General features: G+C 65.0%; 46 protein-coding genes and 1 pseudogene (1 of these 47 running past the window's edge). 25 read left to right on the plus strand and 22 right to left on the minus strand.

Annotated elements, in window-relative coordinates:
- Window positions 1-93 precede the first annotated feature (93 nt).
- Window positions 94-7,389 carry an amino acid adenylation domain-containing protein gene (locus CQ050_RS19930; protein WP_233214178.1) on the plus strand — a complete coding sequence of 2,432 codons (7,296 nt, stop codon included), beginning with the start codon at window positions 94-96 and terminating at the stop codon, window positions 7,387-7,389.
- 79 nt (window positions 7,390-7,468) lie between these two features.
- Here the strand turns inward: CQ050_RS19930 and CQ050_RS19935 are convergent, their stop codons facing one another.
- From CQ050_RS19935 to fhuF, 6 genes are all read right to left on the minus strand, one after another.
- On the minus strand, window positions 7,469-8,431 hold the full coding sequence (locus tag CQ050_RS19935; RefSeq protein WP_105558563.1) for an alpha/beta hydrolase: 963 nt from the start codon (window positions 8,429-8,431) through the stop codon (window positions 7,469-7,471).
- Window positions 8,431-10,578, minus strand: coding sequence for a TonB-dependent siderophore receptor (locus CQ050_RS19940; RefSeq protein WP_105558564.1), 2,148 nt, complete (start codon window positions 10,576-10,578; stop codon window positions 8,431-8,433). The genes CQ050_RS19935 and CQ050_RS19940 overlap by 1 nt, the downstream gene beginning before the upstream one ends.
- A 42-nt stretch (window positions 10,579-10,620) precedes the next feature.
- Window positions 10,621-12,063, minus strand: coding sequence for a diaminobutyrate--2-oxoglutarate transaminase (locus CQ050_RS19945; RefSeq protein ID WP_105558565.1), 1,443 nt, complete (start codon window positions 12,061-12,063; stop codon window positions 10,621-10,623).
- 69 nt (window positions 12,064-12,132) lie between these two features.
- Window positions 12,133-13,455 (minus strand): lysine N(6)-hydroxylase/L-ornithine N(5)-oxygenase family protein, encoded by a 1,323-nt coding sequence (locus CQ050_RS19950; protein ID WP_105558566.1) that lies wholly within the window; start codon window positions 13,453-13,455, stop codon window positions 12,133-12,135.
- An 8-nt stretch (window positions 13,456-13,463) separates the two neighbouring features.
- Window positions 13,464-14,489: a GNAT family N-acetyltransferase gene (locus tag CQ050_RS19955; protein ID WP_105558567.1), complete on the minus strand. Its 1,026-nt coding sequence runs from the start codon at window positions 14,487-14,489 to the stop codon at window positions 13,464-13,466.
- A gap of 146 nt (window positions 14,490-14,635) precedes the next feature.
- On the minus strand, window positions 14,636-15,394 hold the full coding sequence (gene fhuF / locus CQ050_RS19960) for a siderophore-iron reductase FhuF (RefSeq protein WP_105558568.1): 759 nt from the start codon (window positions 15,392-15,394) through the stop codon (window positions 14,636-14,638).
- A 220-nt stretch (window positions 15,395-15,614) separates the two neighbouring features.
- Between fhuF and CQ050_RS19965 the strand changes: the two genes are divergently transcribed.
- Complete coding sequence (locus tag CQ050_RS19965) at window positions 15,615-17,231, plus strand: cyclic peptide export ABC transporter (protein ID WP_105558569.1); 1,617 nt, start codon at window positions 15,615-15,617, stop codon at window positions 17,229-17,231.
- 170 nt (window positions 17,232-17,401) lie between these two features.
- Here CQ050_RS19965 and CQ050_RS19970 read toward each other — a convergent pair whose 3' ends face one another.
- Window positions 17,402-19,087 (minus strand): sensor domain-containing diguanylate cyclase, encoded by a 1,686-nt coding sequence (locus CQ050_RS19970; RefSeq protein ID WP_105558570.1) that lies wholly within the window; start codon window positions 19,085-19,087, stop codon window positions 17,402-17,404.
- 212 nt (window positions 19,088-19,299) lie between these two features.
- Here CQ050_RS19970 and CQ050_RS19975 point away from each other — a divergent pair, with 212 nt between their 5' ends.
- The 7 genes from CQ050_RS19975 (at window position 19,300) to arsH (ending at window position 24,407) form a co-directional block, all read left to right on the plus strand.
- The gene (locus CQ050_RS19975; RefSeq protein WP_105558571.1) at window positions 19,300-19,578 is read left to right on the plus strand and encodes a metal-sensing transcriptional repressor; all 279 of its coding nucleotides are present in this window, start codon (window positions 19,300-19,302) and stop codon (window positions 19,576-19,578) included.
- 11 nt (window positions 19,579-19,589) lie between these two features.
- The gene (locus CQ050_RS19980; RefSeq protein WP_105558572.1) at window positions 19,590-20,429 is read left to right on the plus strand and encodes a nickel/cobalt efflux transporter; all 840 of its coding nucleotides are present in this window, start codon (window positions 19,590-19,592) and stop codon (window positions 20,427-20,429) included.
- Between the two features lie 121 nt (window positions 20,430-20,550).
- Window positions 20,551-20,877, plus strand: a complete 327-nt coding sequence (locus CQ050_RS19985; RefSeq protein ID WP_105558573.1) for a helix-turn-helix transcriptional regulator — start codon at window positions 20,551-20,553, stop codon at window positions 20,875-20,877.
- A 17-nt stretch (window positions 20,878-20,894) separates the two neighbouring features.
- Entirely contained in the window at window positions 20,895-21,395 is a 501-nt protein-coding gene (locus CQ050_RS19990; protein ID WP_105558574.1) for an arsenate reductase ArsC, read from the plus strand.
- Window positions 21,396-21,401: 6 nt separating this feature from the next.
- Window positions 21,402-22,487 carry an ACR3 family arsenite efflux transporter gene (gene arsB, locus CQ050_RS19995; RefSeq protein WP_105558575.1) on the plus strand — a complete coding sequence of 362 codons (1,086 nt, stop codon included), beginning with the start codon at window positions 21,402-21,404 and terminating at the stop codon, window positions 22,485-22,487.
- Entirely contained in the window at window positions 22,484-23,680 is a 1,197-nt protein-coding gene (locus tag CQ050_RS20000) for an MFS transporter (RefSeq protein WP_105558576.1), read from the plus strand. The genes arsB and CQ050_RS20000 overlap by 4 nt, the downstream gene beginning before the upstream one ends.
- Window positions 23,681-23,699: 19 nt before the next feature.
- A complete protein-coding gene (gene arsH / locus CQ050_RS20005) occupies window positions 23,700-24,407 on the plus strand; it encodes an arsenical resistance protein ArsH (protein ID WP_105558577.1) in 708 nt (235 codons plus the stop codon).
- 77 nt (window positions 24,408-24,484) lie between these two features.
- Here arsH and CQ050_RS20010 read toward each other — a convergent pair whose 3' ends face one another.
- From CQ050_RS20010 to CQ050_RS20025, 4 genes are read right to left on the minus strand one after another with little or no spacing between them, the layout of a single operon-like run.
- A complete protein-coding gene (locus tag CQ050_RS20010; RefSeq protein WP_105558578.1) occupies window positions 24,485-26,122 on the minus strand; it encodes an ABC transporter ATP-binding protein in 1,638 nt (545 codons plus the stop codon).
- The gene (locus CQ050_RS20015; protein ID WP_105558579.1) at window positions 26,119-26,949 is read right to left on the minus strand and encodes an ABC transporter permease; all 831 of its coding nucleotides are present in this window, start codon (window positions 26,947-26,949) and stop codon (window positions 26,119-26,121) included. Before CQ050_RS20015 ends, CQ050_RS20010 begins: the two co-directional genes overlap by 4 nt.
- Before the next feature lie 3 nt (window positions 26,950-26,952).
- Window positions 26,953-27,927, minus strand: coding sequence for an ABC transporter permease (locus CQ050_RS20020; RefSeq protein ID WP_105558580.1), 975 nt, complete (start codon window positions 27,925-27,927; stop codon window positions 26,953-26,955).
- A 9-nt stretch (window positions 27,928-27,936) separates the two neighbouring features.
- Window positions 27,937-29,541: an ABC transporter substrate-binding protein gene (locus tag CQ050_RS20025; RefSeq protein WP_105558581.1), complete on the minus strand. Its 1,605-nt coding sequence runs from the start codon at window positions 29,539-29,541 to the stop codon at window positions 27,937-27,939.
- Between the two features lie 261 nt (window positions 29,542-29,802).
- Here CQ050_RS20025 and CQ050_RS20030 point away from each other — a divergent pair, with 261 nt between their 5' ends.
- The 9 genes from CQ050_RS20030 to CQ050_RS20070 are packed head-to-tail and all read left to right on the plus strand — an operon-like array spanning window position 29,803 to window position 39,140.
- Complete coding sequence (locus CQ050_RS20030; protein WP_105558582.1) at window positions 29,803-30,675, plus strand: VOC family protein; 873 nt, start codon at window positions 29,803-29,805, stop codon at window positions 30,673-30,675.
- A gap of 1 nt (window position 30,676) precedes the next feature.
- A complete protein-coding gene (locus CQ050_RS20035; protein WP_105558583.1) occupies window positions 30,677-31,786 on the plus strand; it encodes a M14 family metallopeptidase in 1,110 nt (369 codons plus the stop codon).
- Window positions 31,787-31,822: 36 nt separating this feature from the next.
- Complete coding sequence (locus CQ050_RS20040) at window positions 31,823-32,836, plus strand: zinc-binding dehydrogenase (protein WP_105558584.1); 1,014 nt, start codon at window positions 31,823-31,825, stop codon at window positions 32,834-32,836.
- Window positions 32,833-33,255, plus strand: a complete 423-nt coding sequence (locus CQ050_RS20045; protein ID WP_105558585.1) for a PaaI family thioesterase — start codon at window positions 32,833-32,835, stop codon at window positions 33,253-33,255. The genes CQ050_RS20040 and CQ050_RS20045 overlap by 4 nt, the downstream gene beginning before the upstream one ends.
- Before the next feature lie 29 nt (window positions 33,256-33,284).
- Entirely contained in the window at window positions 33,285-34,931 is a 1,647-nt protein-coding gene (locus CQ050_RS20050; RefSeq protein ID WP_105558586.1) for an ABC transporter substrate-binding protein, read from the plus strand.
- A gap of 10 nt (window positions 34,932-34,941) precedes the next feature.
- Window positions 34,942-35,913 carry an ABC transporter permease gene (locus CQ050_RS20055; RefSeq protein WP_105558587.1) on the plus strand — a complete coding sequence of 324 codons (972 nt, stop codon included), beginning with the start codon at window positions 34,942-34,944 and terminating at the stop codon, window positions 35,911-35,913.
- A gap of 1 nt (window position 35,914) precedes the next feature.
- A complete protein-coding gene (locus CQ050_RS20060; RefSeq protein ID WP_105558588.1) occupies window positions 35,915-36,802 on the plus strand; it encodes an ABC transporter permease in 888 nt (295 codons plus the stop codon).
- A 26-nt stretch (window positions 36,803-36,828) separates the two neighbouring features.
- A complete protein-coding gene (locus CQ050_RS20065; protein WP_105558589.1) occupies window positions 36,829-38,370 on the plus strand; it encodes a class I adenylate-forming enzyme family protein in 1,542 nt (513 codons plus the stop codon).
- The gene (locus tag CQ050_RS20070) at window positions 38,367-39,140 is read left to right on the plus strand and encodes an SDR family oxidoreductase (RefSeq protein WP_105558590.1); all 774 of its coding nucleotides are present in this window, start codon (window positions 38,367-38,369) and stop codon (window positions 39,138-39,140) included. The genes CQ050_RS20065 and CQ050_RS20070 overlap by 4 nt, the downstream gene beginning before the upstream one ends.
- A gap of 21 nt (window positions 39,141-39,161) precedes the next feature.
- Here CQ050_RS20070 and CQ050_RS20075 read toward each other — a convergent pair whose 3' ends face one another.
- Window positions 39,162-40,142: a LysR family transcriptional regulator gene (locus tag CQ050_RS20075; protein WP_105558591.1), complete on the minus strand. Its 981-nt coding sequence runs from the start codon at window positions 40,140-40,142 to the stop codon at window positions 39,162-39,164.
- A gap of 182 nt (window positions 40,143-40,324) precedes the next feature.
- Here CQ050_RS20075 and CQ050_RS20080 point away from each other — a divergent pair, with 182 nt between their 5' ends.
- Together CQ050_RS20080 and CQ050_RS20085 are read left to right on the plus strand one after the other, a co-directional pair.
- The gene (locus CQ050_RS20080; protein ID WP_105558680.1) at window positions 40,325-41,647 is read left to right on the plus strand and encodes an MFS transporter; all 1,323 of its coding nucleotides are present in this window, start codon (window positions 40,325-40,327) and stop codon (window positions 41,645-41,647) included.
- 31 nt (window positions 41,648-41,678) lie between these two features.
- Window positions 41,679-42,992: an ArgE/DapE family deacylase gene (locus tag CQ050_RS20085; RefSeq protein WP_105558592.1), complete on the plus strand. Its 1,314-nt coding sequence runs from the start codon at window positions 41,679-41,681 to the stop codon at window positions 42,990-42,992.
- Here the strand turns inward: CQ050_RS20085 and CQ050_RS20090 are convergent.
- From CQ050_RS20090 to CQ050_RS20100, 3 genes are all read right to left on the minus strand, one after another.
- Window positions 42,989-44,395: a TolC family protein gene (locus tag CQ050_RS20090; protein WP_158266072.1), complete on the minus strand. Its 1,407-nt coding sequence runs from the start codon at window positions 44,393-44,395 to the stop codon at window positions 42,989-42,991. The two genes, CQ050_RS20085 and CQ050_RS20090, sit on opposite strands and share 4 nt — an antisense overlap.
- A 64-nt stretch (window positions 44,396-44,459) precedes the next feature.
- The gene (locus tag CQ050_RS20095) at window positions 44,460-45,602 is read right to left on the minus strand and encodes an HlyD family secretion protein (RefSeq protein WP_105558594.1); all 1,143 of its coding nucleotides are present in this window, start codon (window positions 45,600-45,602) and stop codon (window positions 44,460-44,462) included.
- A 1-nt stretch (window position 45,603) separates the two neighbouring features.
- Window positions 45,604-46,113, minus strand: a complete 510-nt coding sequence (locus tag CQ050_RS20100; protein WP_233214179.1) for a DUF3302 domain-containing protein — start codon at window positions 46,111-46,113, stop codon at window positions 45,604-45,606.
- Between the two features lie 82 nt (window positions 46,114-46,195).
- Between CQ050_RS20100 and CQ050_RS20105 the strand changes: the two genes are divergently transcribed.
- Window positions 46,196-47,125 carry a helix-turn-helix domain-containing protein gene (locus CQ050_RS20105; protein WP_158266073.1) on the plus strand — a complete coding sequence of 310 codons (930 nt, stop codon included), beginning with the start codon at window positions 46,196-46,198 and terminating at the stop codon, window positions 47,123-47,125.
- A gap of 126 nt (window positions 47,126-47,251) precedes the next feature.
- The gene (gene ppk2, locus CQ050_RS20110) at window positions 47,252-48,082 is read left to right on the plus strand and encodes a polyphosphate kinase 2 (protein ID WP_199196883.1); all 831 of its coding nucleotides are present in this window, start codon (window positions 47,252-47,254) and stop codon (window positions 48,080-48,082) included.
- 21 nt (window positions 48,083-48,103) lie between these two features.
- On the opposite strand, the gene CQ050_RS20115 is transcribed toward ppk2, so the two are convergent.
- The 3 genes and pseudogenes from CQ050_RS20115 to CQ050_RS20125 form a co-directional block, all read right to left on the minus strand.
- Entirely contained in the window at window positions 48,104-48,592 is a 489-nt protein-coding gene (locus tag CQ050_RS20115; protein ID WP_105558683.1) for a DinB family protein, read from the minus strand.
- Between the two features lie 27 nt (window positions 48,593-48,619).
- Window positions 48,620-49,018 (minus strand): annotated as a pseudogene (locus tag CQ050_RS20120) (VOC family protein); the annotation flags it as partial.
- A 21-nt stretch (window positions 49,019-49,039) separates the two neighbouring features.
- Window positions 49,040-50,044, minus strand: a complete 1,005-nt coding sequence (locus CQ050_RS20125; RefSeq protein WP_105558596.1) for a threonine/serine dehydratase — start codon at window positions 50,042-50,044, stop codon at window positions 49,040-49,042.
- A gap of 85 nt (window positions 50,045-50,129) precedes the next feature.
- Between CQ050_RS20125 and CQ050_RS20130 the strand changes: the two genes are divergently transcribed.
- Entirely contained in the window at window positions 50,130-51,464 is a 1,335-nt protein-coding gene (locus tag CQ050_RS20130) for a PLP-dependent aminotransferase family protein (protein WP_199196878.1), read from the plus strand.
- A gap of 76 nt (window positions 51,465-51,540) precedes the next feature.
- Window positions 51,541-52,161 (plus strand): glutathione S-transferase family protein, encoded by a 621-nt coding sequence (locus CQ050_RS20135; RefSeq protein ID WP_105558597.1) that lies wholly within the window; start codon window positions 51,541-51,543, stop codon window positions 52,159-52,161.
- 28 nt (window positions 52,162-52,189) lie between these two features.
- Here CQ050_RS20135 and CQ050_RS20140 read toward each other — a convergent pair whose 3' ends face one another.
- Window positions 52,190-54,523 (minus strand): cytochrome P450/oxidoreductase, encoded by a 2,334-nt coding sequence (locus CQ050_RS20140; RefSeq protein WP_105558598.1) that lies wholly within the window; start codon window positions 54,521-54,523, stop codon window positions 52,190-52,192.
- A 104-nt stretch (window positions 54,524-54,627) separates the two neighbouring features.
- Between CQ050_RS20140 and CQ050_RS20145 the strand changes: the two genes are divergently transcribed.
- Entirely contained in the window at window positions 54,628-55,449 is an 822-nt protein-coding gene (locus tag CQ050_RS20145) for an IclR family transcriptional regulator (RefSeq protein ID WP_105558599.1), read from the plus strand.
- Here CQ050_RS20145 and CQ050_RS20150 read toward each other — a convergent pair.
- The 3 genes from CQ050_RS20150 to CQ050_RS20160 form a co-directional block, all read right to left on the minus strand.
- Window positions 55,439-56,422, minus strand: coding sequence for a hypothetical protein (locus CQ050_RS20150; protein ID WP_105558600.1), 984 nt, complete (start codon window positions 56,420-56,422; stop codon window positions 55,439-55,441). The two genes, CQ050_RS20145 and CQ050_RS20150, sit on opposite strands and share 11 nt — an antisense overlap.
- Window positions 56,423-56,439: 17 nt before the next feature.
- Window positions 56,440-57,231, minus strand: a complete 792-nt coding sequence (locus CQ050_RS20155) for a hypothetical protein (RefSeq protein ID WP_105558601.1) — start codon at window positions 57,229-57,231, stop codon at window positions 56,440-56,442.
- A gap of 81 nt (window positions 57,232-57,312) precedes the next feature.
- Window positions 57,313-57,671 carry the 3' end of a sensor domain-containing diguanylate cyclase gene (locus tag CQ050_RS20160; RefSeq protein ID WP_233214181.1) on the minus strand. The gene runs 1,216 nt beyond the window's last position, so 359 of the gene's 1,575 nt are visible here — the last part of the coding sequence; the start codon falls outside the window, past its right edge; it ends in the stop codon at window positions 57,313-57,315.

Raw genomic sequence — 57,671 nt, forward strand, 5'->3', positions numbered from 1 at the left:
CGTCATGATCCCACCCGCATCCAAGCGCTTGCTCAACAGTACGAAGCGGCCTTGCACGCACTGGTGGCGCATTGCATCAGCGGTGTCCATGGCGTGACGCCATCGGACTTCCCATTGGCGCGCCTGACTGGGGAAGACCTGCGCACGCTGGAGATTCCTGCGCCGGCAAACCAATGGCAGGACCTGTACCCGGTGACGCCGATGCAGGCGGGTATGCTGTTTCACAGCGTGTGGGATGCGGCATCGGGCGACGATCAAGCCCCGGCGTACGTGAACCAACTGCGCGTGGACATCGACGGGCTGGACGTGGAGCGCTTCCGGGCGGCGTGGGCGTCGGCGCTGGCGCGTCACGACGTGTTGCGTACCGGTTTCTTGCAACGTGCGGGCGCACCGCTACAGTGGGTGGCGCGCGACGTGGCGCTGCCGTATACGGTGATCGATGCACGCCCGGCGCAGGCAGCGGCTTTGCGCGCCAGGCTCGACGCTATCGCACAGGACGACCTCACGCGCGGTTTCGACCTGAGCCTGCCGCCGCTGCTGCACCTGACGCTGGCGCGCATCTCGGACACGGCCTATCACTTGGTATGGACGCATCACCATTTGCTGCTGGACGGTTGGAGCGTGTCGCAGTTGCTGGGTGAAGTGCTGCGTGCGTACGCGGGGCAAGCCGTGCCGCGCGGCGCAGGCCGTTATCGCGACTTTCTGGCGTGGTTGGGCACGCGTGACGCCGTCGCGACCCAACGCTATTGGGAGCAGGCGCTACGCGAGCTGGACGCGCCCACACTGCTTGCTGCCGCGTCGGGCGGTGCGGCCCACGGTACGGGCCATGCTGATGTGCTGGCCTCTTGGGATGCGGCGCGCAGTCAGGAGCTGGCGGCCTATGCGCGGCGCGAGCGCGTCACGGTCAACACCGTGGTGCAAGCGGCATGGGCGCTGGTGCTGGGGCAAGCGACGGGGCAGGGCACGGTGGCGTTTGGCGCGACAACCTCGGGGCGGCCCGACAGCCTGCCGGGCGCGCAACAAACGTTGGGCTTGTATATCAATACGCTGCCGGTCGTCGTGCCGACGACGGCAGCCGCCACGGTGGGCGATTGGCTGCGGACGCTTCAGGCGCAGAACGTTGCGTCGCGCGAGGTGGAACACACGCCGCTGGCCGACGTGCAGCGTTGGGCCGGGGCCAACGGCCAGGCGCTGTTCGATACCTTGCTGGTGTTCGAGAACTATCCGGTCGACGCCGCCTTACAAGCCGGCGCGCCTGCCGGCCTGCGATTTGACGGTTTGACGCATCGCGATCAGGCCAGCTACGCGCTGTCGCTGGTGGTGGCGATCCGCGACACGCTGGAACTGCGCTTGACTTACGACCAGGCGCAATTGACCCGGTCCACCATTGATCGCCTGGCCGAGCGCATGAGCCTGGCCTTGCACCAACTAATGCAAGCACCGGCCGAACCCGTCGCAGGCGTGCGAATTCTGCCGGCAGACGAGCTGCGCTTGCTGTCCCAATGGGAAAGCGGCGCGCCACTGGCCGACGAAGTGACGGCGGATTTTGGCGCCTTGCCGGTGCATCGCCAGTTTGAAACGCAAGCGCGTCTTTGGCCGGATCGTGTGGCGGTGACGTGCCTTGATGCGTCGCTGACGTATAGCGAACTGGACCGCCGCGCGAACCAATTTGCGCATCGCTTGCAGCGCATGGGCGTACGTGCGGAACAGTGTGTAGGGATTGCCGCTGAGCGATCGCCGGAACTGGTTGTAGGTTTGCTGGCGGTGTTGAAGGCGGGCGCGGCCTACGTGCCGTTGGACCCGGACTATCCGGATGATCGTCTGGCATACATGCTGCAAGACAGCGGCGTGTCGTTGCTGTTGACGCAAGCTGGCTTGGCGGCGCGATTCGAACAACTGTCCTCGTTGACATCGCTACTGGCCTTGGACGAGATGGACGTTTCGTCCGAGCCGGTCACGCCGCCCGACGTTTCGCATCACCCCGAGAATCTGGCCTACGTTATCTACACCTCGGGCTCCACCGGCAAACCCAAGGGCGCGGCCAACCGGCACGTTGCGCTGACCAATCGCTTGGCGTGGATGCAGCAGGCCTATGGTCTGACAGCGGACGATGTGGTGCTGCAAAAGACCCCGTTCAGCTTTGATGTATCGGTGTGGGAATTCTTCTGGCCCTTGATGACCGGCGCGCGGCTGGCGTTGGCAGGTCCGGGCGACCATCGCGATCCGGCGCGTCTTTCTGCGCTGATACGCGAACAAGGCGTCACGACGCTGCATTTTGTCCCCTCGATGCTGCATGCCTTCATCAGCCATGCCGAACAAGCGGGCGCCGAATCATGCGCGACCCTGCGCCGCATCGTGTGCAGCGGCGAAGCGCTGGGCGCGGACTTGCAGGCGCGCTGCCTGGCGTTGTTGCCGCAGGCTGGGATGTACAACCTGTACGGCCCGACGGAAGCGGCGATCGACGTCACGCACTGGACGTGCGTGGACGATGGCGGCGGCGTGGTGCCGATCGGCTATCCCATCGCGGGCATTCGTACGCGGGTACTGGACGCGCAGCTGAACCCTGTGCCCATCGGTGTACCGGGTGAGCTGTATCTGGGCGGGGTGGGATTGGCGCGCGGGTATCTGAACCGCCCTGGCCTGACCGCCGACCGCTTCATCGCCGACCCGGACGGGCAGGGCGGCAGGCTGTATCGCACGGGCGACTTGGTGCGCTGGATGCAGGATGGGCAGTTGGAGTATCTGGGCCGGCTGGATCACCAGGTGAAGATCCGTGGCCTGCGGATCGAATTGGGTGAAATCGAGGCCGCTCTCTTGTCACAGCCGGATGTGGAACAGGCGGCGGTGCTGGCGCAGGATGGCCCATCGGGCGCAAGGCTGGTCGCGTATGTCGCACCCGCCACAGTGGATACCACCGCACTGCGAAGTGCATTGTCGGCAGTGTTACCCGACTACATGGTGCCCGCCGCCTTCGTCCCGCTCAACAGCCTGCCTGTCAACGCCAACGGCAAGCTGGACCGCAAGGCCTTGCCCAAGGCGGAGTTCGCCGCCAGCCAAGGCTACGCGTCGCCTGAAGGCGAGGTGGAATCCGCCCTTGCCGCCATCTGGTCGCAAGTGCTGGGTGCGGCGCAGGTAGGCCGTCACGACAATTTCTTTGAACTGGGCGGCGACTCGATCCTAAGCCTGCAAATCGTGGCGCGCTTGCGCCAGGCAGGGTGGCAGATCACGCCGCGCCAAGTGTTCGAACGGCAGACGGTGGCCGATCTGGCTGCCGTAGCGGCGCCGTTGCAGGACGTTCTGCCGCACAACGCGGCGCGTTACCGGACCGCGCAGTCACTAGCCGACTACCCGGATGCGTCGCCGCTTGCCGAGCTGGATTGGAATGCTGCCGACGTCGAAGACGTGTACCCGCTGTCGCCCACACAGGAAGGGATGTTGTTCCATACGCTGGAGGCGCCGGGCACGGGGCTCTATGTCAACCAGTTGAGCGTGCGTATCGACGGTGTGGACGGTGACCGGTTGGCCGACGCATGGCGGGCCATGGTGGCGCGCCACCCGGTGCTGCGCACGGCCTTCCTGTGGCGCGCGGGCATGAAGCGCCCGTTGCAGGCGGTGCTGAAAGCGGCGCACCCCGACATCATCCGTGAAGATTGGCGCGACCCGGTAGCCGCCGGTGATGCCGACGCCTATGCGGCCGCCGAACTGGCGCGCCAGATGGACTTTGCGCAGGCGCGCTTGGCGCGGGTGGTATTGATCCAGCTGGGGCCAGACGGCTATCAGCTGATATGGACCTATCACCATCTGCTGCTGGATGGCTGGAGCGCGTCGCGCTTGATCGGTGAATGGCTGCGGACCTACGGCGGCGAGCCGCTGCCGGCGGCGGGCCCAGGCTATGGCGACTATGCCCGTTGGCTTGGCGAGCAAGACCGCGCCGGCAGCGAGCGCTTCTGGAAGACCGAGTTGGCCGCGCTTGATGGCCCGACGCTGCTGGCGCAGGCGGCAGAAAGTATCGTCGCGCCCGATGCGCGCGTCGACACCGGAGACGGCGCCGCGAAAGCCCCGTACGCAAAGATCTACACCCGCCTGGACGCCACCGCCACGCAGGCGCTGCGCGCCTTGGCGCAAGCGCAGCGCGTCACGTTGAACACCGTTATCCAGGCAGCGTGGGGCGTCGTGTTGCAGCGCTATACGCAACAAGACACGGTGGTGTTCGGCGCAACCGTTGCCGGCCGTCCCACCACGCTGGCGGGCGTCGAAGATATTCTGGGCCTCTTCATCAACACGCTGCCCGTGCCCGTCAGCCGGAACCCCGCGCAATCGGTGTCCGCGTATCTACAGGCCTTGCAGCAGACAAATCTGCGCTTGCGCGAACAGGAGCATGCCGCGTTGTCGGATATCCAGCGCTGGGCGGGGTCGTCGGGCCGCCCCTTGTTCGACAGCATCGTGGTGTTCGAGAACTACCCGGTTGACGAGACCCTCAAGCGCAATGAACGCTATGGCCTGCGCTTCGGCGCGGTGGCGGGGTCTGGGCTGACGGGTTACGTCATGGACTTGCAGGTCGTGGCTAATCAGGAATTAGAGATCGAGTATTGCTACGCGCGCGCCATGCTTGGCGATGCGATGGCGGAGGGTCTACGCGCACAACTGGAACACGTGCTGGCGCAAATGCAGGCGGCGCCATCGCGTCCGGTGGGAGAGCTGACCTGGTTGGACGCCGCCCAGCAAACGGCCTTGGACCAGTGGTCCGTAGACCCGGACCAACCCGTTGTTGATGCGGGCGGGCACGGCTTTGTGCACGAGCAGATTCGCGCACATGCGCTGGCCCGCGGGCAGGCATGCGCGCTGGCGCTGGGCGAGGCGCGCATGAGCTATGCGGAATTGGACTTGCGCGCCAACCGTCTCGCCCAGCGCCTGGTCCGCCTTGGCGTGCGGCCGGAATCGCGGGTGGGCGTGGCGATGCCGCGGTCACTGGATACCGTGGTGGCCTTTCTGGCTGTGCTCAAGGCAGGCGGCGCGTATGTGCCGTTGGACCTGGAGCACCCGGCGGAACGGCTGGCCTATGTGATCGATGACAGCGGCATGTCGCTGGTGATCACGGGCGCCGAGCCCCCGGGCCATCTGCCGCGCCGCGCGGGCGTGCAGACGCTGGCCTACGAGCCGGCCGCCGTGGCGGACGAACCGCCGCTAGCCCCCAGCGTGGCGCTGTCGCCCGACAACATGGCATACGTCATCTACACATCGGGGTCAACGGGCAAGCCCAAGGGCGTGGCCGTCACGCACGGCCCGCTAGCCATGCATTGCCGGGCGACGGCGCGCATCTACGGCCTGACGCCCCATTCGCACGAGCTGCTATTCATGTCGTTCTCGTTCGATGGCGCGCATGAACGCTGGCTGACCGCGCTGACCACGGGTGCCGAGCTGGCGGTGCGCGGCCCCGACTTGTGGACGGCCGAGCAGGCGCTGGACGCGCTGCGGCGGCACCAGACAACTCATGCCGCCTTTCCGCCGGCGTATCTGAACCAGATGGCGGAGTGGGCGGCCGTGCAGGGCGATGCGCCGCCGGTCGATTTGTACGTGTTCGGCGGCGAAGCCATGCCGCGCGCGGCTTATGAGCGTGTGCGCCTGAATCTGCGCCCCAACTGGCTGATCAATGGCTATGGCCCCACGGAAACCGTGGTGACGCCCTTGATCTGGAAGACGCCCGCCAACGCAAGTTTCGACTGCGCCTACGCGCCGATCGGCAAGCCCGTGGGTGCGCGCGCCGTCTACGTGCTGGATGGCGATCTGCATCACGTGCCTGTCGGCCACCTTGGCGAGCTCTACATCGGCGGCTACGGCGTGGCGCGGGGCTATCTGGGCCGGCCAGAGCTGACGGCGGATCGTTATGTGGCGAACCCGTTTGGCGAACCCGGCACGCGCATGTACCGCAGCGGCGACATCGTGCGCTGGATGGGCGACGGCAATATCGAATACGCGGGACGCGGCGATCATCAGGTGAAAATCCGCGGCTTCCGTATCGAGCTGGGCGAAATCGAAGCGCGCATCCTGGCGTTGGACAGCGTGGCGGAGGCCGCGGTGCTGGTCCACGAAGACGCGGGCGGCAAAAAGCTGGCGGCCTATGTTGTGCCGGCGGCGGGCGAGGGCGCTGGCCTGGCGGCCGAGCTGCGTAGCCAGTTGGCCGCGCAGCTTCCCGACTACATGGTGCCGGCGTCGTTCACCGTGCTGACTGCGCTGCCGCGCTTGATCAGCGGCAAGCTGGACCGCGCCGCCTTGCCCGCGCCGCAGGCGGGCATGCAACGCGACTTCGTAGCGCCCTCGACCGAGCCGGCGCGCGTGCTGGCGGGAATCTGGCAGGACGTGCTGGGCGTGGACCGTGTGGGCCAGACCGACAACTTCTTCGAGCTGGGCGGCGATTCACTGCTTAGCCTGAAGGTGCTGGCGCGGGTGCGGGCGTTGCGCCATCCCGAGCTGAGCTTCACGCTGCGCGACCTGATGCAGCGGCCCACCATCGGCCAACTGCTGCGCTTGCATGCCGCCGAACCGGCCACGCTGTCCTTGCCCACACCGCTGAATGGCGGGCAGGGCGCGGGCGCGCCATTGTTCTGCGTCCATGCCGGCATGGGGACCTTGTTCGACTATCAACCGTTGGCCCGGCGCCTGAACGGCGTGCGGCCAGTCTATGGACTGCCGTGCCGCATGCTGGACGATCCGGCGCATCGCGATGTGTCACTGGAACGCATGGCAGACGATTACTGCGCGCAGATTCAGGCATTGCAGGACCAGGGGCCGTATCACCTGGCGGGCTGGTCCCTGGGCGGCACGCTGGCCGCGTTGATCGCCGCGCGCCTGGAAGCGCAGGGCCAACAGGTGGCGTATGTGGGGCTGATCGATCCCTATGTGCCGGGTATCGACACCGGCCCGTTGCGGGATTGGCGCGACGACCTGCGCCACTTCACGGCGGTGGTCGCGCCCGGCGCGCAGGTTTCGCCCGAAAGCCTCGTAGGGCCTGCCGCCGGCCATCCCGCCGAGCCGATCTCGTTGGCGTCCGTCCAGGCGCGTCTTGAGCAATATTTGGCCAAGGCGGACACCTTGCAAGGCTATGCGGGCATGGGCGCGGCCGAACTGGCGCGCATCTTCCTGGTGGCGCGCGCATTGCAGGCCTTGTCGTTGCAGACGGCGACGGTGGACGCGGTGCGGACGCCGGCGCGCTGCTGGTGGACGCTGGCACGCGACGTCGTGCAACGGCAGACACTGGCCGCGCAGTTGGGCCAAGCGGCGCTCGATAGCCTGGACATCGACACCGATCACTACGGCATCATCCGCGATGCGCGCATGCTGGATCAGATGCTGGCTCATCTGTCGGCGTTGGACATGGCCGTCGCGGCATGAAGAAAGGGGTCACGGCCGTTGTGGCGGCCGTGACCCCTTTGGGGATGGTGTATCCAGAACGCCGGGACGTTTCGCGCGATCAGGCGCCGACGACCGCCTGCTTGAAGGCGGCAGCCAGCGCGCGGGCCAGATCCGCGCGCAGGACGGCCGTTTGTTCAACGATGTTCCCCAGCCGTGCGAAGTCATGCACCATGCCCGGATAGATATCCAGGCACGTCGGAACGCCCGCCTGTTGCAGTCGGCGCGCGTACGCCGTGCCTTCGTCGACCAGCAGGTCGCATTCGGCCAACGCAATATGGGCGGGCGCCACGCCGCGCAGGTCCGGATGCGCCAGCGGCGCAAAGCGCCAATCGTCTGCATCTTCGGGGCGGCTCAGGGTGTTCGCGACCATCCAGTCCAGCGTCGCGGCCTCAAGCAGGTGGCCGGTGGCATAGCGCTGTTTGGAAGGGAAATCATTGCTGGCGCTGGTGCACGGATACAAAAGCAGCTGCAACAGCGGCGCGACGCCGCCCGCGTCGCGTGCATGCAGGCTCAACGCGGCGGCGAGCGAGCCGCCGACACTGTCTCCGCCCACGGCAAGGCGGCCGGGCCGCCACCCTAGCGGCGCATCAGGCGCCAGCAGCCACGTCCAGGCATCCAGCGCGTCCAGGTAGGCGGTCGGAAAGCGGTGCTCTGGCGCGCGCCGGTAATCCAGCGCCAGTATCGCGCAGGGCGTCAGCGCCGCCAGATCCCGGCACAGGGAATCGTGGGATTCCAGGCCGCCCAGGCAATAACCGCCGCCATGCAAGAACAGCAGAAGCGGCAAGTCGGAGCCGCCCGCCGCGCCGGGCCGGTACAGGCGCGCGGGCAGGCGGGCGCCATCCCGGGCGGGCACCGCCAGGTCTTGCGCCAGGACGCGCAGGTCGCCCGGCGCGTCCAGCATCGGCGTGGCCGCGTCATAGTCCGCGCGCGCCTGCGCGATGCCGACCTCGTGCATGGGCGGGTTGCCGGCCGCCGCCACCAGGTCCAGAAAGGCGGCCAACTCGGGATGCGGCGCGCCCATCACCAGCGGTACGCCACCGAGGCGATCACCGTGCGTTCCAGGCCGTAGCGGCAGTTCACCGTGTTGTTGCGGCAGACCACCGTTTCCTTGTTGAACAGGTTTGTCGCGTCGACGGCGAAGCGCCAGTTGCGCAGTTGGTAGTGCAGGCCGGCATCGACCATGAACGACGAGCTGTTCTCGATGGTGTTGGCGACATCGGCGTAAGTCTTGCCCAGGTAGCGCACGCCGACGCCCATGCCCAGCCCTTGCAGCACGGTGTCGGGCAGCGTGTAGTTGACCCAGGCGGACGCCATGTGGCGCGGCGTGACGATGGGCGTGTTGCCCACTTCAGCCGGGTTGTTGCTCTTGTTCACCTTCACGTCATTCAAGGTATAGGACGCCAGCACATCCAGCCCGCGCATCAGATTGGCCTTGCCTTCCAATTCGATGCCGCGCGACTCGATCTCGCCCGTCTGCACGCTGAAGTTCGTGTTACGCGGGTCGGGCGTGAGCGCATTGCGTTGCGTCAGGTCGAACACCGACAGCGCGACCAGGCTGTTCGAGCCCGGCGGCTGGTACTTGATGCCGAATTCGTACTGCTCGCCCTTGGTAGGTTTGAACGGCGTGCTGTCCATGCTGACACCGCTTTGCGGCAGGAACGAAGTGGAATAGCTCACGTACGGCGTGATGCCCGAGTCGAACAGGTAAGCCAGCCCCATGCGCCCGGTGAAGGCGGTGTCTTCCTGACGCACGGTGTTGTCCGTCAACCGGTTATTGCTGGAGCTGCGCGCCCAATCCTGGCGCGCGCCCAGCGTGACCACAACCTTGTCCACCTTGATCTGGTCCTGCAGATACACGCCCAGCTGACGGTTCACGTCCTTCTGGTCGATGATGGTGTTGGCGGCGGACGGGTAGGGGATGTTCTGGTCGTAGACCGGATTGTTCAGGTCCAGGTTCGGCGCCAGGCCCTGGCGATACCACTGCTGGCCGTCCTGGAACTTGTAGTCCAGGCCCGCCAGAACCGTGTGCGAGACACGGCCTAGATTGAATTTGTATTCGGCCTGGGTGTCGATGACGACGCCATCCATGCTTTCCTTGGACACCAGGGCATAGCGGCTGACGGTGTGGCCGTCGGGCAGCAGGCGCAGGGTGTAGAGATCGCGCTGGTCCAGCTTGCCGTGCTGGTAGCGGGCGTTCTGCCGCAGCGTCAGCGCGTCGTTGACACGGTGTTCAAGCAGGTAGCCGATGGCGTATTGCTTGCGGTCGTACTTGTTGAAACCGTAGTCGCCCACCGGTACGTGCGTGGGGTAGACGGGGCGGGATTCTCCATCGGTCTGGTCGTGCTGGTAGCTCGTCAGCAGCGTGAAGGTGGTGTCCGAATTCGGCCGCCACGTGAATGCCGGGGCGATGTAGCCCAGATCATCGGGGTAGCGATGATCGCTGTCGTACTTCACCTGGGTGCCGCCGTCGCGAAGGATGCCCGTCAGGCGGTACAGGTACTTGCCTTCGTCATCGATGGGGCCGCCGAAGTCGACCATGGCCTGGCGCCGGTCGAAGTTGCCGCCCTGCAGCACGATTTCGCCGAAGGTCTCGGCGGTGGGGCGCTTGGTGACGCGGTTGACCAGTCCGCCCGGGGCGACCTGGCCGTACAGCACCGACGACGGGCCACGGATGACTTCCACGCGTTCCAGCGCGTACGGGTCGGTGCGGGCGCGGATCTGGTCATAGGGCAGTTGGCTGAGGCCGTCGCGGTAATCGCCCGTGATCTTGGCGTCAAAGCCGCGCAGCACGATCCAGTCATTGCGAACCTCGGCGCCGCCGAAGTTGCTGATCTGTACGCCGGGCACATACTGAATTGCTTGCGACACCGTCTGCACGCCACGGTCCAGCATCTCTTGTGCGCCCACCACCGAGACGGACTGCGGAATCTCCCGCAGCGCGGTCGGCGTCTTGCTGCCCGTCAGCGTTTCTTTTGCCACATACCCATTGACGGGGCCGGTGGCGGCATCCAGCGCGTCGGCCCGGACGTTGATGGCGGGGAGAGTGGGTGTGGTGCTGTCGGAAGCCTGTTGCGCCTGGGCCGGCGCGCCGATGGCCAGCCCTAGCAGCAGGGGATAGGGCAGTTGGCGGAGCGCGCGCGCACGCGACGTGATGCGAGGTGTTTTCATGGTCTTCTGTGCAATGTCGGGCTCGACGAGGAGTCCGTTGTTTTAGGTTTGACTGCGGTTGGTACGAAGGGCCGCTTCCCCTTGGGTATGCAGCGCGGCCCTTAGGGAAGCGGCAAAAATCTCAAAGACACGATCGATCTGGCGCGCGGTGATGACAAGCGGCGGCAGAAAGCGGACGACGCTGCCGTGGCGACCGCCCAGTTCGATAATCAGGCCGCGGCGCAGGCACTCGGCCTGCACGGCGCTGGCCAATCCCGGCGCGGCAGGTTGGGGCATGCCGGCGGGAAGCGAAGGCTCCACCAGTTCCACGCCCAGCATCAGGCCACGGCCGCGCACATCCCCCAGTTCGGGGTGGTCGCGCTGTAATTGCAGAAGCAGGCCGGTCAGCCGTTCGCCCATGGCGTGCGCGTGATCGGCCAGGCCTTCCGAGCGCAGCACGTTCATGGTGGCCGACCCGGCCGCCATGGCCAGCTGGTTGCCGCGGAAGGTGCCGGCGTGCGTGCCGCTTTCCCACTGATCCAGACTGTCGCGGTAGACCACCACCGACATCGGCAACCCGCCGCCGATGGCCTTGGATAGCACCACCACGTCCGGTTCGATGTCGGCGTGTTCGAAGGCGAACATGCGGCCGGTGCGGCCGAAGCCGGACTGGACCTCGTCCAGGATCATGGGCACGTTGGCCGCGCGCGTCAGCTCACGCAGGCCTTGCAGCCATTCCAGCGGCGCGGGGATGACGCCGCCTTCGCCCTGGACAGCTTCCAAAATCATGCCGGCCGCAAGGGGCACACCGCCTTCCGGGTCGTTCAGGACGGTGCTGATGTACCGCAGCCCGGCTTGCACGCCGGCGCCGCCCCGCAGCCCGAAGGGGCAGCGGTACTGGTAGGCGTAGGGCAGGAATTGCACGCCGGCCAGCGGCGACCGCAGCGACTGCTTGGGCCGCACGTTGCCCATCAATTGCAGCGCGCCTTGCGTCATGCCGTGATACGCACCCTGGAACGCAAGGATGTCCGCGCGGCCGGTTGCGGTCTTGACCAGCTTGAGGGCGGCTTCGATCGCGTCGGCGCCCGTCGGACCGCAGAACTGGATCTTGGCGTTGCGCGAGAAGTTCGCGGGCAGCAGGTCGAACAAGTCCCGCATGAAGCGGTCTTTCACGGGCGTGGTCAGGTCCAGCGTCAACAACGGCAGGTCCGAGTTCAGGGCCGCGCCGATCGCTTCGGTTACCGCTGGGTGGTTATGTCCCAGCGCCAGCGAACCGGCGCCGGCCAAGCAATCAATGAACACACGGCCTTCAATGTCTTCGACGTAAATGCCCTTGGCCCGCTTGAGCGCCAGCGGGATGCGCCGGGGATAGCTGCGCGCATTGGACTCACGCTGCTCCTGGTATTGCAGCAACGTGTTTCCCCCCAACGTGTAGGGGGCCGCAAGCGCATCGTGCTGACGCGCCAGATCCTGATCCGCCTGCGCGGCGTTGGGGAAGTAAGCCATGGTGTTACGCCTTCAAAAAGGTCCGCGCGCAACGGGCGTGAACCGGTGAATGGGCAAGACGAAGCCGGGTCAGCTCGCCAGCGCGGCGGGACGTTCCCGTTGCGGCCTTTCCACTGCGTCGCCCGGGTTGCCCGCGCGCAGGGCGTTGCCGATTTCCTGCGAACGGATGGCCAGGATGGACAGCAGGCTGTCGCTGATGCCGTGCGTGGTTTCGCTGCCGCCTTGCACATAGATGGCGGGCTTTAACCGGGCGTCGGCGCGCAAGCGGTAGTGGCGGTCGATGGCGTGGTCTTCCAGGTAGGGAGCCAGCGGCGCCAGCAGTTGTTTGTGGTGGTCGCGGACGTAGCCTGTCGCCAGAATCACCGCGTCATACCTGACGACTTCGCTGCGGTGCGTATCGCGGTCGAACAACGTCAGCGCAACGCCTTGATCGTCACCATCCGCGCCATCCACGACTTCCACGGCATCGACCTGGCAGCGGCGGCGCAGCTGATGGCGCGCCTGGCGGGTCACCTGTTGTTGGTAGAACACGTTGTAGATGCGTTCGATCAATTCGACGTCCGGCGCCGAATAGTTCGTATGCCAAGCCTCTGACAGCAACCCCGCGCGTTCGGCAGGCGGCCTGCTGTAGATGTAGTCGGTGTGCTCGGCGTTGAAGATCTCGTTCATGTAAGGGCTGTCGTCGGACGGGCGCAGCGCCCGCCCGCGCATCAGCAGATCGACCTGGGGCCGGTCCGGGTGCTCGTGCAGGTTCATGAAGATTTCAGCGGCGCTCTGGCCCGCGCCCAGCACTGCGATCCGGCGCGGACGCGTGATCTTGCCGATGGCCGACAGATACGAGCTGGTGTGAAAAATGCGCGGCTCGTCGCGCCAGGCCAGGAACGGTTCGGGAACGTTGGCCTTGCCGCCCACGCTCACGACCAGGTTGCGCGCCAGGCGTTCGCGGACCCGGCCTTGGGCGTCGCGTGAGCGCACGCGCAGCAGCGGCACCGTGTCGCCGACGGCTTCGGGCGCCACTTCGAACACGTCTTCGCCATAGGCGCAGCGGTCCGAGAAATGACCGGCCGCCCACGCCAGGTAGTCGTTGAATTCATGGCGGCTAGGGAAGAACGTCTTCAGGTTGATGAACTGCTGTAACCGGCCCTGGCTGTGCAGGTAGTTCAGGAACGTGAACGGACTAGCCGGGTTGCGCAGCGTGACCAGGTCCTTCAAGAACGAGATCTGCATGTGCGTGCCGTCCAGCATCATGTGCGGATGCCAGGCAAAGCACGGCTGTTTCTCAAGGAACAGCGGCAACAGGCCCGAATCGCCGCCATAGCGTTCTTCCAGGGCGATGGCCAGGGCGATGTTGGACGGGCCGAAGCCAATGCCGATCAGATCGTGTACTTGCATGGACACCTTCACTGCGTCAGGGATTGGGCGGGGACGCGGCGTGAGTCATGCGCCTCGGGCTGCGCCAGCTTGCTGCCGTCCGGCGCGCGCGGCAGCCAGAACCGTTCGCCGAAGAATCGTTCACGCGACAACGTGCCCAGCATGGCGCGCTTGTGCGGAAAGTCGAATTCCTTTTCCAGCGCGTAACCGCTGCGGGCCAGGTTGCGGATCATCTTGACGTTGTCGGCGCGCGGTTCGATGACCAGGCGTTGGGTGCGCACATCGTCCAGCAGCAGGTAGTGCGAAATCGACGGCAGCCAGGCGGGCACGAAGGCAGGGCCGCGGCACGAAGGTTCGCCGATCAGCACGTGCCAGCCACGGTCGAAGTCTGCCGCGTTGCAGAAGGGGGCAATACGGTCTTCGCGCGCCCAATAGGTTTCGAAATAGCCGAATGGCACGTTGTCCAGGCAGCCGATGAGCGCGAGCGTGTGCGGGTCGTCGGCCTGCTTGCGCAGATAGGCACGGTGCTTGTCCAGGTCGCCTTCCTCTTGCCAGAACTCGGCGACGACGGGGTCGTTCATCCAGCGGTTTAGCCGCACCGCGTCCAGTTCTTCCGTCGCCACCCGAAACGACAAGGTGGCTGACAGCCAGGGGATGGCCCGGCGGTAAACCACACCCGTCGGCTTCGGGGGACGGCGAGGGTGACGGCGTTCGCCCGTCATCACATAGTCCAGCGGATACGCGGGCGCTGCGCCTCGCGGCAGCCATGACGCGGCAAGCTGCCAGAACATGCTGGCCTGCACCGTCTGCGCGCCGTGCGCGTCCGGCACCAGCAGGCCAGCCTCTTGCAGGGCGCGGGCTTGCGGCAGCGGGGCGCGCAGCGTCAGGTGCGTGGCTGCGGGCAGTTGGGAGAACGCCGATTCGATGGCAGCCATCAGTTCGTTCGCGTCAGGATCGCCTGCGCACGGGCCCAGCCATTCAAGACGCGGCGGTTGCGCGTCCGCGCTGAGATTCCACCGGGCGATTGCCGCGGCGCGTTCATGGTTTTGAGTCATCGGCACGAACCTTCGTCGGAATGATTGGCCGCAGGCGCTTGCCTTGCGATCCATGCTCTTATTTCTAGACGAATGAGAATCGGTGCCGTTTAGTCCCAGCTGCAAAATTCCCGATGGCCGGGGTGGATATGGCGGGGAAGGGGGAGCTAGGCGCCGCGCGTCTCGCGCAGGGGCCGATTGGGCGCGGACAGCGGGCAAAGATCGCAATACCCGTGGCCAGGCAGCATGTAGTACAGGCAGCAGCGGCGAAGCAGGGCGTGCGCGCGCGGGCCTTGCGGCGTGTCGCGCACCACCTCGCGCGGGGCGCGGTACATCGGGTTGGGCTCACCACGCCACAGGGGCGCGTCGAGCAGCAAGGCGCGATCTTGCGCAAGCTGCGCGTTGCCCGGCATCGCCTGCATTAACTGCGACAACGTCAGGTCCAGATAGCGCGCCACGTTTCCCCAAGTAATCTTCGGGGTCAGCCGCGCGCATTGCGCCAGCCGCGTCGCCAGCGGTTCCAGGTGTTCATGTAGCAAAGGCGCATAGCGTGCGTGAGTGTCACTGCCTGGCTGCGCTTGGCCGTCATGCGGAATCAACAGGCGCAACACCGCGCCGTCGCCATCAAATTGCGGTTTGACCTGGCGCGCAGCCGTGGGCAAGACGCGCTGCAGCACGCTGGCCGCTGCGGCAACGGGCGGCAGCAGGCGCCAGAAATACGTCAGCGTCCACACCGAGGCGACCGGGGCCAGCGCCGCCGCACCGAAATGCCGCGCCTGCCGGGCCAGGATGAGCGGCAGCGCTTCGGCGTCTTCAAGCAGTTGGGCCACTGTGGGCTGCCCGCAAGCGTTCTCACCCGCCAGCGCCACCCCATCGCCATGCGCCGCCCAGTCGCCGGGGAACAGTGGCGCCAGCACCGGGATCATTGTTGGATTCCCGCGGAGCGTGTGCGCGCACAGCGTTCACGGCCCAGGCGCGAGGGCGGTCGAGCAGCGGGCAGGGCGAGGGCGCAGTCCATCCCATACAGACGAACCGGCTCGACAAAAATTTAGCCCTGCGTGCAACGCGGCATGGCGACGCCTAAACATCCGCCAGGCTGCTTCGTCTTCATTAGTTGAGCGCAGGCATCTACATCGAGGAATTCGGTTGATTACCCATCTGATCAAGCACTCCAAAAAACTCCTGGCGCTTGCTTCGTTTACCTGCGTGTGCGCCGGCCTCTTCAGTGTGCTGCTGGTCATGCAGATCAATATCGCCCTGACGGCGGACGCCGCCGAGCGTCCGCGCCTGGCCTGGATCTTTGCGCTGACGGCCGTACTGGCGATGCTGGCGCGAATGGGCTCGGCGCTGCTGTTCGAACGGCTCAGCCAGCAAACGCATGCTGACTTGAGACGCTACATCACGGACCGCGCGATGCAGGCGGACTTCGCGCATCTGGAACGGGTGGGCGCCGACCGCATCCAGTCGGCGCTGACTGAGCACAGCGCCAACATCGCCCAGTACTTCGTCAGCCTGCCCGCCATTCTGAACAACGCCGTCGTGGTGGCGGGTTGCCTGGTGTACATGGCGTTTCTGTCGTGGAAGGTGTTTCTTGTGGCGGTGCTGGTGGTCGGCCTGGGCTCTCTGGGCTACCACCTGGCGCATTTGCGCGCGATCAAGCATCTGGAGGTCGCGGCGCGCGAACAAGACCAGCTGTTTGGCTACTTTCGCGCGGTAAGCGCGGGCGCCAAAGAGCTGCGGCTGAACCGTGGCAAGCGTTCGGCGTTCCTGGCGGACATGCTTCATCATTCGATCGAGGCGGTGCGCCGCGCCCGCACGCGCGGCATGTCCATCTTCGTCGTATCCGCCAGCTGGAGCAATTTCCTGGTCTACGCGTTCATCGGCCTGGTGCTGTTCGCCCTGGCCGGCAACCAGCCTGGCCAGGAACGCGTGATGACGGGCTTTGCGTTGCTGTTCCTGTACATGGTGGCGCCGCTTGAGGCCTTGCTGCTGAACATTCCGCGCGCCAACCTGGCGAAGGTGTCCGCCCGCCGTATCCACGACATCGTGGGCGGCATGGTGGCCTCGGAGCCCACCGCGTGCGAGCTAACGCCCGCCGCCGCGTCGCCCCGCATTTCGCTGCACGAGGTCACGCACAGCTATTACCACGAGCAAAGCGACTACATCTTCCAGCTGGGGCCGATCAACCTGTCGTTCGAACCGGGCGAAATCGTCTTCCTGGTGGGCGGCAACGGCAGCGGCAAGACCACGCTTGCCAAGCTGCTGGTGGGGCTGTATCGCCCGGAATCAGGCGAGGTGAGGGTGGATGGCGAGCCGGTAGGCGACCACAACCGCGACCGCTACCGGCAGACGTTCTCGGCGATCTTTGCCGACTTCCACCTGTTTGACCGCCTGCTGGAAAGCGGCCGTGACGATGTCGACGACGTCGGCAACCGCTGGCTTGAGCGGCTGCATCTGCAACACAAGGTGCAGGTGCGCGATGGCGCCTTCAGCACCAGCGCGTTGTCGCAGGGGCAGCGCAAGCGCCTGGCGCTGGTGGCGGCCTACCTGGAAGACCGGCCCTTTGTGGTGTTTGACGAATGGGCGGCGGATCAAGATCCGCTGTTCAAGGAAGTCTTCTACCGGGACCTGCTGCCAGAGCTGCGCAATCGTGGCAAGACGGTGTTGGTCATCTCGCACGACGATCGTTATTTCCCGCTAGCCGATCGCATCGTGTACATGGAAAGCGGCCGGTTGGTACCGGGCGCGGCGCTGGCTGCCTAGGTTCAGGATCAGGAATGGCGGGTACCCGCTAGCTTTAGACGTAATACGCATAATGTGTATTATGTAAAGTACTAGATATGGCTACGCCCCTAGCGCGCACGTTCAACCGTCCGTATCACAACCATTCCGGCATGTTGAATCCACGCTCTCGAGCTCGGCCCGACGTTGTTCTATCGAAAAAACACCGATTCGATCCGATTGCGGCCCCGCTGCTTGGCGTAATAAAGCGCGCGGTCGCTGCGGCTGAGCGCCAGCTCTGCATCTTCATCCCGCGTGTGTAGCGCGGAAATGCCGATGCTGACCGTCAGCGGGATGTGCCGCCCGCCGAACAAATACGGCGTATCCGCGATCTGGCGCTGCACGTTTCGGGCGAACAGGTGCGCGTTTTCGATGTCGGTATCGGGCAGCACCACGGCGAACTCCTCGCCGCCAATGCGCCCGACCAGATCGGTTTCGCGCAGCTGGGCGCGCAGCATGTTCGCAAAATGCTGCAGCACGCCGTCGCCGATGGCGTGGCCCCAGGTGTCGTTGATGTGCTTGAAGTGGTCCAGGTCGCACATCAGCACCGCCGAACCCAGGCCGCCGTGGCCCTTGATCCGCGTCAGCTCCGCGGCGATGCGCGACATGAAATGGCGACGGTTGGGCAAGGTCGTCAGCGCGTCCGTGGCGGCGAGCTCGCGCAATTCGAATTCAGCGCGCTTGCGGTCGGTAATGTCGGTGACGAACCCGTGCCACACCACGCCATTGTCGGCGTCGCGGCGCGGGCTGGCGGCGCCCTGCCGCCACCGCACGCCCTGCAACGGCAGGCAGACGCGGAACTCCAGGTGCCACGGCGTCAGCGCGGCGGCTGCTTGCTGCAGCGAGGTGCGATACGCAGGCAGGTCGTCTGGATGGATGCGCTGTTCGATCGCGGTGGTGTTGGCGCGCACATCGTCAGCGGTCAGCTCGAACATGTCCCAGATGCCTGCACTGACATACGAGAACCACGAGCCGCCCTCGGGCACCGGCCGACACTGGAAGACCAGGCCGGGTACCGCGTCGGTAAGGTTGACGACAAGGTCTGCCGTACGTTTGAGCCGCTCGGACATGGCGCGCACCGCGCTGATGTCGGTAGTCGTGCCCATCATCCGAAGCGCCCTCCCCGTGCCGTCCCGGCTAATCACCTTGCCGCGGCTGCAGATCCATTTGTAGCTGCCATCTTTGCAACGGATGCGATGCTCGACTTCATAGCTTTCTGTCTTGCCGTCGAAATGGTCCTGCATGGTGGCGCGCACATAATCACGGTCGTCCGGGTGCAGGCGCGCGTAGGCGTCCTCGATACGCGTGGAGAGTTCCGATTCGCAATAGCCTAGCAAGGCCTTCCAGCCTGGCGAATAGGTGATCTCGCCGGTCACCACGTTACGGTCCCAGACGCCCGTGCCACTACCTGCGATCGCCAGCGATAGCTTTTGGGCTTCGTCGCGCCACGTGTCTTCGTCGGCATGCTCGCCACACAGCGCGTGGCGTTGTTCGATGGCCGCGGCCGCGAGGCCGGCCAGGTCCGTCAAGGCCAGGCTGTCTTCGTCGGTAAAATCCCGCGCCTGCCCGTGCAGCAGCCGCAAACTGCCGAGTAGGCGCCCATCGGCGGCGCGCATGGGACAGTCGACGGACCAGGGCTGGGGCTTCGCGGGCGGCGTGCCATCCACTGCCTGCCATGCGCCCGCTGCGCTGGCGCCCGCAAGGATCACCATGTCCACCCCAAACAAGCGTCGGGCCAGGCGCGCGACCCGGCCCAGGGAGTCGTCGGCTTCGCCATGCGCGCCACCGGCGCCATCGCCAGGGGGTCGGGTTGCGTTCGGATCACCGGTAGCGGGCATTTCGGGACCTGATCAATACGGGGTTCACCGGTACAGCCGGGTGGCGCGTTCCTGACATTCTGTCACGTTCTGCACCAACATTACATCATTTCCGAGTGTGCACCCGCTTCAAGAAGACGGGCGTCACATCGTCTGCTCCTTGTGTGCGGGAAATCCTGGTTAGCCTAAGGGTTGTCCCGGCCTTATCCTCCCCGGGGGGATATTATCGGCACATGACGACGCCCAACCCGCACCACCACCATGACGCCGTTGCCAAGCGCCTGAAGCGCGCCGAAGGCCACTTGCGGAGCATTCTTCATATGATGGAAGAGCATCGTTCCTGCCTGGATCTTGCGCAGCAGCTGCATGCGGTCGAAAAGGCGATATCCCAGGCCAAGAAAATCCTCATTCAGGATCACATTGACCATTGCCTGGAAGATGCCGTGGGCGAACTTGATGATGCCCGTCGACGCACCATCGACGAGTTCAAAGCAATCACGAAGTACCTCTAGCAGGAACACCCATGCTGTCCTTTTCCGATCTCCTGGCGCAAGGAGCCGCGCACGCGTGGCTGTTCATTCCAAGCGCCATACTTCTTGGCGCGTTGCACGGCCTTGAGCCTGGGCATTCCAAAACGATGATGGCGGCGTTCATCGTCGCGATCCGAGGAACCGTTGGCCAAGCCGTGCTGCTTGGAATCACCGCAACGATCTCGCACACCTTGATCGTGTGGGGAATCGGGCTTGGCGGGATGTACTTGTGGCAAGGCGTGGACGCCGAAGGGCTGGAGCCCTACTTCCAGTTGGCATCCGGGCTGATCATCGTGCTGATTGCCGCCTGGATGTTCTGGCGCACCTGGCGCGAACCGCACGCGAATGACGCGCACCACCATGACCATGATCATGGTCATTCGCATGGGGAGCATGCTCATGGCTTAGCGCATCGGGAAATCGACACGGGCCACGGTCGTCAAGACGCTCACCAGTTGGCGCACGCGAACGACATCCGGCGTCGCTTTGCGGACAAGAACGTCACCAACTGGCAGATCGCGCTGTTTGGTCTGACGGGCGGACTCATTCCCTGCCCTGCCGCAATCACCGTGCTGCTGCTATGCCTGCAACTCAAGGAATTCACCTTGGGCGCGGTCTTGGTGCTGTGTTTTTCCATCGGTTTGGCCATCACGCTAGTCACGGTCGGCGCCATTGCGGCGTTGAGCGTCCGCCATGCGACAACGCGGTACAGCTGGTTTTCGACCGTCGCCCATCGCGCGCCTTACTTTTCCAGCTTGTTGATCATCGCGGTGGGTGTTTACGTGGGGATGAATGGCTGGTTTGGACTCCAGGCGTTGCGTGGTTCTGCCTAAGCAGAATCCTGCCGGCGTATAGGCCCCTCGGCGATGAAGGTCAGGTAGCGGTTTCCGTTTACGCAGGACTGAACAGGCATTTTCATCGCCTATAATTCAATAATCGTTGTATGATAGAACTATGAATGAAGATCAAGTCATCTCGGCGCTTGGCGCCCTTGCCCATCCTCAGCGCCTGCGGACCTTCCGGGCACTCGTCGTGGCGGGCCTGCCTGGGCTGACGCCCAGTACGTTGGCGGACCAGCTTGGCGTTGCCCGCAACACGTTGTCCTTCCATTTGAAGGAGCTGTCGCACGCCGAGCTGGTCAGCGTCGAGCAACAAGGACGGAACTTGATCTATCGCGCCGACTTCTCACAGATGAACGGATTGCTTGGGTATCTGACGGAACATTGCTGCCAGGGCGCCTCTTGCGAGGTGTCCGACTCCAGCGCTTGCACGACTTGCTGAAACCCAGGACGACATCCATGCCACAACTGCCTTTCAACGTGCTATTCCTTTGCACGGGCAACTCCGCCCGCTCGATATTGGCTGAAGGCCTGCTCAACGGATTGGGCGGCAGCCGCTTCCAGGCCTACTCCGCGGGCAGCACGCCCAAGGGCGAGGTCCATCCGCTGGCGCTTGCCACGCTTAGCGCCTATTCGTTGCCTTCCGAGGGTTATCGCAGCAAAAGCTGGGACGAATTCGCGGTGGCGGGTGCGCCGAAAATGGACTTCATCATTACGGTCTGCGACAACGCTGCGGGTGAGGCCTGCCCCCTATGGCCAGGCCATCCCATGACGGCGCACTGGGGCATCCCCGACCCCGCAGCCCACGAAGGGACTGAGGAATCCCGCAGCAAGGCGTTCCATGACGCGGCGCGAGCCCTCAAGCGGCGCATCGAACTCTTTCTCTCTTTGCCTCTTGAACGTCTGGACGCGATGTCGCTTCAGGCCGAGCTGCGCGGCATCGGCAAGACGCAGGAGTAAATCCCCATGTCGTTCCGGACACAGGCCGAGCCCCGGCGGCAGGAACGCGGCGGGATGAGCGGTTTTGAACGCTACCTGACGCTTTGGGTGTTTCTTTGCATCGTGCTTGGCGTGGCCCTCGGCCAGTACATGCCTGCACTGTTTCAGGCCATCGGGCGTCTGGAAGTCGCGCAGGTCAACCTTCCGGTCGGCCTGCTGATCTGGGTGATGATCATTCCGATGCTGCTGAAGGTCGACTTCGGGGCCATGGGTCAGATCAAGCAGCATTGGCGCGGCATCGGCGTCACGCTATTCATCAACTGGGCGGTCAAACCCTTTTCCATGGCGCTCCTGGGCTGGCTGTTCATTCGCCACGTGTTCTCGCCCTGGTTGCCCGCCGAGCAGCTGGATAGCTATATCGCGGGCCTGATTCTTCTGGCCGCGGCCCCTTGCACGGCGATGGTGTTCGTCTGGAGCCGGCTGACCGGCGGCGATCCCGTTTTCACGCTGTCGCAAGTGGCGCTGAACGACACGATCATGGTGTTTGCGTTCGCCCCGATCGTCGGCCTGCTACTGGGTTTGTCGGCCATCACGGTGCCCTGGGATACGCTGCTTGTGTCGGTCGGGCTGTACATCGTGATTCCCGTAATACTCGCCCAACTTTGGCGCCGCGTGCTGATGCGTCGCGGACAGGCGGCCTTTGAAGCGGCATTGGCGCGGATCGGGCCGTACTCCATGGCGGCGCTGCTGCTGACGCTGGTGCTGCTGTTCGCATTTCAAGGCGAAGCCATCATTGGCCAGCCGCTGGTGATCGCCATGCTGGCCGTGCCAATTTTGATCCAGGTGATCTTCAACTCTGGCCTGGCGTACTGGCTGAATCGTTGTGTCGGAGAAAAACACGACATTGCGTGTCCGTCGGCATTGATCGGGGCGTCCAACTTCTTCGAGCTTTCCGTCGCGGCCGCGATCAGCCTGTTCGGATTTCAATCGGGCGCTGCGTTGGCGACCGTCGTCGGCGTGCTTATCGAAGTTCCGGTGATGCTGCTGGTCGTGCGCGTCGTGAACCGGTCCAAGGGCTGGTACGACAAAGGCGCCCGCCGGGGCAGCCAGTGAGCAGCGCCCCGCTGCGGGTTGTCGGTACGCTAGGCACGGCCCAAACGCTGGCTTGGGCCTCTTCCTACTATCTGCCCGCCATGCTGGCAGCCCCCATGGCGGACGAACTGGGGGTTCCGACCGCCACCGTCTATGCGGCCTTTTCCGGCGCAATGGTGGCCTCGGCGCTAGTCGGTCCGTGGGCTGGGCAAGCGATCGACCATCGCGGCGGCCGCGTGGTCCTGGTCAGCACAAGCCTGGTATTCGCGCTGGGGCTGGCCATGCTGGGCCTGGCGCAAGGCCTTTGGACGATGGTGATGGCCTGGCTGATCATTGGCGTGGCGATGGGCGCCGGCCTTTACGAGGCCGCTTTCTCCAGCCTGGTCCGCCTGTATGGATACCGTGCCCGCGGTGCCATCACGGGGATCACCCTGATCGCCGGTTTTGCCAGCACTGTGGGATGGCCGTTGTCGGCCTGGATGGAAACGCGGTTTGGCTGGCGCAATGCGTGTTTCGGCTGGGCTGGCTTGCATCTGCTGATCGGCCTGCCGTTGAATGCATGGCTGCCGACATTGCCCGGCCTGCGTACCGCGACAAAAAAAGAAAAGCCGATGGTTGAGGAACCCGTAGCGGCGTCCGTCCCTCCCACGGCGGTGCCCAAGCGGCCCGGGATCACGACCGCTCTCCTCGCTTTCGTTTTCGCGGCGACATGGTTCATCAGCACCGCCATGGCCACCCATTTGCCGCGGATGCTGGAATCCGCGGGCGCCACGCTCGCGGCGGCGGTTGCCGTGGGGGCGCTCATCGGCCCCGCCCAAGTCGCTGGTCGTTTGCTTGAATTCGGATTGCTGCGCCAGGTTCATCCCTTGTTATCGGCACGGCTCGCCGCGTTGGCGCACCCCGTCGGCGTAGCGGTGTTGCTGCTGGCGGGTCCGGTGGCGGCTCCGCTGTTTGCGGTCCTGCATGGTGCCGGCAACGGCATCCTGACGATCGCCAAAGGCACCTTGCCGCTGGCGCTTTTCGGCGCCGAAGGATATGGGGCGCGCCAGGGCTGGCTGATGATGCCCGCGCGCGTCGCGCAGGCGCTGGCACCGCTGCTGTTCGGGCTGGCGCTGGACGCTTGGGGCGCTGATGCCTTGTGGCTCTCCGGCGCGATTGGCCTGGCCGCCTGCGGCGCGCTGATGTTGCTGCGTGCGCAGCCATCGGCATATTGAATTTCAGTCTGGAGAAAAAATGAGTCTGTCTAACGTCGATCCGCTTCGGTTCGAACCGCCAAACCTGGAGGCATTGTTCCCGCCGCACCGCGCGACCCATGCCCCCCGCTTCCTTCTGCTGTACGGATCATTGCGCGAACGGTCATACAGCCGCCTGGTGGCCGAGGAATCCGCACGGTTGCTGCAAGCGCTGGGCGCCGAGACCCGCATGTTCAACCCGTCGGGGCTGCCGCTGGTCGACGACGCCAGCGACGATCATCCCAAAGTCCAGGAACTGCGCGAGCTGGCCCAATGGGCCGAGGGCATGGTCTGGAGTTCCCCCGAACGCCACGGCGCGATGACCGGCTTGATGAAGACGCAGATAGATTGGATACCGCTGTCGGTAGGCGCCGTGCGCCCGACGCAAGGGAAGACGCTGGCCGTGATGCAGGTGTCGGGCGGATCGCAATCGTTCAACGCGGTGAACCAGATGCGCGTGTTGGGCCGCTGGATGCGGATGTTGACCATTCCCAACCAGTCGTCGGTAGCCAAGGCCTATCAGGAATTCGATGATGCGGGCCGCATGAAGCCCTCTCCCTATTACGACCGGATCGTCGATGTCATTGAAGAGCTGATGAAGTTCACCTTGCTGACGCGGGATGCCGCGCCGTACCTCGTGGACCGCTACAGCGAGCGCAAGGAATCCGCCACCGCCCTTTCCAGCCGGATGAAGCAAGCCGCCATCTAGGCGGTTGTCAGGGCATCCGGCGCGACACGATGTCGACGCGTCGCGTCGCCTGCGTCATATTGAAGGGCAAAGGACGCTCAGGCAGCTTGACGGGCAGTCACGCTGGCCGGGTTCCAGCGACGCCCCGGAACCGCGGCCAGCAGGGCCTGGGTGTACGGATTCGTGGGGTTACCGAACACCTCCGAGCAAACGCCCTCTTCCACTACCCTGCCATCCTTCATGACCGCCACATGGTCGCAGATCTGCGCAGCAACGCGAAGATCGTGCGTGATGAATACGATGGACAGGCCCAGCTGCTGGCGCAGCCGCGCCAGCAGCGCCAATACCTGCGCCTGCACGGACACGTCCAATGCCGAGACGGGTTCGTCGGCGATCAGGACCTGCGGGCGCATGGCCAACGCACGCGCCAGTCCCACGCGCTGACGCTGCCCGCCCGAGAATTCATGTGGAAAGCGGCGGATGGCGTCCGCCGACAATCCGACCAGTTCGAAAAGCTCTTGCGCAAGCGCCAGTGCCTCCCGCCTGGGCATGCCGTGCACCATGGGGCCCTGGGCTACGATTTCGCCGACGCGCTGGCGGGGATTCAGAGATCCGTACGGATCCTGGAACACCATTTGCACCAGTTTCGCATGCGCGCGGCGCGCGGAGCCGCCCTTGAAAGCTAGCGGTTTTCCGGCCAGTGAGATGCTGCCGCCATCGGGAGGCAACAAGCCCAGCAGCGTGCGGGCCAAGGTGGACTTTCCCGATCCGCTTTCGCCGACGATCCCCAGCGTCTGGCCCTCGCGCAGGGTCAATTCGACGCCGTCCACGGCATGCGTCACGCGGCCGGGGCGTCCGAACCAGCCTCGCTTGCGATAGGTCTTGGACAGCGCCTTCGCCGCCAGGATGACCGGCGCGTCGGCCTCCGGCGTCGAGCGGGCCTCGGCGGGCGCAAGAGGCGGCACCGCGGCGATCAAGGCACGGGTATACGGATGCTGAGGATGTTCCAGTACCTGCTCGGCGGTGCCGCTTTCCACGAGCACACCGCGTTGCATCACTGCCACGCGGTCGGCAATCTCGGCGACCACGCCGAAGTCATGAGTGATGAACAGCACAGCCGTACCCTTACGGCGCTGTAGGTCGTGTATCAAATGCAGGATCTGCGCCTGCGTCGTGACGTCCAGCGCCGTGGTGGGCTCGTCGGCAATCAGCAGTGCTGGTTCCAGGGCCAGGGCCATGGCGATCATGGCGCGCTGACGCTGTCCGCCAGACAATTCGTGCGGGTAGGCGTTCAGCGCCTGCGCGGGATTCGGCAAGTGCACGGAATCCAATAGTGCCAGCGTCCGCTGGCCGATTTCGGCTCTTCCCAGGCGCGTGTGCGTGCGAAAGACCTCCTCGATCTGGTCGCCGATGGTGCGCAGCGGGTTCAGCGCGGTCATCGGTTCCTGAAAGATCATGCCAATGCGCCGGCCGCGCAGGCGGCGCAGCGCATCTGGCGCCAGTTGCAGCAGATCTTGTCCTTCCCAATGGATCTTTCCGCCGCTGGCGTGCACGCCTTGCGGCAACAAGCCCAGGATGGCGCCCGCGGTCAGCGACTTGCCCGACCCGCTTTCCCCGACCACGCACACGATTTCGCCAGCGTTGACGCTTAAAGTAAGGTCCTTCAGCGCGTGGGGCCTGTCGGCGCCGGCAGGGAGGTCCACGGTAAGGTTCTGGATGCGCAGCAAATCGGTCATGAGCGTTTCAGCCTGGGATTGAGAGCGTCGTTGATCCCCTGCCCCACCAGCGAAATCGCCAGTACGGTAAGCAGGATGGCGACGCCGGGAATAGCGGATACGTACCATTGCACCCGGAGGACTCCCCGGCCGCCGCCGATGAGATTGCCCCAGGAAGGCACGTTGGGGTCGGACAGGTTCAGGAAGGCCAGCGCGCTTTCCAGCAGGATGGCGGTGGCCATGATGACGCTGGCGTACACGATGACGGGCGGCAACGCGTTGGGCAGGATTTCGCGGAAGATCAGGCGCAGGTCACCCATGCCCAGCGTCCGGCCGGCTTGGACGAACTCGCGCGCCTTGAGCGTCAGGAACTCCGATCGCGTCAGGCGTGCCACCGGTGGCCATGACACCAGGCCGATCGCCAGAACGACGGTATGCAGGTCGGAGCCGAACACGGCCACCAGCACCAACAGCAGCAAGAAGTTGGGCAGGATCTGGAAGGCTTCCGTCACGCGCATCAGCAGGTCGTCAATGGCGCCGCCGTAATAGCCGGCCACCGCGCCCAGTGTCACCCCGATCAGCACGGACAACAGCGTCGCCACCAGTCCGATCGCCAGCGTGACGCGCGCGCCGTGCAGGATCTGCGCGGCGATGTCGCGCCCGACCTGGTCGGTACCCAACAGAAAGCGCGCATTCTCGCCGGGCCATTGCAGCGGCCGGCCTGCCAGGCTGAGCGGGTTCTTCGGGTACCACAGGCCTGCGCCTAATGCGCCGGCGCAAACCAGTGCCAGCAGCACCAGCCCCAGCACGGCGATCGGGCTATGGAAGTATCGGCGTATCGTTTCCATGGTTCAGCTCCGCGCAATTCGGGGGTCAAGCCGTGCATACAACAGATCAACCACGAAGTTGATTGCGATCACCAGCAGTGCCGACACGAACACGATGCCCAGCAAGGTGTTCAGGTCGCGCTGCACCACCGATTCATAGGCAAGCCGGCCCAGGCCGGGCAAGGCGAAGACGCTTTCCACGACGACCGAACCGCCCAGCATGGTGCCTGCCTGCAGACCCAGCAGCGTGATCATGGGCAGCAACGCGTTGCGCAGGATGTGCCGGGCGACCACAGCGGTCTCGCGCAGGCCTTTGGCCCGCGCCGTGCGCACGAAGTCGTGCGTGGACACTTCCAGCATCGACGCGCGCATGATGCGCAGGTAGGTGGCCAGGAAGATCAGCGCAAGGGTGGCGGTGGGCAGTACAAGGTGCCAGGCGACGTCCAGGATGCGCGCCCAGCCCGTGTAGCCCGAGGCGATCGTCTCGAATCCCCCTGCCGGCACCCAATCCAGCCACACGGCGAAGACGAAAATGCCCATCAGGCCGAACCAGAACGACGGCGTGGCACAAAACACCAGGCCCAGCGTGGAGATCAGCGCGTCTGCCCAGCCATTGACGCGCCGCGCGGCAATCACGCCCAGCGCCATGCCGCCGGTAAAGGCGAAGGCCAGTGCCGACCCCATCAGCAGCAGCGTGGCCGGCAGGCGTTCGGCGATCACCGTCGAAACCGGCTTGCCATAGATTGCGGAATACCCCAGATCCAGGTGCACGAGCCGCCACAGGTAGTTGCCTAGGCGCGACGTCGTGGACTGGTCCAGTTCATAGTGCGAACGCAGCGACGCGATGGTGGCGGCATCGGCTCCGCCGATCTGCGCCACCAGAGCATCCACCGTGTCGCCCGGCGCCAATTGCAACAGCAGGAACAGGCCCGCCAGGATGATCAGCAGCGCCGGCGCAGCGGCCGTCAGCCTGCGTGCGGCCAAAGTCAGGAAACCCATGCCCGCGTCCTAAGCCGAGAGCCAGGCGTCGTGCCAGTCGCTGGATGGCCAGCGCGCATTGTTGTGGCCATTCTGCAGTTTGCGGCTGGCGACCGAATAGAACTGCCTTTCCGTCGCCATCCAGATGGGAAGCTCGTCATTGACGGTCGCCACCCACTCCGCATAAAGCGCCTTGCGGCGAGCCGGGTCGATTTCGGACGCGGCATCATCGATCAATTTGTCCACCTTGTCCGACTGCCAGCCGTACTGGTTGGTCCACGGCGCGCCCGCAGGGCTGCCCGAGCGATACCAGACGGTGGTGGAGACGGCGGGGTCGCCGCGATACTGGTGCCAACCCGTGGCGATATCGAACGTATGGTTCTTGTAGACGGACGCCAGCGCGCCAGCGATGTCGTATTGGACGATCTCCACCTTGATGCCGACGGCCTCCAGCGACTGCTGGATGAAGGTGGCCAGCAACGGCACGTCTTCGCCGTTCTGGATGGGCACCAGTTTCAGCGTGAAGCGTGTGCCGCCGGCGCCGCGCTTGTAGCCGGCTTCGTCCAGCAGCGCCTCGGCGCGCTTGACGTCGAAGGGATACGGCGGCTTGCTGCCGGCCGGAAAGAACGTTTCGGACGTCGACGGGATCGGACCGGTAGCGGGCTTGCCTAGCCCGTAAAGGAAGTTCTCGATGAAGAAATCGATGTCTATCGCATGCACGATTGCGCGGCGGACGCGAACGTCGGCCAGTTCCTTGCGGCGGAAGTTGAATTCCAGCGTATTGTTGAACACGTTCGCCTCCAACCCCTTGCTACGGACTTCGAAGCGCGGGTTCTGCTTAAGCCGGTCCAGGTCAGCCAGCGTCAGCTGCGAGTACGCGCTGAGCTGCAGCTGGTCCGTTTCAAGGGCCGCGGTGGCTGCGGATTTGTCCGTGATGATGCGCCATACGACGCGGTCCAGATAGGGTTGGTCGCGGCGCCAGTAGTTCGGGTTGCGTTCGGCGATGATGAACTGTCCTCGCTGGTACTGCACGAACTTGAAGGGGCCCGTACCCACGGGCGCGGTATTGGCCGGGTTCTCCAGTACGTCGGTCCCCTCGTACAGATGGCGGGGCACCACATATCCCAGGTCCGCCAATGCACGCAATAGCAGATCCAGCGGCATGGGCCGGCTATAGCGGAACACGGCCGTATGCGGGTCGGGCGTATCGACGGCTTCCAGGTAAAGCTGCAGGGCCGTGCCGAAGTTCAGGTGCTTCTTCCAGAGTTCCAAAGCGTTGTATTGCACGTCGGCCGACGTGAAGGGTTTGCCGTCGTGCCAGGTCACGCCTTCGCGCAGCTTGAAGGTGATGGTCTTGCCGTCGGGTTCAGTCGTCCATGACGTCGCCAGTTGCGCCACCGGCTTGCCGGCGGCGTCCAGGTCCACCAGCGATTCAATGATTTTGCTGGTCACGATGTACACCCCGGTGGAGGCACGCAACGCGGGGTTAAGAATGCGTTGTTCAGACCCAAGATGGACATTCAGCACGCCACCGTGACGGGGGGCTGTGACCTGAGCCAGCAACGATGTGGGGAACGCCATCGAAGCGGTCAACGCTCCGGTGGACAGGATGAATTCACGGCGGGTAGTACGCATCGGAGGGGACTCTATGGTTCTGCCTGGAAGAAGCTGCGGATCATAGGCCTGCGTTATGAGCCAGGAGAAATGCCGATTTTTCATTTGCTCATGCTCTGTCCGGCGCCGGCGGCCGGAGCGGCCCGCAGGCAGCGGCCATCAGCGGGCTCTGACGGAGCGTCGAATGAAAATCAGATATCGACATGCGAATTCAATCGTTCTAGCCCGCTCATGCCTGCGCCAGACTGCACCCTCTTTTCCAACGCGAATTCAGGAGCTTCGATGTCTCTCCCGTCAGTCACCGGCCTGGATCACTACATCATCCGGGTCAACGATCTGCAGTCGGCGACCGACCGCTATGTGAAGCTGGGCTTTAGCCTTGCGCCGCAAGGCAGGCATCATCGCGGCACCCGCAACCAGACCATCATTCTTGATGCCAACTATTTGGAACTGCTTTATTTTCCCGAGGAACTGAAAGCAGAGTCGCGCTTTAGCGGCTATGACGATGGCTACGAAGGCCCGGTCGCCACCGCCTTGCAAACCACGGACAGCAGGGCCGTGCACACCGAACTGGCACGCTTGGGCATCGCGGCCGAACCGCCGCAAAGCGGCGGCCGCCCGGTTCACCTGCCAGAGGGCAGCGAAGATGCCGCTTGGAACAACACGAATTTTCCGGCCGGCCTGCTGGGCGTTCCCGACTTCTTCACGTGCGGCCACCTGACGCGCCACCTCGTTTTCCGGCCGGAATGGCAGGAACACGCCAACGGCGCGCGGCGCATCGAATCGCTCATCGCCGTCCATCCCGCTCCGGCCTCGCTGCGCGCCGGCTATGAACGCGCGTTTGGACCGATTGCCATCGGCGAATTGCCCGACGGCGGCCTGCAAGTGCGGCGCGGCAGCCTACGCATCGACTTCCTGAACCCCACCGCGTTCGAACAGCGCTACCCGCGCGTCCGCGTCCCCACCGGCCTGCCGGAATCGGCCCACGGGGGTTGGTTCGCGGGATCGGTGATCGGCGTGCGCGACCTGGCGAAGACGCGCGCCCTGTTCAACGCCAACCAGGTGAACTACCGCGCCAACGCGCACGGCGAACTGGTGGTAGCGCTTGAAGACGGAGCCGGCGCGCTGCAGGTCTTCGTGCAAGAGGCGGCCTGACATGAGTGGCCCCCTACCTGAATACTGGGACTGCTTTTCGGCGAATTACGCGGCGGCACGCCAAGCGTTCGTCACCGCCGCGACAGCGCGCGGCGCCGCCTTGTCGCACCATGCGCATCCCACGCTGAAAGACCCGCACGGCCAACCGCTAAGCGTGGATGTCGCTGTGGTGGGCCGTGCCGACGCCCCGCGCACGCATCTGGCAATCAGCGGCACGCACGGCCTGGAAGGCGCGGCCGGCTCTGCCGTGCAGATCGGCTGGTTGCGCGCCGATGGCGGCAATCCCTTGCCGGACGACGTGAACGTGGTGCTGGTGCACGCGCTGAATCCTTACGGCTACGCGTACGACACCCGCACGACCGAAAACAACGTCGACCTGAACCGCAACTTCATCGACCACACGCGTCCAACGCCGGCCAACCCGCATTACGCCACGCTGCATCCGCATCTGATTCCAGACGCCTGGACCGAAGCCAGCCTGGAAGCCGGCGCCCGCGCCGTCGAGGCGTTCCGCGAGACCCACGGCGCCGACGCGCTGTTTAACACCACCGCCAGCGGTCAGTACACGCATCCGGATGGCCTGGTCTACGGCGGTAGCGGCCCCGAATGGTCTAACCGCACCCTGCGCCGCATTGTCGACGAACACCTGGCAGCCAGCAAACGCGTGGCCTTTATCGACTGGCACACCGGCATCGGCGAATACGGCGAACCCTTTTTCCTGTGCTTCAACGACGAGGGCAGTCCCGAACAGGCGCAGGCCGCCTACTGGTGGGGCGCCGCTCGGGTCCGAGATCAGCGCCCGCATGGGCTGGCGCGTCCCGATTACCAAGGGCTGGTATTCCGTGGCGTGCAACAGGCGCTGGGTGGCCGCGCATTGGCCGGTGCTGTCGTCGAGTTCGGCACGCGCGGCCTGCAGATGCGGCCGGCACTAAGACTGGACCAGTGGCTGCGGTTCAAGGCCCCGCATGCGCCCGACGCCGCCCGAGACGCCCAGCTTCGCGCAGACCTGATCGACGCCTTCGTGCCCGTATCGAGCGTATGGCGGCGCAGCACGCTGGCCCACGGCCTGGCCATCACCCGCCAGGCGATCGCCGGCGTGGCGGCCTGGTGAGCATTTTCCCTTTTCTTCTTCCCACTATTGGCAGTCATGAAAGCAATTGTTTTGCGTGAACACGGCGGCAACGACAAGCTCCGCTTGGAAACCGAATTCCCCGATCCCGTCGCCGGGCCGGATGACGTCGTTATTCGCGTGCGCGCGTCTTCCTTGAACTACCACGACGTGTTCACGCGCCGCGGCATGCCCGGCATAAAACTGCCCTTCCCTGTGATCATCGGCCTGGATGTCGCCGGCGAGGTCGTGCAGATTGGAGGCAACGTGCAGGGCTGGAAGGTCGGCGATCGCGTGCTGGTGGACCCGATCGACCGTGTCGACGGCGGCCTGGTGGGCGAAACCATCCATGGCGGCCTGGCGGAGCTATGCCGCGTACCGGCGCACCAACTGCTGCGCCTGCCTGACGAGGTCAGTTTCGAACAGGCCGCGGCGCTGCCCGTGGCCTACGGCACTGCGCTGCGCATGATGAACCGCATCGGCCAGATCCAGGCTGGTGAAAAGGTCCTGATCCTGGGCGCCAGCGGCGGCGTCGGCGTGTGCGCGGTACAACTGGCCAAGCTGGCAGGCGCCGAAGTCATCGCCTGCGCGGGCACGCCTGAGAAAGGCGAAGTGCTGCGCGCGCTTGGCGCCGATCACATCATTCTGTACACCGAAGAGGACTTCCTGAAAGCCGTGCAGGAACGCTTTGGCCGCCCTGCCCGCCGTCGTGGCACCAAGTCGGGCGGCGTGGACGTGGTGGTGAACTTCACGGGCGGCGACACCTGGGTGAAATCGCTGCGCTGCCTACGTCTGGGCGGCCGGCTCTTGACCTGCGGCGCCACTGCGGGCTTCGATCCCAAGGAAGACCTGCGCTACCTCTGGACGTTCGAGCTGCAGGTCCGCGGGTCCAACGGTTGGGACCGCGAAGACCTGCATGAGTTGCTGGAACTGGTGCGCAGTGGCCGCCTCCATGTGCAGGTGGACCGCAGCTGGCCGCTTGAGCAAGGCGCCGAGGCCTTGGCATCGCTGGAAGATCGCAAGGTCGTCGGCAAAGTGCTGGTGACATCATGAGCGATGTCCTGAATGCCGCCCAGATCCAGGCCAAATTCGACGATTCGCCGTTCATCGCGTGGCTGGGCTTGTCTGTCAGCGCCGTGGACCACGAGCGTGGCGAACTGACCGTGCTGGCCCCGATGCGGGCCGAATTCGAACGTGGCGCCGCCAGCGGCCAATGGCATGGTGGCCCGTTGGCCGCCGTGATCGACACCGTCGGCGACTTTGCCGTCGGCATGCTTCTGGGTCGCGGCCTGCCCACCATCAACTTCCGCGTTGACTACCTGCGGCCAGCCGTCAACACCGGCCTGACCGCGGTGGCACGCGTGCGCCGTAATGGGCGCAGCGTCGGCGTGGCCGACGTGGACCTCTACAACGACCAGGGCGCGCTTGTCGCCATCGGCCGCGCAACCTACGCCACGCTCAGCCAAGGCTGACCCGCGTCATCCTCGCAAGGATTTCCATCATGACCCAAGCCCCGCCCCTCGGACGGCGTGCCTTCCTGACTCGCACCGTCGCTGGCGGTCTGGCCGCCACCGGCCTGGGCGCGTTGCCGCAGGCGCTGTACGCCGCTACCGCCCAACCTGGCTCAGACGCCGGTCCCCCTCGTAAAGGCGGCACGCTGGTCGCCACCTGGGGCGGCCTGGAGCCGCAAGCGCTGTTCGTGCCGGGCGGCGGTGGATCCAGCCCGTTCCAAACGTCTACCAAGATCCTGGAGCGGCTGCTCAAGCTGGACGCCAACCTGAATTTCCAACCGGCGTTAGCGCTTAGCATCACCCCGGCGGCGGACTTCCGCAGCTACAGTATCAAGCTGCGCGAAGGCGTCACGTGGCACGACGGCACGCCCTTCACGTCGGCCGACGTCGTCTACAACGTGCTACAGCACTGGAAGCCGATTTCGGCGGGCATTGCGCTGAAGTCATTGACGGACGCCTCCGCGCCGGACGCCCACACGGTGGTCCTGACTTTCAACGCGCCGGTGCCGGAGTTCTTCCTGAAATCCACGCTGGCGGGCCAGTATCAGTTGTTGGTTCCCAAGCATCTGTATGACGGCAAAGACCTGATCACCCATCCGCTGAACAACACGCCGGTAGGGACGGGCCCCTGGAAATACGGCAAGTGGGTGCGCGGCAGCTACGTCGAATACCAACGCAACGACAAGTACTGGAACCCGGGCGAACCCAACTTGGACAAGCTGGTCATCCGGTGGTGGTCCGACCCTGCCTCGCGCGGCGCTGCACTCGAAACCGGCGAGCTGGGCCTGGCCTATTCCAATCCGGTCCCCGCCCGCGACATCGACCGTCTGGTCAAGACGGGCAAGGTCGTGGTGGACACGCGCGGCTACCAGAACACGGCCTGGACCGTCACCGCGGAGTTCAATCAGCGCCGCGACATCGTCAACCGCCGCGAGGTGCGCCAGGCCGTCTTGCACGCCATCGACCGCCAGTTCATCGTCGACACCATTTATTACGGCCGGGGCAAACCCGCCATTGCTCCCATTTTCAGCAGCAATCCGCTGTTCTTCACCGAAGACGTGCCGCGCTATCCCTTCGATCCCAAGAAAGCCGCCGCGTTGCTGGATGCCGCCGGGCTGCCCGTCAAAGACGGCAAACGCTTCACCGTCAACTTGGTGGCCGCCGCATGGTTTGAAGAAAACGCCAAGCTGGGCCAGTACCTGAAGCAGGCGCTGGAAGACGTGGGCATCGCCGTCAAGCTGGATTCGGTGGACCGCGCCACCGCGCTCAAGCGCATCTATGGCGACTACGACTACGACATCGCGGTGTCCAACTTCACCTCGCCGCTGGAATTGGTGCCCACCGTGACCCAGTTCTTCACCACTGACGGGATTGTGAAAGGGGCAGCCTTCCGCAACGCCACCGGCTACTCCAGCCCCGAGATGGACGCCCTGGTCGGCAAGCTAGCCGTCGAGACCGCGCCCCATGCCCGCAAGGCCCTGGCCGCGCAGTTCGCACGCCTGGCCTCGACCGACGTGCCGATCGTGCCGCTAGTGGAAATCCAGTCCTTCACGCTGGCCGGCAAGAACGTGCGCAACTTCACGACCGGCGCGAACGTCCAGGGAGAAACCCTGGCCGACGTCTGGTTGCAAGCGTAAGAGATTCGCCATGCCGTTGCGTTTGATCTTGCGCCGTCTGCTCCAGGCCGTTCCGCTGTTGCTGGGCGTGGTGGTGCTTAACTTCGCCCTGATCCAATCCGTACCCGGCACGTTCCTGGACGTCATGACGGCCGAACAGCAGGTCACCGACCCGGCGCTGATCGAACGACTGCGCGTGACGTACGGACTGGATCAGCCACCAACCGTCCAATTGCTCAAGTACATCGGTTCGGTCGCCAGCCTGGATTTCGGCTATTCATACCGGCACAACCTGCCGGTGCTGGACGTGATCCTGGCCCACTTGCCGGCCACGCTGGTGCTGATGCTCGCCAGCATCGCCATTGCCGTGCTGGTCGGCATGGCGGCGGGCATCGTTTCCGCCGTCAAGGTCAACACCTGGTGGGACAGCGCGGTGTCGGCGTTTGCCGTGCTGTGCTTTGCCGCGCCCAGTTTCTGGCTGGGCATCATGCTGATCATTCTGTTTTCGGTGAAGCTGGGCTGGTTTCCCGTAGGCGGCATGGTCACCATCGGCTTGGACGGCGGCATGTGGCGGCAGGCGCTGGACGTGCTGCACCACCTGACGCTGCCAGCCATCGCCCTGGGCCTGTTCTATTCCGCAGCCTATGCCCGCGTCATGCGGGCGTCGATGCTGGAAGTCAGCCGCATGGACTACGTGCGCACCGCCTACGCCAAGGGCCTGACGCGCACGGCCGTGGTGCTTCGGCACATCCTGCGGAACGCGGTACTGCCCATCGTGACGTTGCTTGGCCTGCAATTGGGTTCGGTGCTGGGCGGCAGCATCGTGGTTGAAGCCGTGTTCAGTTGGCCCGGCATCGGTGGCGTGCTGTTCGACAGCGTGATGAGCCGCAATTACCCGGTGGTGCTGGGCATCCTGGTGCTGAGCTCCCTGGTGGTGATCCTTGCCAATATCGTCGTCGATCTTCTTTACACGCGGATGGACCCGCGCATCAAGGCTGCCTGACATGTCAGCATCCCCTACCCTTACCACCCTGCCCGCCGCCCGCGGCACACCTCGCACGACCTCGTTCGCCGCTCGATTCGTCCGCCACCGCGGCGCGGTAGCGGGTGCAGTCGTGCTACTGCTGATCGCACTGCTGGCCGCCAGCGCCGGTTGGCTGTATCCGATCAACCCACTGCGCATCGTCGGCGCACCCGAGATCTGGCCCTTCGAATCCTGGCGCTATCCGCTGGGCACGGACTCCATGGGCCGCGACATCGCCGCGCTGATCGCGCATGGCGCACGCGCCACTCTCCTGATCGGACTGGTTGCCGCCATGGCCGCGACCCTGATCGGAGTCAGCATCGGTGCGGCCGCCGCCTGGTCCGGCGGCTGGGTCGACGAAGTGCTGATGAGGATCACCGAACTGTTCCAGATTATTCCGAACGTGGTGTTCGTGTTGACCGTCGTGTCGGTGCTGGGTCCGCACATCGAAGCCATCACGCTGGCCGTCGGATTGGTGTCGTGGCCGCCCATCGCGCGGCTGACCCGCGCCGAATTCCTGTCTTTCAAAGAACGGGAGTTCGTGCAGGCCAGCCGCGCCGTGGGTATGAGCCCCTTGCGCATCGTCGCCGCTGAGATCCTGCCCAACGCGCTGCCGCCCGTCATTGTGATGTCGTCGCTTGTCGTGGCGGGCGCCATCCTGTACGAATCGGTCGTGTCCTTCCTGGGACTGGGCGACCCCAATATCGCCAGTTGGGGCCGGCTAGTCGGCGAAGGCCGCAGCCTGATCCGATCGTCCTGGTACATCTGCGCCGTGCCCGGCGTAGCGATCATGCTTGCCGTGCTGTCTCTGAATCTGGTCGGAGACGGCCTGAATGACGCGCTCAACCCCAAGCTGCAAAAGCGTTAAGCGCCAAAACTCCCGGAAATTCCCCGATGACGCATCCTTTGAAGAACCTGGGCGAGCTGGCTGACCCCAGCCGCTTTGCCGACCTGCCCGCCATCGTCGACCTGCGGCTCGCCGACGCGCCCGTCCGTTACTCGCACGGTGACGTGCATCAACTTGCCGGCGGCGTCGCCGCATGGCTGGCGACCCGCGGTCTGCCGGCCGGGGCGCGCATCGCCATCGCCGCGTTGAATCGCGCCGAATACCTGATCACTTACTTCGGCATCATGCGCGCGGGCTTCGTGGCCGTTCCGATCAACATTAAGCAGACGCAAGAGAATATCGATTATGTGATCCGGGACGCCGGGATTGCGCTGGCCTTTGTCGACAGCGCTCGCCGCGCGGCTTTCGAGGCCACGGTGCCGGTCCTGGATTTCGATGACGCCGGGCCGCAGGGCTTTGCCGCGCAGATCCTGCCGACGGCTTTCGACACCATCATCCCAGCGCCGGACGACGTGGCGCAGATGCTGTACACGTCCGGATCCACAGGCAAACCGAAAGGGGTTCCGTTGACGCATGCGGGCCAGCTATGGGCGCTTGCCGCCACGTCAGGCTCGGCTGCCGCCCCCGACTCGCAGGAACACTACCTGCTGGCCCAGCCGCTCTTTCACATGAACGGCCTCTTCATGGCCAAGCGCGCGTTCGCGAGTCATAGCCTGCTGGTGATCCAGCCTGCGTTCGACGTTGCCGCCTATGCCGATGCACTGGAACGCTACCGCATTACCGTCCTGACTGCCGTGCCGACGATGTTCGCCAGATTGGTCAAGGAGCCCGCCTTGTTGCGTGACCGCGACCTGTCTTCGCTGGGGCGCGTCATGCTGGGTTCGGCACCGATGACCGCGGCGCTGTATGAGCGCATCCAGCAGGCCTTGCCGCAGGTGCGCATCACCCATGGCTACGGCACCACCGAGGCCGGGCCCGCCGTGTTCGGCCCGCATCCAGACGGCCTGCCAACGCCGCCGCTGGCGGTGGGCTATCCGATTGATCCGTCCCAAGTCCGTTTGGCCAGCGGCGCGAATCCGGACGAAGGCGTGCTGCTGATGAAGAATCCGGCCGTGTTGTCCGGCTATCACAACCTGCCCGAAAAAAGCGCGCAAGTGCTGCGCGACGGCTGGTACTACAGCGGTGACGTCATGCGCCGCGACGCTCAGGGCTTCTACTATTTCGTGGGCCGGGCGGACGACATGTTCGTCTGCGGCGGCGAGAACATCTATCCCGTGGAAGTGGAAAAGCTGCTGGAACTGCACCCGGACGTGCGCCAAAGCTGCGTCGTGCCCCTGGATGACGAAGAGCGCGGCCAGATCCCGGTCGCATTCATCGTGCGCCGCGACGGTAGCGCCCTGGACGCCGAGAGCTTGAAGCGCCATGCGCTGGCCAGTGGCCCTGCTTACCAGCACCCGCGTCGCATCCGCTTCGTCGACGAGCTACCTTGGGCCGGCACCAACAAGGTCGACCGCAACGCCCTGCTGTTGCAGGCGCGCGCGCTGGAAGCCGGCCAGAAATGGACAACCTATGAAACGGAGGCCGCATGAGCCAGCCCTCTGACAGCTTGACGGGCAGGACCGCCCTGGTCACCGGGGCCAGCCGCGGCATCGGCCGCGCCATCGCCCTGGGCCTGGGCCGGCGCGGCGCGCATGTTGCGGTTCACTACCACGCGGCCAACGACGCGGCGGATGAGGTCGCCGGTATGATCCATGCAGCGGGCGGCCAAGCCTGGACGCTGCGGGCCGACCTGTCCGCGCCTGAGGCCGCGTCCGACTTGGCGCTCGAGCTGCGCCAGACCTTGTTCGAACGCAACGGCGACGCCGGCCTGGACATCCTTGTGAACAATGCCGGCGTTGGCTTGCGTGCCCTTCTGGCGGACGTCACGCCGCAGGACTTCGATCGTGTGCTGCAAGTCAACCTGAAGTCGCCGTTCTTCCTTATCCAGCATTGCCTGCCGTTCCTGCGCGACAACGGTCGCATCATCAACATATCGTCGATGGGCACCCGGGCCGCCTATCCGGAGATGAGTGTCTACGCGCCTGCCAAAGCGGGGCTGGAAGCGTTGAGCCTGTTGTTGGCCGCCGAACTGGGCGCACGCGGGATCACGGTCAATGCGGTCTTGCCCGGGGCGACCAGCACCGACATGAACCCGCGCGCCCGCAACCCGGAGATCAGTCAGGTCATTGCCAAGACGATTGCGCTGGGCCGCGTCGGTCAGCCGGAAGACATCGCGGATATCGTCGCGTTCCTGGCATCGCACCAGGGCCGTTGGATTACCGGGCAGAGCATCGATGCCACAGGCGGACAACGCCTGTAGTGGATGCTTGAGGTCTACGGCCTATTGCACGGGCAGATCGTTGGAAGCCAGCCGCTCGGCCATCGAATAATCGTCGATATAGTCCCGAAAATGCTTCAGGAATGCGGCTTCCGCCGGTGTTGACGGCGCGTCGCGGTGCCAAAGCAGATGAAGCTCGACCGAGCAGACCCCTTCCCCGGGCGGCAGGCGCCACAGGCGTCCTTGCGCCAGGTCGGCCTGGACGCTGTGCTCAGGCAGGCAGCCGATTCCAAACCCCGCGATCAGCAGGCGCTTGACTTCGTCATGCTGTGTCGACGACGCCACGATGCGGCCGGAAAAACCGCGCTGGTCGCGGAAGATGGTCAGCGGAGACAGGCTGCCGCCCAAGGCGTCACTGGCGAACGAGACGAAATTCTCGCCCAGCAGGTCCTCGATGCGGATGTCGGGCTTGCCGAACAGCGCATGGTTGCGCCCGCAGAACAGCGCGTACCGCTGCTGCAGGAACACCTTGCTTTCCAGGCGCTTCGGAATCTGCCGGCTTAGCGCAATACCCGCCGTGGCGGCGCGTTGCTGCATCAGGGTGACGATCTCGCTGCTGGGCATCACGTCCATCTGGACCTCGATCCGCGGGAATGCGCGATGGAAGTCCGCCCAGAAATCGTCATACACCGCCGAGTGGATCCGGCTGGCCACCAGCAGATGGATCCGCCCTGCGGCTTCAACTTCGGTCTGCGAGACCTCGGTCAAAAGCTGCGACACGTTGCCATAAATGGCTTGCGCCGCCCGGCATGCCTCTTCGCCGGCATTCGTCACCGTGAATGCCATGTTGTGCCGTTCGATCAACCGCCGTCCCAGCTGGTCTTCCAGGCGCTTGAGTGCCTGGCTGACCGCGGACTGGGTCAGGTGCAGTTTGGTCGCGGCCCCGCTGATACTGCGTTCCTGAACAATGACCAGGAAAGTACGCAGCAAATTCCAGTCGAGCCGATCGCCGGTGCGGGTTTCGGGAAGCATCGAAGCGGTCATGGGCGTTGCGCCGGGTTAGCCGATGTTTGGCGCCGTGCGGCGCAAGAACGCGGAAAGTGCGGGCGAATTCGCCCGAGATCAGTCTAACTTAAGTCGATTATTAAAAAGCATAAATTGACGTTATGTCCAGCCCGGAGCGATAAACCCGCCTTCGAACAATGATATTCAGCGAAGAGGAATCCATGGCCGCTCCCGCCAGTCCTTCCACGGCGCGTCAGCCCGTTCGGGCCGCAACCGCCGCATTCGTCGGCACCACCATCGAATGGTATGACTTCTACATTTACGCGACGGCCGCCGCGCTGGTGTTCGGCAAGGTGTTCTTTCCCACCGCGGATCCGTTCATCAGCACCATGGCGTCGTTCGGCACCTTCGCCGCCGGCTTTTTGGCCCGCCCGCTGGGCGGCGTGATCTTCGGGCACCTGGGCGACCGGGTTGGCCGCAAGAACGCCCTGATGGCGACCCTGATCATCATGGGCGTCGCGACGGTCGGCATCGGCTTGCTGCCCAGTTACGCCACCGCGGGTTTGTGGGCCCCTGCCCTGCTCTTGCTGCTGCGCTTGGCGCAAGGCCTGGCGGTTGGCGGAGAATGGGGCGGCGCCGTCCTGATGGCCGGCGAACACGCATCGCAGCGCCGCCGCACCTTCGCGGCGTCGTTCGCGCAGCTGGGCAGCCCGGCCGGTCTGATCCTGTCGCTGCTTGCGTTCCGGCTGCTGACCACGTTGGATGAAGCGGACTTCGTCAGTTGGGGGTGGCGCGTGCCTTTCCTGATCAGCGCCGTTCTGCTGCTGGTGGGCTACTTCATCCGGGTTGGCGTCAACGAGTCCCCCGATTTCGCGCAGGTGCTGGAACGCCAGGAACGCGCCGAGGTTCCAGCAAAGGAAGTGCTGCGTACCGCGTGGCGCACCGTTTTGCTGTGCATGGGCGTGTGCACGGTTGCAATCGGGGGCATCTACTTCACGAATACGTTCATGCTGTCGTACACCACGCAGACGATGGGCTTGTCGCGCGCGCTGATCCTGGATTGCCTCTTCGTCGTGGCCATTATCCAGTTCCTGGTCCAACCGCTGGCGGCCTGGCTGGCAGATGCGGTCGGACCCGGCCGCGTCCTGATCACGGCCGCGGCGTGCTCGGTGCTGGCGCCTTATCCGATGTTCATGCTGGTCAGCCAGGGCACGGCCTTCAGCATCGTCGCGGGCATCTCCATCGTGCTGGTCTTCATGGCGGCAATCTACTCGGCGATGGCCGGATACATCAGTTCGGCGTTTGCCACGCACGTGCGCTATTCGGGCATTTCGCTGTCGTATCAGCTTTGCGGCGCGGTGGCGGGCGGCATGACGCCGCTGGTCGGCACCTGGCTCACCTACCACTATCCCGGCCAATGGCTGCCCCTGGCCATTTTCTATTCGACGTTGTCCGCCATCACGCTCGTCTCGCTCTGGGCGTTGGCCGGCCATAAGCGGCGGTTGGCCCTGGACACCCCGCACGCCGCGACGTCGGCCGCCTGACTCCGATACCCCCCTCTCAGAAGGAATTCGCATGACGCAACCCACCACGCCGCCCGCGCTGACCGAGGCGCAGACCCGACGCATCCTCCAGGCGGTCGACGCCCGGTTTGACGCGCAGCTTGCCTTCACCCAGGACCTGGTCCGGTTCCCGTCCCTGCGAGAGCAGGAGCATACGGCCCAGGATTTTCTGTATGAAGCGATGCGCGAACGCGGTTTCGCGATGGACCGCTGGCGGATCGATGTCAAGGATATCGAATCGCATCCCGGCTTCGGCCCCGTGACCGTCTCTTATGAAAACGCCTTCAACGTCGTCGGTACCTACCGCCCCGACACGCAAACGGGCCGTTCACTTATCCTGAACGGGCACATCGACGTGGTGCCGACCGGGCCCGTCGACATGTGGAGCCGTTCACCGTGGGATCCGGCGATCATTGACGGCTGGATGTACGGCCGAGGCGCGGCGGACATGAAAGCGGGCCTGGCCGCCAATCTGTATGCCTACGACGCGGTGCGCGCGGCCGGCTACGAGCCCGCTGCCCCGATCTATTTCCAGTCGGTCGTCGAAGAGGAATGCACGGGCAATGGCGCGCTGGCGGCGCTATTGCGCGGCTACCAGGCTGACGCCGTGATCATTCCCGAGCCCGAAGAGAACATGCTGGTGCGCGCCAACGTCGGCGTGCTGTGGTTCAAGGTCCGCGTGCAGGGCCACCCGACGCATACGCGCGAGATGGCCAATGGCTTCAACGCCATCGACGCAGCCTATGCCGCGATCGAGGCATTGCGCGGCATCGAGGCCAAGTGGAACAGCGAACACCACTGCCACCGTCATTTCGAGCACCTTGACCACCCCATCAACTTCAACATCGGCAAGATCGCCGGTGGCGACTGGCCCTCGACGGTTCCCCCCTGGTGCGAGTTCGACGTGCGTGCGGCCATCTACCCCGGAACGACCGCGGACGAGGCGCGCGAGCAGATCGACGCCTGCCTGCGCGACGCGGCGTCCGACCGCAGGTTCGGCGGCACGCCGCCCCAGGTGACCTACACCGGCTTCTATGCCGAAGGCTATGTGCTGGAGGAAGGCAGTGACGCGGAAAACACGCTGCGCGAATGTCACAAGCAGGCGTTTCACAGTGACCTGGAAAGCTTCACCACCCCCGGCTACCTTGATGCGCGCGTGTTCGTGATCTACGGCAACATGCCAACGCTGGTCTATGGCCCGAAATCGCTAGACATCCATGGGTTCGACGAGCGCGTCCACATCGAATCCCTACGCCTCATCACCAAAGCCATCGCCCTCTTTATCGCCCAATGGTGCGGCGTCAACGAGGCCGCGCCGCAAGGCTAAGGCGCCGGGGCGCCGCCAGCGGGCGGCTGGCCGGCCACGGCCGGAGCCGCCTGCGGTTCCGGCGCAAAGTGGCCGCCCAGCGCAAGATGCAGGTTTACGCGCTGGACCAGCCGCTGGGCGCGAACGCGCATCAGGTCGCTCTGCACGCGCAACAGATCGCGCTTGCGCTGCAGGACATCAAAATCGTCGAACTGACCGATTTGCCGTTGCACCAATGCCAGCTCCAAGGCGCGGCTGCTTTCGGAAAACTGGCGCTGGATCGCCCGTTCGCGCAGCGCCAACTGCTGTTCGCCCGTCAGGCCGTTCTCGACTTCGCTCATTGCGATGAGAATCGCGCGCGCATACAGCGCCAGCGCCTCACGCTGCTGCTCGGTACGCAACTCCAGCGTGATCTGCCGACGCCCGGCATCGAACAGCGGCCACGTCAACGCCGCGCCGACCGGGAACACCCAGCTTTGCATGCTGGTCGCCAAGCCCGAATAGTCTTTTGTGAAACGCCCTGCGCCAGCGAATATCGCAATGGCAGGCAATCGGGCCGCTTTCGCTTCTTCCGCGCCAAAGTACGCCGACACGAGCCGCTCGCGTGCGGCGACGAGGTCGGGCCTGCGGTCCAGCAGGTCCAACGGCAGGCCCGCGGCCACCGGGGCGGGCGCGTCTGGAATGGGCTCGTCGGCTTGCGCGGCGCCAGCGGGGTAGCGGCCCAATATCAATTCCAGCGCCCGTAATGCTTGCGCCCGGGCCTGTTCGCGCTGACCGACCACGTCAGCCGCGGCAGCGACTTGCTCGGTCCAATGCGCGACATCCATTTCGCTGACTTTGCCGATGCGTCGGCGGTATTGGATCAGGCTGAGCTGCTTGCCCGTCGTAGTTTCCAATTCTTGCGCAAGGGCGAGCTGACCGCTGGCCTCAAGGGCCGCCAGCCAACTTCTGGCGGTCAATGCGCCGATGGATTGGCGGGCATAGGCGTAGTCCGCCTCCGCCGAGCGGTATCCCGCCTCGCCCGCCATCTTTTCGGCCCGCGCCCTGCCCCACAGGTCGATCTCCCAGTTCATCAGGACGGCATAGCCATTGGCCGAAAAGGCGCTGCCAGGCGTGGGGTCCGTTGCCGTTCGGGCGCCCAGGCCAACGGTGGGCAGTAAGTCAGCGCCCGCCAATCTGGCTTGGTGCGCCGCTTGCTGCATCCGGCTTGCGGCAACGCGCAAGTCCAGGTTGTTGCCCAGCGCCTCGTCGATCAGCGATTGCAGCGTGCCGTGTTCGGGAAATCCGGCCCATTGGGGCGCGAACGCGGCGGTTTGCGCGCTGGCAACCCACTGGGCCGGCACTTGCGTGCCCGCCATGGCTTGCTGATACAACGCGTCTTTGGCAGGTGGGTCCAGGTTGGCGCAGCCCGCCATCAACACCATGGCGCAGCATACCGTTGCGAGGACGCGGGGGGCGATCGGACAGCGTGCTGGCATCTGGCCCCCGTCAGTGAAGCTTGAGAACCAGGTAATCCAGCTTGGCGGACACGCGGAATATCACTTTGCGAACCATGTGCAGCGCGCCCAGGCTGTCGGTGTAGATGGCCGCCTTGCCGCGCGCGCCCATGGCCAAGGCCATGTCTTGCGGCGTCTCAAGATCAATGCGTACCGCGTACTGCATGGGCGGCGCGGCGTGGTCGCCCTCGGAGGTCGTGCCGGGCAGCAGCCCGGATGCCTGGAACTGCCCCTGCGAGGTCGCCCAGACGATCGAATCCACCTTGCCCTTGAAGACGTGCCCCGGCACCGTGCGCAGCGACACCTCCACCTCGTTGCCAGCCTTCACTTTCGTCAGCTGATTCTGGTCGAAGAACGCAATCACCTGTTGCGTGGTCTCGACGAACGACATGATGGGGCGTATCGGTATTGCGGCCGCATACGACCCCACCCGGGCTTGCAGGTTGATCGCATAGCCGTCGGCCGGCGCGTATAGCGTCGTCTGCGCAAGTTCCCATTTCGCCGTATCCAGCTCGGCCTTGACTTGCGCGACGGCCACTTGGTCGCCTTCGAACACTGCCCCCACGCTCAACCGGACCTTGCGTTCCGTTTCCCGCGCCGCCTCCCAGTTCGCAAGCCGGACCTTCAGTTCGCTTTGGAAGCTCTGCACGTCATATTGGCTGCCGGCGCCGCGCGCCGCCAAGGCGGTGCTTTGGCGAAGCCGCATGCGGGCGAGTTCGACTTGCGCCAAGGCGGCCGCCGTCATCGCTTGCGCCGACGCGAGGTCCCGGTCCAGGGACTGCTGGCTAGCCTGGGCATCCACCAGCTTGGCTTCCAGCTGCCTGACCTTGAGTTGATAGGGCTCGGCGTCCAGGCGCAGCAGCACGTCGCCCTTTTTGATGGGCCGGTTCCCCTCCACCGCGATTTCCGTCACCCGTCCCGTCACCCGGGGGACGATTTCGACGACGTAGTTGACGACCCGCAATTCCGTCGACGACGGCGTGACGACGTTGATCGTCAGGACAAGCGCCGCCAAGCCGGCCGCGCCCACCGCAACCACCCCGACCTGCGACTGGATGTTCCAGGGAAGCAGCTTCAGTTTGATGAAGACAAGCCAAACCAGCAGCCCATAGACGACACAAATGAGCTCTAGCATGTCATTCCCCGGTGCGGCCGGCTGGGGGCGATGGCGCGGGCGCCTCTTCCTTGACGCTCATCTCCGGGTCGTCATGCACGTCTCTGCCGTAAGCCAGCCGGTATCCGATCGGTTTCGTATGCGCCCACAACCAGGCGAAGGGCCAGAGCATGCCCCCGAACGCCAAGGACAGCAGGCAAAGCGATTTGATCGCCTCGGCTTGGGGATGATGCCGCTTTTCGGCGATGACTTCCGGCAAGACGTGCAGCTTCCAGAATATCCAGATGGCCAGAATGGGAACCATGACCAGCACGACCCAGACGAGCACATCGGCGATGGCGTCTTCCAGGTGGCCCCCTGCCGCGTAGCCGGTAACCGGCGCCAGCGTAGACGCGATGGCCGGGATGACGACGAGTCCGCGTCGCGGATTGGCAAGAAACATATCGAACCCCCTCTTCCCAATGGGATGCTGATGGTCCAGCACGTCGTCGGGGTGGTCTTCGCTTCGGAATGCCTGCGCGGAAGCGCGCATACGGCATTTTCACCAGTGACCGCGCCGTAAGTCCATGCTAATTTCGGCAATATCTAGTCAGCTCCCACCTGCGGAGGGCCGAATGGACCTTCAGCGATTCGAGTCGTTCGATGCGTATGCGGACGCGATATTCGATGCGGACGCCCGGGTTTTCCTTCTGGGATCCAGAGACGGCGGTTGGGAAATCGGTCATCTGGACGTGGACGGTATCGATGTCCAGCGGGGTATCGCGGCCGTGCCGAATCTGTGCGAAGGCGTCGGCTGGCCCTCGCATTTGACGTTGCTGCTGTCCCAGCCCTCGCCCAGCCCCACCTGGCTGAACGGGGTTCCTTTCAATCAAGGATCTCTGGGAGTCCTTGCGCCCGGCAAGGGGTTCGTCTTTCGAGCCGCCGGGCCCAATGAATGGATCACCATCGCGGTGCCGGTCTGTTCCGAGCTGTTCGTGGGCGGCAGCGCCGTGGCCCAGACGCTGCGGCAATGGGCGCGCGTGGCCGACATCGTCAGCGCAGACCATTTGCAATTGGCCGCGTTGCGAGAAGCTGCGTTCCTGTCGATGGCGCCCGCCTGTCCGCCAGCGATCGGCCGCCGTTTGCTGGAACAACGGTTGTCCGACCTGATCGCGGGCCGCTCCCCAAGCCGCCGCGGCAAGGGGCGCCCCGGTTCACCGATGCCCCTGTTATGCGAGGCCGCGTTGACGGTCTTTCGCAAGCAAGGCCAAGCCCTGGACCTAGACGGTCTATGCAAGGGTTTGAGGATCAGCCTGCGGAGCCTGCGGGATTTTTCGCAAGCCTGTTTCGGCATGGCGCCAGGGCACTACCTTTGCCTGCGCAAGCTGCATGACGTCTATCTGGACCTGTCAAACAGCACCGGCCGGCGAACCACGGTGGCGGACTGCTTCCTGCGCCATGGCTACCCCTATTCCACGTATGCGGCAGCGCGCTACCATGCCGTCTTCCTTGAAACACCGTCCGAAACGCGGCATCGGTGCGGTCCGCAGGAACCTCGATCCTGACGGGTTTTCGCCGGAATCATCATGGACTTGCGATGGCGTCGCGCCGCACAATTCCAGTACCGCCGCGTGGACCAGCGGCTAGCACCGATTGCCCCTCGGATTCGCCTACGCAGATCAAGGAGTGGAATGATGGCCAAGAATGGAGAAACGCAAACAGCGCAAGACGGCGGCGCGCCCGTAAATGAACGGCTGTCAGCGAAAGACTATGAACGGGAATTGGCGCGTCTGCACGTCGAGCTCGTCAAGCTTCAGCGGTGGGTCGTCGATTCCGGCGCCAAGGTTTGCATCCTGTTCGAAGGGCGCGATGGCGCCGGCAAAGGGGGAACGATCAAGGCCATGACCGAGCGCGTCAGCCCACGTGTGTTCCGCGTCGTCGCGCTGCCGTCACCGACGGATCGGGAGAAGACCCAGATGTACGTGCAACGCTACCTTCCCCACTTGCCCGCCGCCGGCGAAATCGTCATTTTCGACCGCAGTTGGTACAACCGCGCCGGTGTAGAGCGCGTGTTGGGCTTTTGCACCAAGGAACAGGTGAAATCCTTCTTGAAAGCGGTGCCGCTGGTCGAGCGGGCCATCATCGAATCGGGTGTGATCCTGCTTAAGTATTGGCTTGAAGTCAGCGAGGCCGAGCAAACGCGCCGGCTTCAAGCTCGAATCCACGACGAACGCAAGATCTGGAAACTCTCGAAGCTGGATTTGGATTCCTACAGCCATTGGTATGACTATTCCCGCGCGCGCGACGATATGTTCGCGGCGACGGACACGGAGTATGCGCCCTGGTTTGTCGCCGATTCGAACAACAAGAAGCGCGTGCGGCTGAACATCATCAGCCATATCCTCCAGAGCATTCCGTATAAGGCGCTTCCCATGGCGAAGGTCAAGCTGCCCAAGCGCCAAAAGCCGCAAGGCTATCGCGAGCCCGACCATTCGCGCATGAGCATTCCGCGGAAGTTCTAGCGCCCCGACGGACCACGGCGTTCACATCCCTTTTCTATGGTGGTCCCTGATGAATACGGGCAGATCGTTGGACGGCGGCATAGCCGGCACCTGATACATCATGTCGCCCACGAATCCACGGTGGTAGGTGCCATGGTTAACCACATGCAGCACAATTTCTTCCTGTGTCATGACGCCTTCCCCGCCGCCGACAAACGTGAAATGCACCGGTTTGGCCAAGTCCTCGCCCCGCCACCCGTCGACCAGCGCGATGTACCAGCGGTCCATATCCTGGACAGCGTTCCATAGGTCCATCACGGCGGGCGTATGGTCTGTGTTGCGAGACGTATAGCCGTGCGGCTTGCCTAGAAGGTGATGCTTGAAGATATCGTCGATGACATAGACGTGGTTCAAGGTGTGGACCATGTTTCCAAACCGGGTGGGTCTGGGGCGCAGGGCCTCGCCGTCCGGCAACTGCATGACGGCGTTGAATGTCAGGCCATTTGCCCAGGCTTTGTAGCGAACCTGCATCTTCAAGCTATCCGTCGCGCCGCGGTGCTGGACGTCGCCGCGGCACACCACATGCACCTTATTGCCGTCGGGATCGCGGAGGTATGCGCCGTAATAGTCCGCGCCGTAATGCGGCCGCGGGCCGGGCTTCCCGCAATCGGCGCCCTGTGCCGCGATGCCTGCCGCGTAGGCGGCGTCCACGGCCGCCGGGGTCGGCGCCTGAAATGCCACCATGCTGCCGTTGCCGGCGCGAGCCGCTTTGCCGTCGAACGGCACATAGACATAGAAGCGCGGCAACGCTGCGCCCGGCACAATCCAGCACAGCGACGCGGGCCCGCCGTCGGGTGCGACCGGGCGCCGTACCAGGCCCAAAGGTTGAAGAACGGCATCATAGAAGGCGCCAGCCCGATCAAGATCGCGGCTGCCCACCGTTACGTGGCTGAACATGGTCGAGATTTCCTGGTGTATTCAGACTTGGCGCAGCGCGGCCGCGGTCAGGTCAAGATCGGCGTTGCGCCCGGATAGCGTGACGGCGAAGGTTCGGCCGTGCAGCGGAATCTTCCGCGACAGTACTGCGGCCAGCGCGACCGCCGCGCCGGGCTCAATCGCCAAGCCGAACTCGCTGATGGCGACGCGCATGGCGGCCTTGGCCTCGTCATCGGTCACGGCGAACGTGCCCGCCAGACGCCGCCTGATGATCTCGAACGGCAGCCTGGCCATGTAGAGCCCGCTGATCGCGTCGCAGATCGAATGGCTGCCTGGCGCCAGATCGATGCACCGCCCTGCGGCAAGCGAATTCGCCATCTTCTCGAAACCCACGGCCTCCACGGCATAGACCTCGGTGGCGGGCGAAGTTTCGCCCAGGCCCAGCAGGCACCCAGCCGTCAATCCACCACCAGAACAGCAGGTCAGCAGGACATCGATACGCGCATTCAGCCTGGCCGCTTGCGCGACCATTTCCAACGCAACCGTGCCTGCGCCCGACACGACCCAGAAGTCGTCCGCCGGAGGCACAAGTACCCGGCCTTCGCGTGTCGTGATGTCGGCCGCCACGGCGGCAAGGTCTTTCATCGGCACGGTCACCACGCGGGCGCCATACGCGGCGATACGCTCCGTCTTGGCCGCCGGCGCCGTGTCGGGTACGACGACCACTGCCGACGTGCCCATCAGGCCCGCGCAATAGGCCACCGCCAGACCGTGGTTGCCGGAGGAACGCGCCACGATGCCGCGCCGCCGCTCGTCATCGGTAAGCGCGCCCACCCGATTGGCGGCGCCACGCAGCTTGAACGAGCCCGTCACCTGAAGATTTTCGGCCTTGACCAGCAGCCGCCCGCCGTATTTCTGGTTGAGAAAAGGCGATTCCAGCAGCGGTGTCTCGGTGCAATAGCGGCTGATGCGGCCGGCGGCGGCCTGCACATCGCCGTACGCTGGCAGGGAGCTCAAGGCAAAGTCGGGAGTATTGGTACGCGACATACGGGGTCCGGTGTTATCTTCCATACCAAGAATTGCACGGACGATATGTCGATGCAATGTAAACATTGCACTCGGAGCAATAAAGATGCCGGACTTCCATGCCATCGCCGACGCCGTTGCGGCGGAAATCGCGTCGGGCAAGCTTGCAGCCGGTTCGCGCCTGCCGCCGCAAAGAACTTTCGCCGACAACTGGGGAATCGCGGCCTCGACGGCAAGCCGCGTCTACGCCGAGTTGACGCGCCGTGGCCTCGTCACGGGTGAAGTCGGGCGCGGCACCTTCGTTCGTGCGCCGGAAACCTTGCGCGCCGTTCGCATCAGCGAAGCTGCCGATGCCCCCATCGACCTGCAATTGGCCATCTCGTCGTCGCTGGAACAAGCCGCCTTGATGGCTCCCGCCCTGCATTCGTTGGCCGGGCCAGCGGCGCTGTGGGAGGCGTTATGCGCGGCAAGTCCGTTCGGCCCGGACGGGGCCGGCCCGGCGGTCGCCCATTTCCTGGCGACTTCGCGCTGGACGCCGGACCCGGCGGGCATCCTCTTTGCAGGCGGCGGGCGCCAGGCCATTGCCTGCGCCTTGGCCGCCCTGTGTCAACCGGGCGACCGACTGGGCGTCGAGCCCTTGACCTATCCGTCGATGATCCGTATCGCCGCCCGGCTTGGACTTCAGCTTGTCCCCATCCAGATCGACGACCAGGGGATCGACCTTGAGGCCTTGGCCAGGACGCATGCCGCAAAGCCCCTTGCCGCGATCTACATCCAACCGACGCTTCATAATCCGTTGGGTATATCGATGACGCCTGAACGCAGGCAGGCATTGGGGCACTGGCTGGAGGCTGCCGGCCTGTACTGCATTGAAGATGCCGCGTTCGCGTTCCTGTCGGACGCGACGCCACTGGCGGCGTATGCGCCCGACCGTGTGGTTTACGTCAACAGCATGCAGAAGCGATTGGCGCCGGGGATCGGCGTCGGCTTCGTGGCCGCGCCCCGCCCGGTCAAGGACGCCATTGCCGCCGTCATGCGCGCGGGCGGCTGGATGGCACCGTCCTTGGCGGTGCGCCTGGTCATGTCGTGGATCGCCGACGGGACGGCCGTCCGGGTGGCCGGCCTGAAGCGCAAAGATGCCCGCGCGCGCCAGGCACTGGCCGCCCGCATTCTGGGTGCGGAGCGGGTTCCCGCCCGCACCGACGCGTTCCATGCGTGGCTGGAATTGCCGCCAGCCTGGAGCGCCGACGCGTTTACGGCCGCGGCCGCCCAGCAAGGCGTCGCCATCACGTCTTCCGGCGCGTTCGCCGTCACGCCGGGCCGCGCCCCGAACGCCGTGCGTCTTGCGCTCTCCGCTGCCCCACTGAAGGATCTTGAACAGGGGCTGCAGGTCCTCCGGGCGCTGTTGGCCACCACGCCCAACGATGCGCCAATCGAGTAAGAGTTTGCTATCGTGAATAGCTTGCGGGCCTGGAATTGGTCCGACCGCTTGCCGCCCAAACCGATAGAGGACGATCATGGCCCGTTGGACTTTCTACTCCGCCCCTGGCACTTGCGCGCTGGCGACCCACATCGCGCTGCATGAGGCAGGCGCCGACTTCGATTTGATCAAGCTGGATTTTGCCGCGGGGCAGCAGCAAAGCCCCGAGTACTTGCGCGTGAATCCCAAAGGCCGGGTGCCCGCGCTGGCGACCGAGCACGGCGTGCTGACCGAAACCCCCGCCCTGCTCGCCTTCGTGGCGCAACGTTTTCCTGAAGCCGGATTGGCGCCGCTGAACGACCCCTTCGCGTTCGCGCGGATGCAGGAGTTGACGAGCTATCTGGCGGCGACCGCCCATGTTGCGCACGCGCACAAGCGACGGGGCGCGCGATGGGCCGATGATCCCGCCGCGCACGAAGCCATGCGCCAGAAGGTTCCGCAGACAATGACGGCCTGCGCCGCGTACCTGGAGGGGCTGATCGCGGGCCCGTGGGTGGCGGGCAACGACTATAGCGTGGCCGATGGCTATCTGTTCACCATCGGCAGCTGGCTGGATGGCGATGGTGTCGACATGGCGCAGTTTCCGAAGCTGGCGGCCTACCTGGCGCGTGTGGCCGAGCGGCCGGCGGTGCAGCGCGCCCTGGCCGACGCCCGGTAGCAAGTCGGCCTGACCGTCTGCCGGCGCGTCAAAGCGCCAGCACGATGCGCTGGCCGCAGGCGCGCGAACAACAGCTCATCATTTTTCGATTGGCCTCGCGTTCGGCGCGGGTCAGCACCACGTCGCGGTGATCGATATCGCCGGCCAGCACGCTGACCTCGCAGGACCCGCACAGGCCCTCCTCGCAATCGCTTTGCACGTCGATATTGGCGGCGCGAAGCGCGGCCAGCAGCGTCTGGTCGGGACGCACGGTGACCACCAATCCGGAATCTTTCAGCTCCGCCTCGAAGGCATGCTCGCGGTCGGGGTCCAGCGTGCCCAGCGTGGAATGGAAATGCTCTACCCGCAGCGCGTCCTGCGGCCAATGCGCGCTGGCTTGTTGCAGGGCGTCCAGCAAGCGCGCAGGCCCACAGGCGTAGATTTGGGTGTTGGGGTCCGGTTGCGCCAGCAGCGCGCCGAAGTCGTTGCGCCTGCCTTCGTCGCTGGCATATAGGTGCAGCCGGTCGCCATGCAGGGCCGCCAGCTCGTCAAGCAACGCCATGCCGGCGCGGGTCCGGCCGCTGTAATGCAGTTCGTAGTCCATGCCGAGTTCCCGCGCGCGTCGCGCCATGGCGCTGATCGGGGTAATGCCGATGCCGCCGGCGATCAGGATCGCCTTGGCTGCGCCTTCGTCCAGCCGGAAGTGGTTGCGCGGGCCGCGGACGCGCAGGCGCTGTCCGGGCTTGACGTGGTCATGGACCCAGGCAGAGCCGCCGCGGCCGTCGGCTTCGCGCAGCACGGCGATGCGCAGGCGGCTGGTATCCGAAGGGTCGCCACAAAGCGAGTATTGGCGCGACAGGCCGGTATCGCCGCATTCAATGTCGATATGCGCGCCCGGTGCCCAGCGGGGAAGCGCCTTGCCGTCGGGAGACGCCAGCGTCAGCATGAGGATGCCGCGGGCGGTGGGCTCCACCCGTTCAACCACCAGGTTGCGCGCGCTGGCATGGGCGGAGGGCTCGCCGATGCGCACCGGCTGGCGCTGTTCCAGCAGGCCGGGCTGGCGGCGTTCGGGGTTCCGCGCCGGGTCCCATTCCACCTGCAGATGCTCCGGTCCGCGAAACGAGGTATTGGGCACGTAAGTGAACTGCTGCGGCGACAGGCGCAGGTGCGGCACGCGGCGCGTCAGCTCTTCCAGGAAGATCTGCATTTCCATGCGCGCCAGATTCTTGCCCATGCATTGGTGGGCGCCATACCCGAATGTGAGCTGATCGCTGGCGTTGTCGCGCCGGATGTCGAACAGATCGGCGTCCGCGAACTGGCGTTCGTCATGGTTGGCGGACGCACTGACGATCAAGAGCTTTGCCCCGGCCGGGATCGGCGTGCCGGCAATGGTGGTGTCGCGCATGGCCAGCCGCCGCCAGGCGGCCACCGAGCCGTTATGCCGCAGGCATTCCTCGACCGCGTTCGGGATCAGGGACGGGTCTTCGCATAGCTCGCGCCAGGCGTCGGGATGCTGCAGCAGCAGCTTGATGGCGTTTGCCGAGGCGTTGGCCGTGGTTTCGTGCGCGGCCACGATGCCCGCCATCATCATCGAATGCAGGTAGGAGTCGGTCACGACGTCCGGGTAGTCGCGCTGTTTGCGGATGCCGTATTGCATCCAGCCGGGCTGGTCCGGATCCTGGCGCATCTTGTCCAGGATCTTGCCGGCCAATTGCCAGAAATTGCCGACGGCGTGGGCCACGGCCACTTGTTCTTCCGGCTTGGGCCGGCCCCAGGTATTGACCGTGTGCGCGATCGAATAGCGGCGCAACAGGTCCATGTCCTCTTCGGGGATGCCCAGGAAATGCAGCGCCACCGTCAGCGGAACTTCCCAAAGCAACTGGTCGACCAGGTCGGCGCTGCCGTCGTCAATGAAGCGGTCGACGTATTCCCGGGTCAGGCGCCGCACCATGGGTTCGTGGTGCTTCAGGGCTTCGGGCGTGAAAGGCTCCATCAGCACTCGCCGCCGAGGCATGTGGGCGGGCTCGTCTTCGTTGACCAGCGTGCGGTTCATCGCGTAGCCGTAAGACGCCAGCACGGCGTTCGCTTCCGGCCCGGTCGGCGTGATTTTCTCCAGCGCGATGGACGGGCTGAATGTGAGGTTGTCGCGAAAGATCGCCTTGATGTCTTCGTAGCGGGTCACCACCCAGTAGCCGAGTTTCGGGCTGTAGAAGACGGGTTCCTGTTCGCGCGCCCAGCGCACGTATTCCGGCGGGTCCTGTTGGTAGCCGTCGCCGAAGGGATCGAACTCGGCGGCGCGCTCACTGACATGCATCGGGCAGCCGTCGACGGCCGCAGCAGCGTGGACCGGACAGCCGGACGGGGTTTGGGCGGGTTGGGACATGTCTGCACTCCGGGTGTCATAGGTTTTATGCGTAAATCATATACGCATTGCGTAATCTGATAAACCGGGTTTAACCTCTGGCTCTCCCCTACCCGACTGCGCCCATGACCGTTACCGAACTCCCGCGTCCCCGCGAACGCCGCCAGCGCGTGCAGGCGGCCGAAACCAGCATGGCCGTGCTGAAAGCCCTGGGCCATCTTGGCGGCCGCGCGGGCCTGAGCCTGATCGCGGCCCGGATCGGCGAGAGTCCCGCCAAGGTGCACCGCTACCTGGTCAGCCTGATGGAAGGCGGCCTGGTCGGCCAGGACGCCGCCACCCAGCAGTATTTCCTGGGGCTGGAAACGCTGCTACTGGGCCTGGCGGCCATGCGGCAGGCGGATCCCATTCGCCTGGCCGAAGCGTCGTTGGTCCGCCTGCGCGAAGAACTGGAAGTGACCTGCTTCGTCGCGGTGATGGGCAACAAGGGCCCCACCATCGTGCGTTTTGAAGAGCCGGGGCTGCCCGTCACGGTCAACGTGCGCGTGGGCTCGGTGTTGCCGATGCTGTGGTCGGCTACCGGCCAAGTCCTGCTGGCGACCCTGGACGAGCACGCGGTCCGCGCGCTTGCCCAAGCCGATCTGGACGCAGCCACACCCGAACAGCGGGCGATGCTGGATGCCGCCGACCCGATCGGCACCCTGCGGCGCGCGGTGCTGGCGGCAGGCTGCGCCGTCGTGCGCGACACGAATCTGCGAGGCATCAGCGCCGTATCCGCGCCGATCTACAGCTACGCCGGCCGGCCATGCGCCGTGCTGACCGCGTTGGGCGCCACCGGCGGCTTCGACGCATCGCCCGACGGCCGCGTGGGGTTGGCCGTGCGCCGCGAGGCGCAAGCCATCAGCCGGCTGCTGGGCGACACGCCCCCGCAGGAAAGCGTCAGAAGCTGACCGCCAGGCCGACGGAAAAGCCCGACACATTCTGGCCGAAGACATACCGGCCGACCAACCGGGTCCGGGTGATGAACACGTTGTAGGCGCTGGAATCCAGTTCCAGGCCCGCGCCCAGCGAGGTCAGGCGGTCAAAGCCCAGCACGCCGCGCTGGTCGCCCAGGAATTCGGAATGGGTCAATTCCAGCACGTAGCGCAGCGGCCGTTGCAGCATCGTCAAGCCCGTGGGAGCCCGGTAGCGCGCCCACAGGTTCGCGGACTGCGCGATGGCGTTGCCCTGAACGGCGGCCGAACTGGCAAAGCTCTTCAGTCGAATATCGGAATAGCGCAGCTCCACATCCACTTCGTAGCCGGGCCGGTAGTGCTCGTAATCCAGCATCAGCGATCCGCCGAGGCCATAAGCGTTCAGCGAACCCTTGTCCAGGAAAGTCACGTCTTGCCCGGTCTGACGGCCAACGTACCAGCTGGCGGCACGCAGGTCGCTGGTGACGTTGCCCAGGGCAACGTTGAAAATGGGGCGCAACTTCAGTTCATCGGTAAGCTTGAAGTCCCAACCGATCCCCCCGGTCGCGGAGACGCTATTCCACTTGGTGGGGATCTTGCGGGTCTCCAGGCCTTGCGAGGCGACGAACGTCGGGTCGTAGCGGCTGCCGGCCAGGACGCCTTCCAGATAGATGGGCACCGATTTGGAAATCGTGTCGCCGCCGCCCAACTGCGTCATGTAGAACTCGGTCGATCCCGTCGTGCCGCCACCCCCGCCAATCGACAGTGCGCTGGTCGTGATGTCCGGAACGATCGAAAACGACATCAGCGCTAAGACCCCGTTGGCGCGCTTCTGCAGATCGTCCTGCGTCAACCGGATGGTCGGTTGCGCGGTGGCAGCCCCACCTGCCACGCACGCCTGCGTTGCAATCAGCCACGCCGATATCCGTCTGGCCGCCCTGCTCGACACCCTTGTTTTTCGGTTCGCCATGCCGTTTCTCCGCTTCGCTACTTCACGGCGCCCGCCGCGGCGCTCCCCATGGCCTGGCGCTGCGACAGCAACAACGCGTCGCTTTGGTCGATACGGATCGCGCCGATGCGGGGGAACTCGAAGTCGACAATGATGTAGAGGGCCGCCGTCATGACCAGCGCGTAGATAATCTGGTGGAACACGGTGTCGTGCTTGGCGCCAGCCAGGTTCAAGCCGATCAGGCAGGCGCAGACCAGCGCCAGGAATCCCAGGAACGCATAGGTGACAACGGGCGGGTGGACCTTCTGCGCCACGGTCTGCGCGGTGGACACGTCGAACATGTCGTTGACTGAAGCAATATACGACGCGGCGAACGGCGGCACGGTGTTCCTGCCGGCCGCAATCGAGGTCTTCCAGATTTCGTTCTGGATGGCGCCGACTTTTGCCGCGATGGCGTCGCGCTGATCCAGGTCGGCGACGTGCTTGTAATAGTTGACGCGCTCGTCCACGTAGCGGCGGAATTGGTCGCGCAATGCCGGCTGGTCGGGAGCGTTCAGCAGATCGATGCGCAGCCAGGCCGTGCCGATGGCGTTGACCTCGGTGACGAGCAGGTTCCGGCGGTCCGCCATCCGTTGCGCCGCCCCCGAAAACGTGAATGCGATCAACAGGCCCAGCAACGCGAAAACAGAGGCTTCGATGGCGGCGGAACCGGCCGTGCCCTTATCTTCCCCACCACCACGCAAGCCTATTCGCCGTCCGAACCGGATGGCCCCCAACAACAGAAAGAAGAAGACGACCGCCGAGCCTGCCAATACAAATGAATAGTTCACATTGCCACCCTACGCCTGGTCTTTGTTGGTCGGACACGTTGGAAAAGCGGAACAGACATTCGAACAAAAGCGGGAAGCCAACTAGGACGGCAGGCCCTCCCCCCAGAGCGTGACGCGGTTGCGTCCGCCTGATTTAGAGGCATACAAGGCCTGGTCCGCGCATTTGACAACAGCTTCGGGGGATTTTCCATGCTGTGGCCACAATGCGATACCGACCGATATCGTCACATGCCCGACGCCGTCCGGCATCGCTTTTCGGGCCACGTCGGCGCGAATGCGCTCGGCGGTGTGCAGGGCGACGTCCGGGGACGGGGCCGGCACGACCACGATGAATTCCTCGCCGCCTACGCGGAACGGCCTGTCCTGTTGCCGAACGCTGTCGCGCAGGGTTTTTGCCAACAAGATCAAGACCTTGTCGCCAACCGGGTGCCCATACACGT

This window comes from Achromobacter sp. MYb9, from assembly GCF_002975275.1.
Lineage (GTDB): Bacteria > Pseudomonadota > Gammaproteobacteria > Burkholderiales > Burkholderiaceae_B > Achromobacter.

What these genes read in the sequence shown, in the direction of transcription:
- CQ050_RS19935 (WP_105558563.1), bottom strand. Translation starts at nt 8,431, where the DNA reads ATGGGCGCGCCGCATCCCGAGTTGGCCGCCTTTCTGGACCTGGTGGCG.
- CQ050_RS19940 (WP_105558564.1), bottom strand. Translation starts at nt 10,578, where the DNA reads ATGAAAACACCTCGCATCACGTCGCGTGCGCGCGCGCTCCGCCAACTG.
- CQ050_RS19945 (WP_105558565.1), bottom strand. Translation starts at nt 12,063, where the DNA reads ATGGCTTACTTCCCCAACGCCGCGCAGGCGGATCAGGATCTGGCGCGT.
- CQ050_RS19950 (WP_105558566.1), bottom strand. Translation starts at nt 13,455, where the DNA reads ATGCAAGTACACGATCTGATCGGCATTGGCTTCGGCCCGTCCAACATC.
- CQ050_RS19955 (WP_105558567.1), bottom strand. Translation starts at nt 14,489, where the DNA reads ATGACTCAAAACCATGAACGCGCCGCGGCAATCGCCCGGTGGAATCTC.
- fhuF (WP_105558568.1), bottom strand. Translation starts at nt 15,394, where the DNA reads ATGATCCCGGTGCTGGCGCCACTGTTCCCCGGCGACTGGGCGGCGCAT.
- CQ050_RS19970 (WP_105558570.1), bottom strand. Translation starts at nt 19,087, where the DNA reads ATGCCCGCTACCGGTGATCCGAACGCAACCCGACCCCCTGGCGATGGC.
- CQ050_RS19975 (WP_105558571.1), top strand. Translation starts at nt 19,300, where the DNA reads ATGACGACGCCCAACCCGCACCACCACCATGACGCCGTTGCCAAGCGC.
- CQ050_RS19980 (WP_105558572.1), top strand. Translation starts at nt 19,590, where the DNA reads ATGCTGTCCTTTTCCGATCTCCTGGCGCAAGGAGCCGCGCACGCGTGG.
- CQ050_RS19985 (WP_105558573.1), top strand. Translation starts at nt 20,551, where the DNA reads ATGAATGAAGATCAAGTCATCTCGGCGCTTGGCGCCCTTGCCCATCCT.
- CQ050_RS19990 (WP_105558574.1), top strand. Translation starts at nt 20,895, where the DNA reads ATGCCACAACTGCCTTTCAACGTGCTATTCCTTTGCACGGGCAACTCC.
- arsB (WP_105558575.1), top strand. Translation starts at nt 21,402, where the DNA reads ATGTCGTTCCGGACACAGGCCGAGCCCCGGCGGCAGGAACGCGGCGGG.
- arsH (WP_105558577.1), top strand. Translation starts at nt 23,700, where the DNA reads ATGAGTCTGTCTAACGTCGATCCGCTTCGGTTCGAACCGCCAAACCTG.
- CQ050_RS20010 (WP_105558578.1), bottom strand. Translation starts at nt 26,122, where the DNA reads ATGACCGATTTGCTGCGCATCCAGAACCTTACCGTGGACCTCCCTGCC.
- CQ050_RS20015 (WP_105558579.1), bottom strand. Translation starts at nt 26,949, where the DNA reads ATGGAAACGATACGCCGATACTTCCATAGCCCGATCGCCGTGCTGGGG.
- CQ050_RS20020 (WP_105558580.1), bottom strand. Translation starts at nt 27,927, where the DNA reads ATGGGTTTCCTGACTTTGGCCGCACGCAGGCTGACGGCCGCTGCGCCG.
- CQ050_RS20025 (WP_105558581.1), bottom strand. Translation starts at nt 29,541, where the DNA reads ATGCGTACTACCCGCCGTGAATTCATCCTGTCCACCGGAGCGTTGACC.
- CQ050_RS20030 (WP_105558582.1), top strand. Translation starts at nt 29,803, where the DNA reads ATGTCTCTCCCGTCAGTCACCGGCCTGGATCACTACATCATCCGGGTC.
- CQ050_RS20035 (WP_105558583.1), top strand. Translation starts at nt 30,677, where the DNA reads ATGAGTGGCCCCCTACCTGAATACTGGGACTGCTTTTCGGCGAATTAC.
- CQ050_RS20040 (WP_105558584.1), top strand. Translation starts at nt 31,823, where the DNA reads ATGAAAGCAATTGTTTTGCGTGAACACGGCGGCAACGACAAGCTCCGC.
- CQ050_RS20045 (WP_105558585.1), top strand. Translation starts at nt 32,833, where the DNA reads ATGAGCGATGTCCTGAATGCCGCCCAGATCCAGGCCAAATTCGACGAT.
- CQ050_RS20050 (WP_105558586.1), top strand. Translation starts at nt 33,285, where the DNA reads ATGACCCAAGCCCCGCCCCTCGGACGGCGTGCCTTCCTGACTCGCACC.
- CQ050_RS20055 (WP_105558587.1), top strand. Translation starts at nt 34,942, where the DNA reads ATGCCGTTGCGTTTGATCTTGCGCCGTCTGCTCCAGGCCGTTCCGCTG.
- CQ050_RS20060 (WP_105558588.1), top strand. Translation starts at nt 35,915, where the DNA reads ATGTCAGCATCCCCTACCCTTACCACCCTGCCCGCCGCCCGCGGCACA.
- CQ050_RS20065 (WP_105558589.1), top strand. Translation starts at nt 36,829, where the DNA reads ATGACGCATCCTTTGAAGAACCTGGGCGAGCTGGCTGACCCCAGCCGC.
- CQ050_RS20070 (WP_105558590.1), top strand. Translation starts at nt 38,367, where the DNA reads ATGAGCCAGCCCTCTGACAGCTTGACGGGCAGGACCGCCCTGGTCACC.
- CQ050_RS20075 (WP_105558591.1), bottom strand. Translation starts at nt 40,142, where the DNA reads ATGACCGCTTCGATGCTTCCCGAAACCCGCACCGGCGATCGGCTCGAC.
- CQ050_RS20080 (WP_105558680.1), top strand. Translation starts at nt 40,325, where the DNA reads ATGGCCGCTCCCGCCAGTCCTTCCACGGCGCGTCAGCCCGTTCGGGCC.
- CQ050_RS20085 (WP_105558592.1), top strand. Translation starts at nt 41,679, where the DNA reads ATGACGCAACCCACCACGCCGCCCGCGCTGACCGAGGCGCAGACCCGA.
- CQ050_RS20090 (WP_158266072.1), bottom strand. Translation starts at nt 44,395, where the DNA reads ATGGTGTTGATGGCGGGCTGCGCCAACCTGGACCCACCTGCCAAAGAC.
- CQ050_RS20095 (WP_105558594.1), bottom strand. Translation starts at nt 45,602, where the DNA reads ATGCTAGAGCTCATTTGTGTCGTCTATGGGCTGCTGGTTTGGCTTGTC.
- CQ050_RS20100 (WP_233214179.1), bottom strand. Translation starts at nt 46,113, where the DNA reads ATGCGCGCTTCCGCGCAGGCATTCCGAAGCGAAGACCACCCCGACGAC.
- CQ050_RS20105 (WP_158266073.1), top strand. Translation starts at nt 46,196, where the DNA reads ATGGACCTTCAGCGATTCGAGTCGTTCGATGCGTATGCGGACGCGATA.
- ppk2 (WP_199196883.1), top strand. Translation starts at nt 47,252, where the DNA reads ATGATGGCCAAGAATGGAGAAACGCAAACAGCGCAAGACGGCGGCGCG.
- CQ050_RS20115 (WP_105558683.1), bottom strand. Translation starts at nt 48,592, where the DNA reads ATGCAGGTTCGCTACAAAGCCTGGGCAAATGGCCTGACATTCAACGCC.
- CQ050_RS20125 (WP_105558596.1), bottom strand. Translation starts at nt 50,044, where the DNA reads ATGTCGCGTACCAATACTCCCGACTTTGCCTTGAGCTCCCTGCCAGCG.
- CQ050_RS20130 (WP_199196878.1), top strand. Translation starts at nt 50,130, where the DNA reads ATGCCGGACTTCCATGCCATCGCCGACGCCGTTGCGGCGGAAATCGCG.
- CQ050_RS20135 (WP_105558597.1), top strand. Translation starts at nt 51,541, where the DNA reads ATGGCCCGTTGGACTTTCTACTCCGCCCCTGGCACTTGCGCGCTGGCG.
- CQ050_RS20140 (WP_105558598.1), bottom strand. Translation starts at nt 54,523, where the DNA reads ATGTCCCAACCCGCCCAAACCCCGTCCGGCTGTCCGGTCCACGCTGCT.
- CQ050_RS20145 (WP_105558599.1), top strand. Translation starts at nt 54,628, where the DNA reads ATGACCGTTACCGAACTCCCGCGTCCCCGCGAACGCCGCCAGCGCGTG.
- CQ050_RS20150 (WP_105558600.1), bottom strand. Translation starts at nt 56,422, where the DNA reads ATGGCGAACCGAAAAACAAGGGTGTCGAGCAGGGCGGCCAGACGGATA.